The organism is Ruegeria denitrificans (assembly GCF_001458295.1).
Taxonomy (GTDB): Bacteria; Pseudomonadota; Alphaproteobacteria; order Rhodobacterales; family Rhodobacteraceae; genus Ruegeria; species Ruegeria denitrificans.
The window spans coordinates 395,236-450,111 of record NZ_CYUD01000001.1; the positions used below are offsets into that span (position 1 = coordinate 395,236).

Consider the following 54,876-nt stretch of genomic DNA (forward strand, 5'->3'; position numbering starts at 1 on the left):
CGAAAAAGCCGCAATTGGCCGTGAACCACGCATTGCGTGTCCTGAATATTCTGCTCGAGGCTGAAAAATGACAAAACCGAACATTCTGATCCTGATGGTGGATCAGCTCAACGGGACCCTCTTTCCGGACGGTCCCGCAGGCTGGTTGCATGCACCAAACCTGAAGAAACTGGCGGAACGGTCGACGCGGTTCGCCAACGCCTATACGGCCTCGCCGCTCTGCGCGCCAGGGCGGGCCAGCTTTATGTCCGGCCAGTTGCCGTCGCGCACAGGTGTCTATGACAACGCGGCTGAGTTCCGCAGCGACATTCCCACCTACGCGCACCATCTGCGCCGTGCGGGCTATTACACCTGCCTGTCCGGCAAGATGCATTTCGTCGGCCCTGATCAGTTGCACGGATTCGAGGATCGCCTGACCACCGACATCTATCCGGCCGATTTCGGTTGGACGCCCGATTATCGTAAACCGGGCGAGCGGATTGACTGGTGGTATCACAACATGGGCTCGGTGACGGGCGCGGGTGTGGCCGAGATTTCCAACCAGATGGAATACGACGACGAGGTCGCCTATAACGCAAAGACCAAGCTGTATGATCTGGCCCGCGGTAAGGATGACCGCCCGTGGTGCGTAACCGTCAGCTTTACCCACCCGCATGACCCCTATGTTGCACGCCGCAAGTATTGGGACCTATACGAAGATTGCGAGCACCTGCTGCCCGAAGTCTCGGACCTTGGTTATGACAACCAGGACCCGCATTCCAAACGGATTTTCGACGCCAATGACTGGCGCAGCTTCGACATAACCGAAGAGGATATCCGCAAATCCCGCCGCGCCTATTTTGCCAATATTTCGTATCTGGACGACAAGATAGGCGAGATTCTTGAAGTGCTGGAAAGTACACGGCAAGAGGCGATCATCCTCTTTGTCTCGGATCACGGCGATATGCTGGGTGAGCGTGGATTGTGGTTCAAGATGACCTTCTTCGAGGGCTCGTCCCGTGTTCCGCTGATGATTTCGGACCCTGATCTGCCTGCGGGCCGGATCGACACGCCGGTTTCGACAATCGACGTGACGCCGACATTGGGCGCTTTGGCGGGCGTTGACATGGCCGAGATCGAACCGTGGACCGATGGGGAAGACCTTGTGCCGCTGGCCAAGGGCGGCGAGCGCACCGCGCCCGTTGCGATGGAATACGCGGCCGAGGCGTCTTACGCGCCGCTGGTCTCACTGCGCTATGGCAAGTGGAAATACAACCGCTGCGCGCTGGACCCGGACCAGCTGTTCGATCTTGATGCTGACCCGCACGAACAGACCAACCTGGCCGAAGACCGAGCGCATGCTGGAACGCTGGAATCGCTGCGCGCCAAGTCCGAAGCTCGTTGGGATCTGGATCAGTTCGACGCAGATATCCGCGCCAGTCAGGCCCGCCGCTGGGTGGTGTACGAGGCGCTGCGGCAGGGTGGGTATTACCCTTGGGATTACCAGCCGCTGCAGAAGGCATCGGAACGCTACATGCGCAATCACATGGATCTGAACGTCGTCGAGGAAAACGCACGTTTTCCTCGTGGCGAATAGACTTATCAACCTAATCGAAGACACCCCGCCGAAAATTCGCAACATGGTTCGGCGGGGCATGGAGACCTAATAATGGAAGCAGATTTCGTCATCGTTGGCGCAGGATCCGCAGGATGCGCGATGGCTTATCGCCTGAGCGAGGCGGGGGCCTCGGTTCTGGTGATCGAACATGGCGGCACGGATGCCGGACCGTTCATCCAGATGCCCGCGGCGCTGAGCTATCCGATGAATATGTCGCGCTATGACTGGGGCTATCATTCCGAACCCGAGCCGCACCTGAACAACCGCCGTCTGGCCTGTCCGCGCGGCAAGGTGATCGGTGGGTCATCCTCGATCAACGGCATGGTTTATGTGCGCGGTCATGCGCGCGACTTTGACACCTGGGCCGAGATGGGGGCTGATGGCTGGTCCTATTCGGATGTGCTGCCCTATTACAAGCGTATGGAGACCTGGCATGACGGCGGCCATGGTGGAGATCCTGAATGGCGCGGCACTGATGGGCCGCTGCATGTTTCGCGCGGCCCCCGTGAGAATCCGCTGTTTCAGGCCTTTGTCGATGCTGGTCAGCAAGCCGGCTATGAAGTCACCGGCGACTACAACGGCGAAAAGCAGGAAGGCTTTGGCCCGATGGAGCAAACCGTCTGGAAAGGGCGGCGCTGGTCGGCTGCGAATGCTTATCTGAAGCCTTCGCTCAATCGTGAAAACTGCGATATCGTGCGCGGGCTGGCCGCGCGCGTTGTAATGGAAAACGGCCGTGCGACGGGTGTTGAGCTGATGCGCGGCGGCAAAAAGGAAATCATCCGTGCGCGGCGCGAGGTGGTACTGGCCGCATCCTCGATAAACTCGCCCAAGCTGCTGATGTTGTCGGGCATTGGTCGGGCGGCACATCTGGCTGAACATGGGATCGAAGTTGTTGCTGATCGCCCCGGTGTGGGTGCGAATTTGCAGGACCATCTGGAGCTTTATATCCAACAGGCTTCGCTGCAGCCGATCACGCTGTACAAGCATTGGAACCTGATCAGCAAGGGCTTGATCGGGGCGCAGTGGCTGTTTACCAAAACCGGCCTTGGCGCGTCGAACCAGTTCGAAAGCGCGGCCTTCATCCGGTCGAACCCCGGTGTCGAATACCCAGACATTCAGTATCACTTCCTGCCCATTGCTGTCCGGTATGACGGGCAGGCGGCGGCCGAGGGGCATGGCTTTCAAGCGCATGTGGGGCCGATGCGCTCGCCTTCGCGTGGGGCAGTCACGCTGCGCTCGGCCAAGCCCGAGGACGCGCCGGTGATCCGCTTCAACTACATGAGCCACGAAAAGGATTGGGAGGATTTCCGCAAATGTATCCGCCTGACCCGCGAGATTTTCGGGCAAGATGCGTTCAAACCCTATGCGGGCAAGGAAATCCAGCCGGGTGCCGACGTGCAGACAGACGAAGAGCTGAATGGCTTCATCGCCGAACATGCCGAAAGCGCCTATCACCCCTGCGGCACCTGTCGCATGGGTCGAGCCGATGACAAGAATGCGGTGGTCGATCCTGGGGGCCGCGTGATTGGTGTGGACGGCCTGCGCGTCGCCGACAGTTCGATCTTTCCGCAGATCACCAACGGCAACCTCAATGCGCCGTCGATCATGGTGGGTGAGAAAATGTCGGATCATCTGTTGGGTAAAGAAGCCCTGCCAAAAGCCAATGACCGTCCGTGGATTCATCCGGCATGGGCAACAGCGCAGCGGTGATTTGATCCGCGTCAAAGCAGGGTGTGGAAAAGACGTATAGACCTAAATCGCAACGACATATTTTGAGGAGCGAACAGGAATGTCCCACACCCCGCATGAACTGGCCGAAGAGTTTCCGGACAAGATCGAGCTGATGAGCCAGCTCAAGCAATCGGATGCGCATTTCGCCCGGCTGGCGGATGAGTATCACGAGATCAACCGCATCGTGCATCGGGCCGAGACCAACATCGAACCAGTCGAAGATCTGACCGAGGGCGAAATGCGCAAGAAGCGCGCGGCGCTCAAGGATGAGATCTGGGCGATCTTGTCGAAAGCCTAAACCTTAAGGCGGGGGCGATGCCCCCGTCACCGCAGGCCGCGACACCCCCGAAGTATTTTCAGGCCAGGTGAAGATCAGGTGACTTCGTAGGGCAGGGTGCCACGGGTATGCGCGTCGATGGACAGGCGGCGTTCCAGCGGCGGGACCGAGCGTTGGTGGCAGGTTTGCCGTTCGCAGATACGGCACGAGATGCCGATGGGCTCATAGGCGCTGGCGTTATTGATGTCGAGATTGTCGGCATAGACCAGCGCTTCGGCGTGGCGGATTTCGCAACCAAGCGCGATGGCATAGCGACGCACCGGCGCGCCATAGGAACCGCCCGATTTCGAAACATCCCGCGCCAATGAGATATAGCGAACACCGTCCGGCGTTTCCGCCAGTTGCCGCAGGAAATGACCGGGGGTTTCAAAGGCGCGGTGGACGTTCCACAGGGGGCACGCGCCGCCAAACCGCGCGAATTGCAGGCGGGTGGCCGAGTGGCGTTTGGTGATCGTTCCGGCCTGATCGACGCGGACGAAAAAGAACGGGATGCCTTTGGCACCGGGGCGCTGCATCGTGGAAAGCCGATGCGCCACTTGTTCGATTGACGCGCCGAACCGGTTGCTGAGCAGTTCCAGATCGTGGCGGTAGTTTTTCGCTGCGGTCAGAAACGCGTCGTAAGGCATCAACGAGGCCCCGGCGAAATAGTTGGCGAGACCGATCTTGGCGATGGCGCGGGCTTCCTCGCTTTGGAACTTGGCAAAATCCAGCGTGGCTTCGAGTAATTTATCCTGATTAATAAGCGCCACCTGAAGCAGCAATTGAAATACCTGCGTCTGCGGCGCGGTGCGCGAGGACAGCTGCAGCGTTTTGCTGTCGGCGTCATATTTCCGCGTTTCAGGGATGTCGACGAACTGGACCCGAATGTCGCGCTCGCCAAGGTTGTTGATTGCTTCGGCTCGGATGCCTCCGGCCTTGTCGGCACGGGTCGAAAAATGTTCAGCCGCGCGGTCGACCGCATCAATGTAGTTGTCGCAATAGTGGAAGAAATCGCGCACCTCTTCCCAGGGGCTGGCCTGAATTTGCGCGTCCTCTCTGCCCAAGGCTTCGTCCAGCGAAGCCAGCCGTTCATGGGTCTGGCGATAGGTGCGGTGCAATGCGATGAATGCACGGGCCAGCGCAGGGGCGTTCGAGGCCGTCAGGCGCAGGTCGGCCAGCGGTGGCATGGCGTCGTCAAACACCGGGTCAGCCAGCGCCTCGCGCATGTCCGAGACCAGACGCTCACTGTCACCGGTGCTAAGTTCGGTCACATCCATGCCGAATTCCTGCGCCAGAGCTAGAACAACAGTGGTCGAGATTGGCCGGTTGTTGTTCTCCATCTGGTTCAAATAAGGCAGGGAAACACCCAGTTTTGTGGCGAATTCCTTTTGCGTCAGGGTCAGGCGCGTGCGCGTTTCGCGCAGTTTTGCACCGGCGTAAAGCTTTTGGGTGGCCATGGCGTGCCTTTGCAACTTTTCTATTGCTGCAAGCTAACTTTGCAAATCCGTTGGCGCAAGCCGTGTTACAGACCCAATTGCCTCTCGCGTCGGATGACCGAGATGATGGCGCAGATGCCGAGCACGGATGTTGCCAGCATTAGCCATAAGAGTGGCATTGCACCGGTTTCGTGAGTCAGCAATGCTCCGGCCAGGGCGCTTAGACCAGCACCGCCGCCCAGCATGATCGCACCGCTCAGGCCTGAGGCGGTGGCGGCCAGATGTGGACGTACCGACAGGGCGCCCGAGGTGGCGTTTGGGATCGTCATGCCGTTTCCGAGGCCTACAAAAGTCATAAGACCAAAGAAGCTGAGCGCAGTTCCAAGACCTGCCAGAAACAGAATGGCCGACAATGCAACACCCATCGCGTTCAGCCAACATCCCCAATACACCATCCGGTTCACGCCGAACCTGACCGAATATCGACCGCTGAGAAAGTTGCCGACGAAATACCCAAGCGCAGGAGCACCAAAATAAATGCCGACCTGGGCCGCAGTGAGGCCGAACAATTCCGTGCCAATGAAGGGGGCACCGCCCAGATAAGCAAAAAACGCACCCGAGGACAGCGCTGAGGACAGCGAATAGCCCCAGAACCGTGGCGAGCGCAAAAGTTCCGGGTATTCGCGGAACTGCTGCACCAGTGTTTTGCCGCTTTTGACAGAGGTTTCCCCAAAGTCCGCGAAGGTCAGGGCAAGCGTCATTGCGCCCAGACCGAATGGCAGCCAGAAATTCGCCTTCCACCCAAAGCCTTCCTCAAGCAGGCCGCCGATGGCCGGGCCGATCATTGGCACAATGGCCATGCCCATCGTCACATAGCCGATCATCGAGGCCGCCTTATCCTGATCATACAGATCCCGGACGGCCGCCCGGCTCAACACCATGCCGACAACCACAACGGCCTGACACATGCGGAATGCCAGGAAAACCTCGACTGTTGGCGCATAGATGCAACCCAGCGTGGCGATCAGGAACAGCGACAGCCCCCAAAGCAATACGGGCCGGCGTCCCGCCTTGTCTGCAATCGGTCCGATCAAAATCTGTAACACCGCATTGATCAGCAGATACAGCGCGATGGACAGCTGCATGACCTTGTAGTCGGCTTGAAAATACAGAGCCATATTCGGAAGGCTGGGCAAGAACAGGTTCAGGCTGAGCGCAGACAGCCCAGACAGCAAAACAAGTGTGAAAATTGTGGGCGGCGACCGACGCGCCAACGGCGAACTGAACTGCATGATTCACAGGTATATAGACCGTTTCGGGGAATGCCATCCAAGACAGTGTTTCAATATGAAACTTAGCAAATTTACAATATGCAGATACGTAATTGCTGTAAGTTTGCATATTTGCCGAAAGGTGCTTTGGCTTTGAAACCACTGCGTATAGGGTCGCGCCAAATTTCACAGGGAATTAGCGCCATGAAAGACATCCTGACTGAGCTTGAAGACCGTCGCAACAACGCCCGTCTTGGAGGTGGGCAAAAGCGCATCGACGCGCAGCACGGCCGTGGCAAGCTGACCGCTCGTGAGCGGATCGAACTGCTGGTGGATGAAGGCAGTTTCGAAGAGTTCGACATGTTCGTCAGTCATCGCTGCACCGATTTCGGGATGGAAAATCAAAAGCCTGCAGGCGACGGCGTGGTCACTGGCTGGGGCACGATCAATGGCAGGATGGTCTATGTGTTCAGCCAGGATTTCACCGTGTTTGGTGGCTCGCTGTCGGAAACCCATGCGCAAAAGATCTGCAAGATCATGGATATGGCGATCCAGAACGGCGCGCCGGTGATTGGAATCAACGACTCAGGCGGGGCCCGCATTCAGGAAGGTGTGGCCTCGCTGGCCGGTTATGCCGAGGTGTTCCAGCGCAACATCATGGCCTCAGGCGTGGTGCCGCAGATCAGCGTGATTATGGGCCCATGTGCGGGCGGCGCGGTTTACAGCCCGGCGATGACTGATTTCATCTTCATGGTCAAAGATACGTCATATATGTTCGTGACCGGCCCTGACGTTGTGAAAACCGTCACCAATGAGGTTGTCACCGCCGAAGAACTGGGTGGTGCGTCGACCCACACCAAAAAATCCTCTGTCGCTGATGGCGCGTTCGAGAATGACGTCGAAGCGCTGGCCGAGGTGCGCCGTCTGGTCGATTTCCTGCCGCTGAACAACCAAGAGAAACCGCCCGTTCGTCCGTTCTTTGACAGTCCCGAACGGATTGAAACCTCGTTGGATACTCTGATCCCCGACAACCCGAATACGCCCTACGATATGAAAGAGCTGATCACCAAGGTCGCGGATGAGGGCGATTTCTACGAAATCCAGGAAGACTATGCCAAGAACATCATCACCGGTTTCATCCGGCTGGAAGGGCAGACCGTGGGTGTCGTGGCGAACCAACCGATGGTCCTGGCCGGATGTCTGGACATTGACAGTTCACGCAAGGCGGCGCGGTTCGTGCGGTTCAGCGACTGTTTCGAAATCCCGATCCTGACGCTGGTGGACGTGCCGGGCTTCCTGCCGGGGACGTCGCAGGAATATGGCGGGGTGATCAAGCACGGTGCCAAGCTGCTGTTTGCCTATGGTGAGGCGACGGTTCCAAAAGTCACCGTGATTACCCGTAAAGCCTATGGTGGTGCCTATGACGTTATGGCGTCCAAGCACCTGCGCGGTGATTTCAATTATGCCTGGCCCACGGCCGAAATCGCGGTGATGGGTGCCAAGGGCGCGACCGAGATCATCCACCGTGCCGATCTGGGCGACGCCGAGAAGATCGCGCAGCACACGCAGGACTACGAAGATCGCTTCGCCAACCCGTTTGTTGCTGCTGAACGCGGCTTCATCGACGAGGTGATCATGCCGCAATCAACCCGCCGTCGTGTGTCACGCGCGTTCGCCAGCCTGCGCAACAAGAAGCTGAAGAACCCGTGGAAAAAGCACGACAATATTCCGCTGTAACAAGAAAACGCTGATTGGCCTGCTTATCGCAGAATGCTCTGCGGGCAGGCCATGACAAGGGAAACTGTCGGTATGTTTGACTTTGAGGCCAAAGCTGCTAGATGAAACGCCTTACCAGATACAAACACGCGCGGGCCGAAAGCCATGCGCGCGCGATCCCGGAGAGAGGAGCCCACCTGTGGGTCTGGGGTCGCGCTTTTGTATCGGCTGTTCTGACACTGTCATCCCCGGCGTTTGCCCAATCCGAAAACCTGTTGCCTGTCCCCTCGGGCCAACCCGTGCATCTGAGTGACGTGCTGCTGGATAACAATCCTGGTGAGCTGTGGGTCAGGTTCCGCTTTATTGCACCCAAGATCGGGTCAACCGTCGGGCGGATCGGGTATGATGTGGCGTCAGCTGATATGGAGCATCTGTGCCAGACCCTCGCCGTGGCCTATGTCGCGAAATACGAGCTTGATCCGGCGCGGATCGTGATCTCTTTGTCTGATCGGTCCATCGAATTCGGGCGTTCCGAACCCGACGCAACTCAGTTCTTTGAAGCCTATCGGTTGGAGCAATCCCAATGTATCTGGGAGGGGCTCTGACCATGAAGCCCCGTTTTCACTACGTCCGAGCGTTTCTGAACACCAATGCGGCTTTGGAGGTGCGCGAAATGACCCCGTTTGCACTCGGGTACAAACCTGTTTCCCCGATTACATCGAACAATGAGGTGCTGGCATGTTAAAGCACCGTGGATTCCCCGGGCGGCTGCCCGGTACCGATTTTCAGTTCACCATTCGCCGCGCCAACCCCAAGGGCGTCACGCCGATCACCCGGCGCGAGCGGTTCCGTGACCGTAAGCCAGCAGACCGCCGTGCAGATGCGGCGTTCATAGAGGCGCTGTGGCAGAACTTTGGGGATCAACCGTTCGAGCGTGGCAACCTGGACGCCGGTCGTCTGAGCTGGTTGTTCGAGCGTGAGGTGATCGCGGCCGAAGATCCGTTCGATCCGGCCAGCTATGATGCGCTGCTGGTGATTGATGTGGATGCGGCGCGGATGTCGTTCCCGGACATTTTCGACGGGATACGCTGACCTGTGCAACCTATGGCCGCACATATCCATTCGGGGGAAACTTCGGAAAAAGCCCTGCCCGGGATCGGGCAGGGCGGAGTTATGTGCTTAGAAGTTCAGCTGGGCCGCGACCTGCACGCGGTCGCCATTAAACGTCCGACCCGTGGTCGCGTCATTCCGTTCGCCAAAGATGTATTCGGCGCTGAACGTCAGGTTTTCAGTAGCCTGATAGAAAGCGTTGACGTGGACCGTTTCAAGTTCGGTGAAGGCCAATGTTCCGGTCGAGGTGGGCAGGTCATAGTCTTCTTCGCCGTAGGCGATGCCGACGTTCCATTTTTCACCCAGCTGCTGACGCAGCTCGATAGTGTAGCCATCGACGTCATTGGCTTCACCGCCGACAACCGCATCGCCCAAGCCGATCAGATAGGGGCCCAAGGCCTCACCGGTGGTGTAGTTGACTTGGAACAGGCCGCCTTCCCAGAGTTTGGCAGAGCCAGATACGGTCAGACCGGTCTGGTCAACCTCAACTCCGCCACCTTCGGCCTTGCCGTACAGGAGTGCTGCGCGAGCGATAAACCTGCCGTCATTGTATTCGGCCGAGGCGGTCAGCACCGGATCATCCGAGTTCGACCCACTGACGTTCTCTTCGACCGAGAGCGCGAAGGACGTCTTGGTGCCGAAGTCATTCGTGTAGCGGACCTGTGGCACACGCGCAAAGGCAATGCCGACCGGTCCATTGAATTCTACCGAGACAGGGTAGGTATCCAGCGGCTGGAAGTTGGTCCAGTACTGACCGATGATCCAGTTGTCTCCGATACGGATATTGGCGTGGCGCAGGCGGAGCTCGGCCGTGCCGTTCGAGGCAAACAGATCAAGTTCCAACTGACCGCCAATTTCACCAATCCCGCTTGGGGTCGAAGTCAACAATCCGATCCGCGACTGACGGACGGTCGAGCCGAATGTGCCACTGGTGGCGGCCGAAGGCTCACCAATGACGTTCACGAATGCCGTGTCGCCCTGATCAAAGTCGAAGTCATAAAAGAAGTCGGCCTTGATGTAACCATAGACGTCCAGAGCGGTGTCGCCGATCCGGAATTCACCGGGTGTAGAGCCTGGCCCAACGGATTCCAGTGCTTCGATCCGGGCGCGCAGTGCGTCCAGTTCGGCCTGGGTTTCAGCATCCTGAGCAAAAGCCAGCGATCCGGTCATGGTGAGAGCAGAGGCAGCAAGCAGGAATGCCTTTTTTCTCTTAAAAATCATGTGGGTGGTTCCTTATATGCGAGTGTGCACGCACAAGATTTCACGCAAACGTTAGATGGGGAAATCACGAGAACGGCAGTGAAGATGCCGTTTTTCTCAAGTAAAAGTGTTCAGATTTCGCATACGTTTCACGCCAAGGTGAACAGATCGGTTAACTATCCGTTTATGAATAAATTTTTACTCATAGTTGGCATGTCAAGTCGTGATGATGCAGGCGCAGAAAGTTTCCCATGCGATAAAATTTGTCACGAAAGTGTGACTGTTTCAGAGGGCGAATTTTGCCTGTTCGCGCTACCAGATATAAGCATGATTTTGCGCGGAAATTCGCCTTATGGGCGAATTCCAGCCGGAATGCTAACCAGAAACAATACTTTGTTTGCGGCCCGGATTGTGACGTGCAAGCTAAACGGGCCGTGCGGCTCTACTTTGCCTGCGCCGCACAAGCACCTACTATTCCGTACCCCTTCCTTCCGCGGGCAGGTTTGTGAAACTCACAAAATCCTGCCCGCGTTTTTCTTTACGCTCGTTGCGGGTATAAGGCGGCATAAATCTGCGCAAAAACTCGACAAACATCGCTTGTTATTGAATAACAGTGCTCGGTTCCGGCATCTGCGCCCCAATGCATCAAGAAACCTAAAGGGGCAGAACGCATGCGATTCTCAAATTTCATCCTGGCCGTTGCGACCTGCGCAGGCCTTGCAGCCTGCGGCGATTCCACCGGTGAACAGGCACTGCTTGGCGGTGGCGCGGGGGCCGTGGGCGCGGCGGTTGTCAGCGCCGACCCGCTGCTTGGTGCCGTGGTCGGGGCTGCGGGCAACGTGCTGTACTGCAAAACCCAGAAGAACTGTTACTAACGTAAAATTCGGGGCGTCCGTCGCCCCGTCCGTCATCGCGCATCACGCCGTCGCAGGGTTTACGCCTTGCGGCGGCGTTTTGCGTTTCCAGAACATCAAGACAAAGGACGTTTCATGTTCAACAAGATCCTGATCGCCAACCGGGGCGAGATTGCCTGCCGGGTCATCAAGACTGCGCGCAAGATGGGTATTGGCACGGTCGCCATATATTCGGATGCGGATCGACAAGCGTTGCATGTGTCGATGGCAGATGAGGCCGTACATATCGGCCCGCCGCCTGCGAACCAGTCCTATATTGTGATCGACAAAGTGATGGACGCCATCCGCCAAAGCGGCGCGCAGGCTGTGCATCCAGGTTACGGTTTTCTGTCGGAAAACGCGAAATTCGCCGAGGCGCTGGAAGCTGAAGGCGTAGCTTTTGTCGGCCCCCCGGTTGGGGCGATTGAAAGCATGGGGGACAAGATCACCTCGAAGAAAATCGCGCAGGACGCGGGTGTTTCGACTGTTCCAGGTTACATGGGCCTGATCGAAGACGCGGACGAGGCGGTTAAGATCTCGAACGACGTCGGCTATCCGGTCATGATCAAGGCCAGCGCTGGCGGTGGTGGTAAAGGCATGCGGATCGCGTGGAATGATGAAGAAGCGCGAGAAGGCTTTCAGTCCTCAAAGAACGAGGCCGCGAATTCGTTTGGTGATGATCGAATTTTCATCGAGAAATTTGTGACCCAACCGCGCCATATCGAAATTCAGGTACTTTGTGACAGCCATGGTAACGGGGTTTATCTGGGTGAGCGGGAATGCTCGATCCAGCGCCGCAACCAGAAAGTGGTCGAAGAAGCCCCGTCGCCCTTCCTTGATCCCGAAACCCGCAAAGCGATGGGTGAGCAGGCCGTGGCCCTGGCAAAGGCGGTGAATTACGCCAGCGCGGGTACGGTCGAATTCATCGTGGATGGCGACAAGAACTTTTACTTCCTCGAAATGAACACGCGTCTGCAAGTGGAACACCCAGTGACCGAGCTGATCACCGGCGTAGATCTGGTTGAACAGATGATCCGTGTTGCGGCGGGTGAGGCACTGTCGATCACTCAGGACGATGTGACCCTGACGGGCTGGGCCATCGAAAATCGTCTTTACGCCGAGGACCCGTATCGCAACTTCCTGCCGTCGATTGGCCGTCTGACCCGCTATCGTCCGCCACAGGAAACCGCTGCCGGCCCTATGTTGGTCAACGGCAAGTGGCAAGGCGACGCGCCCAATAGTGAGGCCGCCGTGCGCAACGATACCGGTGTCTATGAGGGTGGCGAGATCAGCATGTATTACGATCCGATGATCGCCAAGCTGTGCACCTGGGCACCGACTCGCGAAGCCGCGATCGAAGCGATGCGTGTGGCGCTGGATAGTTTCGAGGTCGAAGGCATCGGCCACAATCTGCCTTTCCTGTCGGCTGTGATGGATCACCCAAAGTTCGTCAGCGGCGACATGACAACGGCCTTCATCGCCGAAGAATACCCCGATGGTTTCGAAGGTGTAACCTTGCCCGAGGCCGCCCTGCGTCGCATCGCGGCCTCGTGCGCAGCGATGCACCGTGTTGCCGAGATTCGCCGTACCCGCGTCTCGGGCCGCATGGACAATCACGAACGCAAGGTTGGAACCGACTGGATCGTCACCCTGCAAGGTCAGGATTTCGAGGTCGCCATTGATGCGGATCACGAAGGGTCAACGGTAACCTTTTCGGATGGCGCCGTGATGCGTGTTGCGTCTGATTGGACACCTGGCGATCAGCTTGCGTTGCTGGATGCCGACGGCAGCCCTCTTGTTCTAAAGGTGGGCAAAATCTCTGGCGGCTTCCGCATTCGCAATCGTGGAGCTGACTTGAAGGCTCATGTCCGTACGCCGCGTCAGGCAGAACTGGCCAGGTTGATGCCCGAGAAGCTGCCGCCAGATACGTCGAAGATGCTGCTTTGCCCGATGCCGGGCCTGATCGTGAAGGTCAATGTTGAAGTGGGACAGGAGGTACAGGAAGGCCAGGCGCTGTGCACGGTCGAAGCAATGAAGATGGAAAACATCCTGCGCGCCGAAAAGAAAGGCACCGTTGCCAAGATCAACGCGGGCCCGGGCGACAGTCTTGCCGTCGACGATGTGATCATCGAGTTCGAGTGATCATGTCCGCGCGTTTGCCATACGTCCAATCGGTCCCGGCGTGTCGCGCCAGGGCCTTCGGGCATGGCAAAAGCAGTCAGCCGCCTTGCCGCCGTTCGCGAATCTCGCGTTCGCGCAGGGGGGTTTTGTCGATGGATCGGCCGATTTCACGCACGCTCCACGGGGACGGTTTGCGCAGTTTTACCACGCCGTCCTTGTCGACAAACACCATCTGGAACCCGCGCGGTCGCAGCTGCGAACGGATCGGGGACGGCGCATCAGGGTCGGTATCGGTCAGCACGATCACATCCCGGTCGCGCATCGCCGCCTCACCTTCGATCAGCATGTCGATCTGTTGCTGGAATCGCGGGTCGGCGGGCGTATCGGCAAAAACGACGATGGGTCGATTGACCCAGAGAAATTCACTGAGATCGCTGTCACCAGTGGGGCGAACATATTCGTCTTCCACCGGTGCAGACCCGTCGGCGGCAAATACAGCCAGCGGGAATAGTGCCGAGAAAACAAGGGCAAGCGTTCGTGTCATGGGGCCTCCTGTTGATTTGAATATAGCCTCTGTACCGCTGAATGCGACCGGCGAATTTAACTTGGCGCTCAAAATTTCGCGCTTTGCCGCCTTTGAAGAGGCAAACACCAACATCGCCACCCGCAGGCCACACCCCGCGGTGCCCCGAATTGACGAGAGGATTATGCAATGACCGACACAAACGAATGGCGCGCGCTTGCCGAAAAAGAGTTGCGCGGGCGTCCGTTGGCGGATCTGACGAAAGAGACGCTGGAAGGCATCGAAGTCAAACCGCTCTATACCCAAGAGGACACGGCCGATCTGCCCCATATAGGCAATCTGCCCGGTTTCGGTCCATTTACCCGGGGTGTGAAGGCGACGATGTATACAGGTCGCCCCTGGACCGTTCGGCAATATGCGGGGTTCTCGACGGCGGAAGAATCCAACGCATTTTACCGCAGCAACCTGGCCGCCGGTCAGCAGGGCATTTCGGTCGCCTTCGATCTGGCGACGCACCGTGGCTATGACAGCGACCACCCGCGTGTGGTCGGGGATGTCGGCAAGGCCGGTGTAGCAATCGACAGCGTCGAAGACATGAAAGCGCTGTTCGACGGCATCCCACTGGACAAGGTCACTGTTTCGATGACGATGAACGGCGCGGTGGTTCCCATCCTCGCCAGCTTTATCGTTGCGGGCGAAGAGCAGGGGCACGACAAATCGGTTCTGGCGGGCACCATTCAGAACGACATCCTCAAGGAATTCATGGTGCGCAACACTTACGTGTACCCGCCCGAGCCGTCGATCCGGATCATTTCGGATATCATCGCCTATACGTCGAACGAAATGCCCAAGTTCAACTCGATCTCCATCTCTGGCTACCACATGCAGGAAGCGGGCGGGAATCTGGTGCAGGAGCTGGCCTATACACTGGCCGACGGTCGTGAATATGTGCGCACTGCCATCAATGCCGGGCTGGACGTGGACAAGTTCGCAGGGCGGCTGAGCTTTTTCTTTGGCATGGGCATGAATTTCTTCATGGAAATTGCCAAGCTGCGGGCCGCTCGAACCTTGTGGCACCGTGTGATGACGGAATTCGATGCCAAGAACGATCGTTCGAAAATGTTGCGCACTCACTGCCAGACTTCCGGTGTGTCGTTGCAGGAACAGGACCCCTATAACAACGTGATCCGTACCGCGTATGAAGCGATGAGCGCCGTTCTGGGCGGAACCCAGTCCCTGCACACCAACGCATTGGATGAGGCGATTGCCTTGCCGACCGAATTCTCAGCCCGAATTGCGCGAAACACCCAGTTGATCTTGCAGGAGGAAACAGGTGTGACGGATGTGATCGATCCTTTGGCCGGTTCTTATTACATCGAATCTCTGACCAATGAACTTGTCGAGAAGGCATGGGCGTTGATGGAAGAGGTCGAGGAAATGGGCGGAATGACCAAGGCCGTGGCCAGCGGTATGCCCAAGCTGCGCATCGAAGAAAGCGCGGCCCGGCGTCAGGCGATGATCGACCGCGGCGACGAAGTGATCGTTGGTGTCAACAAATACCGTAAGGAAAAAGAAGACCCGATCGAAATTCTGGATGTCGACAACGTCGTCGTCCGCGAGGCGCAGATCGCAAAACTGAAGAAGATGCGCGAAATGCGGGATGAGCTGGCCTGTCAAGCAGCTTTGGATGAACTGACCCGACGCGCTAAAGAAGGCGGTAATCTGTTGGAGGCCGCTGTCGAAGCCGCGCGAGCGCGGGCATCCCTGGGAGAAATCACAATGGCTATGGAAAAAGAATTCGGCCGTCACCGCGCCGAAGTGAAAACTTTGGCCGGCGTCTACGGCGCAGCTTATGAGGGCGACGAAGGGTTTGCCGCCATTCAGGAAGCAATCGAAAAATTCGCCGAAGCCGAAGGCCGTCGACCCCGATTGCTGGTAGTTAAAATGGGCCAGGATGGGCATGACCGAGGTGCAAAAGTGATCGCGACCGCTTTTGCGGATATCGGATTTGACGTCGACGTTGGTCCCTTGTTCCAGACGCCCGCTGAAGCAGCGCAGGATGCTGTCGACAACGATGTGCATGTGGTCGGTATTTCCTCGCAGGCCGCGGGGCACAAGACACTGGCGCCGCTGTTGGTTGAAGAGCTTAAAAAGGCCGGGGCCGAGGATATTATCGTGATCTGCGGGGGCGTGATCCCTCAGCAGGATTATCAATTCCTCTATGACCATGGCGTGAAGGCAATCTTTGGTCCGGGCACCAATATCCCCGAGGCCGCGCAGGACATCCTGCGCCTGATCGGCGAAGCAAAAGGCTGACGTCTGCCAAGGTTTTTTGCCGAATAATCTTGTGATTCAGCGCCGTTGACGAAAACATGCGACCAGATCCCTCAGGGTCTGGTCGTTTTTGTTGGAGAGAGCTCACGTGCTACTGGATCATCTGGCCGTTGCGGGCGAGACCTTGGAAGAAGCCTCGGCCCATATCGAACACGCTTTGGGAATGCCGCTGCAGGCGGGCGGCAAGCATGAGGCTTTCGGCACGCATAACCGGCTGCTGGGATTGCGGGACGGCCTTTATCTTGAGGCCATCGCAATCGACCCGCAGGCCCCAAAAATAGAACGCACGCGATGGTTCGATCTGGATCGCTTCACTGGACAGCCGCGCCTGACCAACTGGATATGTCGGGTTTTGGATATTCAGGCCGCGCTGTCTATTTTTCCCGATGGCGTGGGCCAGCCCATAGACCTGACCCGCGGCGCGCTCAGGTGGCAAATGGCGGTCCCGCCCAACGGGCGGTTACCTTTCGACAACCTGTTTCCGGCGCTCATTCAATGGCATGGCGATTTGCATCCGGCGCGGATGTTGCAGGACAGCGGATGTCGGCTGAAACGGTTGGTGGTCTTTCATCCAGATGCTCTGGATTTGGCCCGGCTCCTGGGCAACCTGGAAGCCGTTGTGTTCGACACCGGCCCGGCTGCGTTACGGGCCGAGTTGGAAACGCCTCATGGCGTGCGCGTGCTGGAATGAGGATACGGCAGGCGCGGGCTGCGGACGCTGCCGCTATTGCAGATATCGTCAACGCGATTATTAAGGACACGCTCGTCACCTTCACCACGGATGAACGCAGCAACGAAAGTATCGCTAAAGATATCGAAGCCCGTGGTCGTGGTTATTTGGTTGCGGAACAGGAAAAGCAGGTTTTGGGATTTGCCACTATTAGCCCGTTCCGCTCCGGGCCAGGTTACGCGCAGTGCCGTGAACTTACGATTCATTTAACCCCTGATGCGCAGGGGCAGGGTGCCGGACGCGCCTTGATTGCAGCGCTCGAATCCGATGCCCGGAAGGATGGTGTGCATGTGCTGGTCGCTGGGATCTCCTCGGCCAATCCGGGGGCGGTCGCATTTCACACTGCACTGGGGTTTGAACAGGTCGGCCGCATGCCCGAGGTTGGAAGAAAGTGGGGCAAATGGCTGGATCTTGTGCTGATGCAGAAAATTATTTCTGGGGAATGATCTGTGGCACCTGACAGTCGCGAATTCGAGCGCTAGGGTGCGAGCATGTCGATCTGGACTCGCATATCCGACGCGCTAAGCGCGCTTGCCCAAGGCGAAAGCCTGACTGCTGTATTCGAAAAGTTGCGCACACCGCCGGAGCGTTCGATCGCGTTCGCGATCGCCGTGATCGCGCTGGGCGCGAAGATGGCCAAAGCCGATGGGCAGGTGACGCGAGATGAGGTCACAGCCTTTCGCGATGTCTTCCAGATTGCCCGCGATGACGAGGCCGGTGCTGCACGTGTGTTTGACATGGCCCGGACAGATGTTGCCGGCTATGAGGATTATGCCCGCAAGATCGCCCGTATGTTTGCCGATGACAGCACAACGCTGTGCGATTTGATGGAGGGGCTGTTTCACATCGCTATGGCCGACGGGTTCTATCACCCGAACGAGAACGAGTTTCTGGAACAGGTCAGCCGTATTTTCGGCCAGACCGATGCGCAGTTCATGGCCTTGCGCGCCCGCTTTGTGCCTGATGCGCCCAATGACCCCTATACCGTTTTGGGTGTGCCACACGACATGCCGCTGCCCGATATCCGCAAAGTCTGGCGGCAGCTTGTGCGCGAAACCCATCCCGACGCGATGATGGCCCGCGGCGTCCCCGAGGAAGCCATTCGACTGGCCGAAAAAAAGATGATCGACATCAATCGCGCCTGGGACGAGATCAACGGCGCAAAGGCCTAAGCGGATGCGGTTGGCGACCTACAACATCGAATGGTTCGCCAACCTGTTTGATCGCAACGACAATCTGGTCATCAATGATCGTTGGTCTGGCCGTCACAATGTTACTAAGGCACAGCAGGTCGAAGCCATTGCCAAGGTTCTGACGGCAATCGACGCGGATGCAATCCTGATCGTCGAGGCCCCCAATTCCGGAAAATCACAAGACACCATCCGCGCGTTGCAGAACTTTGCCGAGGCGTTTGACCTTCGCACCTCAGACGCGGTGATGGGGTTTGCTAACGATACCCATCAGGAACTGGCGCTGCTTTATGATCCCGATGTGCTGCAGGCGCGGCACGATCCGGTTGCAGGAACCGAGGCGGCACCCCGGTTCGACAATGTGTTCCATATCGACCTCGACATAGACGCGACCGAAGATCACGTGCGCTTTTCCAAACCCCCGATGGAACTGGCCGTGCAGACCCGGTTCGGGGCGAAGCTCCGCCTGATCGGGGCGCATCTGAAATCAAAGGCCCCGCACGGGGCGGGATCGCGAGATGAAGCGATCCGCATCTCGATCGCGAATCGCCGCAAGCAACTGGCGCAGGCCGTGTGGCTGTCTCGGTGTGTCAAAGCGCATGTCGAGGCCGAGGAACAGGTCGTCCTGCTGGGCGATTTGAACGATGGGCCAGGGCTGGATGAGTTTGAAAACCTGTTCGGTCGGTCGTCGGTCGAAATTCTTCTACAGGCCGGGTTGTTTGACCCACATGCCTTGGGGGCAGACGCCGAACTTTCAACCGCCAGGTTTGCCCGTGAGGGCGGGCAGTATCTTGAGGCTCTCCTAGATTACATCATGGTTAGTGAAAACCTACGCGCCAAACGTCCGGCGTGGCGTATTTGGCACCCATTCAAAGACCGGGGCTGTCGGGCATCAGCAGACCTGCATCAGGCTTTGCTGACCGCATCTGACCACTTTCCTGTAACGCTGGATATCGCGTTGTGACCTTTCAACGACCGAAGGCACCGCTTATATTCCTTACCATGAGACATGTCATTCCGATCTGTGCGTTAACGGTTGCGCTGGCACTGCCTGCCCAGGCCGAAGAAGACACCGGCCAATCTCTGATGGAGCAGGGGGCCGAGCTGTTTTTTGAGGGGCTGCGCAAGGAAATGGAGCCCGCGCTGGAAGACTTACAGGGGCTGGTTAGCCAATTTGGCCCGGCTATGCAGTCATTCTTTGAAGAGATGGGCCCAGCCCTGGCCGAACTGGCGGGTGAGATCGAGGATTGGAGCGCCTATGAAGCGCCCGAAATACTGCCCAATGGGGATATCATCATCCGCAAAAAGCCTGAGGATCAGCACGAAGAGCCCGGGCAAATCGAAGAAGAAACCGACGGCGCGACGGAAATCTGACGCCTAACCCCGGATTTTCACACTAACTTCTGACTTCAGGGCATTCGCCAATGAGTTCAGGCGCGCTTCGGCTACTTCACTAAACAGCGGTTCCCCGGCTTTTGGCAGCCGCAGTTCAAGTTGACGCTTTTTGGGGTAGAACCGCAGAGTGCCCATTTTGGCGTCATGATGCATCCACAGCATGGCACCAAAGCGCATGGCCTTGCCCAAAATTTCAGCCTGTTTTTGATCTTTCTCGTCCAGAAGTTTGTAAATCGGTTCGAACCGATTGCCCTCGCGCTTGTTGCGATAACGGTGTTGCAGGGCAAGGCCGATAAAGACCCGTTCAGAATGTTTCAACCCGCCCAGATTGGCGCGGGTGACGTTGTCGAAACAAATCTCGGCACGGTAGTCGGGGTGGGCGCGCCAGCTTACATCGTGCAGCAGGCATGCTGCCTTAATCAAACGTATGCGCACGTCTGGCGCGGATTTGAACAGCGGCATGACGAAATCGAATAAGTGTTTGCCAAAGCCGGGCAGGCGGGCATCCTTGGCCTCGGAAAAGCGGCTGGCTTCGATCAACGGGTCGCGATCGCGCAGGATTTGCGGCATTTGCTCGTACAGCAGCCCCTCGCGGATGCCATAGCTTGAAATCGCGATATCCTTGGGTTTGAACGTACGGATCAATCGCGCCAGCACGTCCATCGCGTAAGGGATCAGCGCCATGCGGGAGCTAGAGACGCCTGCATGGCTGCGCAACTGGTTCGGATCGCCTTTTTCAATGAACTTTATGGTCTCGTGAACTTGCTTTGTGGTCATGCGGTATTCATGCAGCACGTTCAGGGGATAGCCCCGGCGCAACATGTCCAGCCGCGCAAAGGCACGCCAACTGCCGCCCACAAGGAACAGGCGGTCCCGTTGTGGCCCCAGCTGATCACGCAATTCTTCCATGGTGGCCTTGATATGAGCCTTGCGTGCGCGCCGCCCGCCCTTGATATCGCGCAGCTTCAGCGGACCCAGGGCCGAGGTCAGTCGGTGCCCGACCTGCCCGTCACCAATTTCAGCGAGTTCCATAGACGAGCCGCCAATGTCGCAGATCAGGCCATACGCCCCAGGCCAGCCCAGCAGTACACCCTGCGCGGACAAACGCGCTTCTTCCCCGCCATCTATGACCCGAACGGTCAGGCCGGTTTCGGAATGAACCTGATCACAGAAATCCGGGCCATCTTCGGCCTCGCGCACAGCCGCAGTCGCGACGACATGCAGGCCGGGCAAGCCGAGGTCGTCGGCCAAATGTTGAAACCGGCGCAGGGCAATCAGGGCACGCTTGCGTCCGCGTGGGTTAAGGCGACCGGACTCTGAAAGACCCGCGCCCAACTCGCACATGATCTTTTCGTTGTAGAAATAGGCCGGGGATCGCGCGGCCCCGTCAAAAATCACCATTCGGACCGAGTTTGATCCGACGTCGACCACCCCTACCCGCGACAGGGCGCGAACCTCGGGGTTGTCGAATAGTGGTTTTCCGAACGACCCCCAGTCCGGGATTTTGGCTTCTGCGATTTGATCCATGTCTTTTCCAGGTATTCCGGTGGCAGAATGCGAAATCGGCGGGTGCGGGTCAATTGTCGGATGCGACATCTGTCAAGTCCGCGTTTAGCACCCGGATTGCAAGCGCACGGCTGATTTCTCGCTTTTCTGACAACGCCAGATGATCCAGCCGCGCCACTACCTGGGCGGCAGTTTCAAACCGCCGGTCCATGTGTTTGACGAGATACGCGATCACGTCGGGTCCTGGGTTCAGCTGACGGTCGACAAACAGTTTGGCCAGAACGGCCCCCAAAAGCGCATCGTCCGGCGGGTCCAGCGCCACGTGATGCGCACCTTCGATCCGGCTTTGCAGATCTGGCAGCGGCAATTCCCACAGCTTTGGCGCCAACCGTCCGGTCATCAACAACGCATGACCTTCTGCCAACACTAGATTGTGCAGGTGAAACAAGGTTTTCTGCTGGTCGAGGTCGCCTGCAACTATCGGAATGTCTTCGACCGCAACCGAAGTGTTGGCCAAGGCGGGCACGTCCTCGTACCGCACGTCGTGGGCTTGAATGATCCGACCACCGGTTTCGGCGGCCCAGACATGGGCCAGATGTGTCTTGCCAGACCCGGCGGGGCCACTAAGCACCAGCTTGTCGCCGGGCCACGAGGTTGCCGAGATCATCGCAACAGCCAGCGCATTGGCGGGCGAGACAAAGAAATCCTCGCGGCCCAATGCTGTTTTGGCCGGAAGATCAAAGCTGAGTTGTTGGGCCATTTACTCGTCTTCCTGCTTCAACCCGTCAAGGCCGGTATACAGGCGGCTGTCCAGATAGATCGAGGTCAAGAACCGGGCCACCACGCCCAGTGCAGCGGCAACCGGCACTGCGACCAGCATACCCACAAAGCCAAACAGAGCGCCAAAGACTGACAGGGCCAGCAGTAACCAGACCGGATGCAACCCGACCGAGCTGCCAACGAGCTTGGGGGTCAGGAAATTCCCCTCAGTCACCTGACCCAGTGCGAAAATACCTGCGACCAGCCCGATCTGAACCCAGTCGCCCCAGAACTGAAACAGGGCAAGGCCAATGGCCAGCGTGCCACCGATCAGGGCACCCAGATAGGGGATGAAGGTCACAAGCCCCGCGATAAAGCCCACGATCAGTCCGAATTGCAGTCCGACCACCATCAGCGCAACGGCATAATAAGTGCCCAGGATCAGACACACGGTTCCCATGCCACGCACAAAAGAGGCGAGAACGCCGTCAATCTCGCCCGCCAGCCGCTTGATCGTGGGGGCATGGTCGCGGGGCAGCAGTTCGCCGATGCGGGCCATCATGCGATCCCAGTCCATCAACAGGTAAACCGCCACAACCGGCGCAATCACCAGCAGCACCACGACGTTGATGGCCGAGCCAAGCGATGCGACAACCGATTGCAGCACATCGCCGGTTTTCGATTGCAGCGTTTCGCCAAGTGAAACCAGCGCCTGATGCGAGCTGGATTCGCGGTCCAGAAGCGACGGGAATTGTTTCTCGATAAATCCGCGCAGCTCTTTGAAAAGGCTGGGCAGGATTTCAACCAGGTCAATCAACTGCGTGATCAAAGCCGGTACAACCATCAGAATCATCAGGACAAAGCCCAGAACGCCTGCAATCGTGATGAGACCGGTAGCTGCCATGCGCGACAGGCCCATGGCCTCAAGCCGGTCGGCGACCGGATCAAGGAAATACGCGATAGCCCCCCCGATCACGAAGGGTAAAAGAACGTCGCCAAGTGCCCACAACAACAGCGCAAATACCGCCGCTGCAACCCCCCAGTATCTAAGCTGGTCCTTCACCGGCAAAGCCATGGCTGTCCCCTTGTTATCGGTTCTTGCCAGTGTTCTTGGCGTATGCGGCCCCGTGATGCAAGCGCTTCATCGCCCGGACATTTCTCGGGCGCTAATCGCTAAGCGTGCCCAGTTCGGGAGTGGCGTCGTGGGCGGCCTCGTCCGGCCAGTTCGTACGCCAGATTTCGGCCGACCAGTGGCCGCAATGCACTGCGGGTCGATCAAAGCCGGGCAAGGGGTCAATCAGAGGTGCGACTACCACGTCATGGCGGGGCACGGCGAAATAAGGAAACGAGTAGCGTTCCTGCCCCGAGCGATTCACCACCCGGTGCGGCGTTGATTTCAGACGCCCGCCGGACCACAGCTCCAGCATGTCCCCGATATTGACAACAAATCCGCCCGGTGGGCAATCAGGGCGGACCCAGCCGCCGTCGCGGGTTTGTACTTCGAGCCCGCCAACGGGGTCGGGGGCAATGATGGTCAGGGCGTCGGTGTCTTTGTGGGGGTGAATGCCATAACCGCCCTCATCGGCGGCTTGGGGCGGATAATGCAGCAGGGTCATGTTGGTCATCGGATCGCGAAAGGCGTCACGCAATTGGTGCGCGGGTAGGCCAAGGCCTGTCTCAAGCGTTCTCAGCAGGGCATCTGCAACGCGATCCAGTTGGGACCAGTAATCAAGGATCACGCCACGTGCGTTTGGCACCTGCGGCGGCCAGACATTCGGACCATAAAGGGTACAATCGTTGCGGATTGGCGCATCGCTGGCGACCTCATGGTGCAATTTGTAGCCTTCGTATTTGTCCGCCTTGCCTGATCCGTCATTTGGCGTGAAGAACCCCAGAGGGATGAACCCGCGATAGTTTTCGCGGGTAATCGCCTGATCCCACTTGGTATCTTCCTCGACGTTAAAAATAGCCTGCACGCAGGCGCGCATATTTCGAACTGCGTTGTCGGGAATGCCGGTTCCGGTGATCGACAGAAACCCGATATCGGTGCAGGCGTTCATGACGCGCAGAACGGTCTGCTCATAATCACGATGGGACGCGTCAAATAGCGGGGCGACGTCAATAGTGGGAATGCGGCCCATCAGTGAACTCTGACACCTTGACGGTCAAGCTCGGCATGAACCGGGGCCAGGTTCAGTTCACGCAAGTCCTGATTGCTTTTCAGTGATAGGGCCGCGGCTATTCCAGCGCCCTGGCCCATGACCGCACAGCAGGACATGTTGCGAGTGGCAGCGTGCGCAACCCTTTCCGCCCCGTGTGACCGGCCTGCAACCAGCAGACCCTTGACCCCCTTCGGCAACATCGAACGATAAGGCACATGCATATACCGTCCCGTGGTCGGTAGAATCAGGATGCCATAGCCGTCGATGAATTCTGGGTAGATGCCGATCGTATCCTCGAACCGGCCCTGATGGCGGGCGTCGTCTTCGGTCATATTGTAGACCGCGTCGATCTTACGGGTGTCGCGAATACCGATGGTCATGCCGAAATTCCGCAGCCGCGCGTTTTCGCAACCGGGCATGAAACGGCGCAACGCCTCGATGGCCAGCATCGATTGACGGCGGCCCTCGATCTCGCCACGGGTCAGGCTGTCGGGGTCGGTCCCGTCTATCCCGTCCATATGGATCAGGTTCATATAGGTCAGCTCACCCGTATCGTGGACCGCGCCCCAGGTGCCCGCGATGGTGTTTAGGTGCGGCGGGATCAGACCCTGTTCGATGGCTTGTTGGAACGGCTTCTTGACGAAGGGAGAGAACATGTCGTCCTCTTTGCCGCTGGTTTCGATGTTCCACTCGCCCCCGCCGCCCCAGTCCTTGTAGGTCTGCGGGTCGGCCTTGACGCCCTCCATGAAGGCGCGTTTGTCGACGCCTGCCAGATGGAACATGACCGAAGCGGCCATCATCTCTTCGGGCGCTGTCTTGTGGGTCGGTGCGCCCGCACGGTGGGCCACATCGGCATCGCCGGTGGCGTCGATCACGACACGGGCCAAAATCGCCTCGCGCCCAGCCTTGGATTCGGTGATGATGCCGGTGATCCGGTCACCGTCCATGATCGGCGCGACGAATTGCCGGTGCAGCATCGGATGCACCCCGGCCTCTTCGACCAGCTTGTCGGCAACCAGCTTGAAGCCTTCGCTGTCCAGCTCATAACTGAGCGATTGGCTTTCCGGCACGGCTGCACCCATGTCTCGGGCGCGTGTTTCGAACTCTAGACCGATACCGCCCGCTTCGACGGTCTTCTCATGGCGGTACCAGGCGAACCCTTCGACCCCCACGGCGGTGATGTTACCGCCCATGCAACCGAAGCGGTCGACAAGAGACACTTCGGCCCCTGCGCGCGCTGCGGCCAAAGCGGCGGCCAGCCCGGCGGGGCCGGAGCCCACGACCAGAACGTCGGTTTGGTGAACGACAGGGATTTGACGGGCGGGTTCCTGAATGGTCTGCATCGGCGCCTCATGGGGTTTGCATTTAAGCCACCATTGAAAACCCCGACTGGCGGGTCAATCAAAATTCCGACAGGCCCGAGGTCGCAAAATTGCCAATGGCCGATTGCCCCCGGCGGGGCTTTGGCATAAGGACCTTTGAAGTCAAATTCTCACCTGTGAAGGTCCTACAATGCGCCTCAGCCGTTACTTTCTGCCCGTTCTTAAGGAAAACCCGTCGGAGGCCCAGATCGTCAGCCACCGACTGATGTTGCGCGCCGGGATGATTAAGCAGGCTGCTGCCGGGATCTATTCCTGGCTGCCGATGGGCTTCAAAGTGCTGCGCAAGCTGGAAAATATCATCCATGAAGAGCAGGCGCGCGCGGGCCATATCGCAATCCAGATGCCCATTATCCAGTCGGCGGATCTGTGGCGTGAATCCGGGCGCTATGATGACTACGGTCAGGAAATGCTGCGTATGAAAGACCGGCATGATCGGGATATGCTGTTCACGCCCACGGCCGAGGAACTGGTCACCGACATCTTCCGCGGCCATGTCAACAGCTACAAGGACCTGCCGCTGACGCTGTACCAGATCCAGTGGAAGTTCCGCGACGAAATCCGCCCCCGTTTCGGTGTGATGCGGGGCCGCGAGTTCTACATGAAGGACGGCTACAATTTCGACCTGACGAAAGAGGACGCGCTGCACGCCTATAACCGACATCTGGTTACCTATCTGCGCACTTACGAACGCATGGGGTTGCAGGCGATCCCGATGCGCGCAGATTCCGGCCCGATTGGCGGAGACAACACGCATGAATTCCTGGTGCTGGCTGATACCGGTGAATCTGAGGTGTTCTATGACAGCGCTGTCACCGACCTGAGCTTTGGTGATCGTCAGATCGACTATGACGACCGGGCGCAGTGTCAGGCTATTCTAGAAGAGTTCACTTCGAAATACGCCCGTACAGATGAGACCCACGACGAGGCGCTGTTCAATCAAGTGCCTGAGGATCGCCGCCGCGTGGCACGCGGGATCGAAGTGGGGCAGATCTTCTATTTCGGCACCAAGTATTCCGAGGCGATGGGTGCAACTGTTCAAGGCCCCGATGGTAAACCAACGCCAGTCCATATGGGCAGCCACGGTATTGGTGTCAGCCGCCTGATCGGTGCGATCATCGAAGCCAGCCACGACGACAAGGGCATCATCTGGCCCGAAGGCGTCACACCCTTCCATTGCGGGATCGTCAACCTCAAGCAGGGTGACGATGAGGCTGACGCCGCCTGCGACAAACTCTATGGTGCGTTGACCGCACTGGGGCTTGAGCCGCTGTATGATGATCGCAATGAAAGGGCAGGGGGCAAGTTTGCCACCATGGACCTGATCGGCCTGCCATGGCGTATCACTGTCGGTCCGCGTGGTCTGAAAAACGGAGTGGTCGAACTGACCTGCCGCCGTACCGGCGAAAGCGAGGAGCTAAGCCCCGAAGCCGCCGTCACAAAAGTAGCCGAAATCTATGAGCAATTCATCTGAACAGGAGCAACGGCCGCTGATCTCGGTCGTTACCGTTACGCGGAACTTGATCGAAGCAGGGCGCGAGGAACAAGTCCTCGCTGCCCTGGACAGCGTGCAGTCCCAGAAGTTTCGCAACGTCGAACACGTCATCTGGGACGGTCAATCAGATGATGGCACGCAGGATCTGTTGAAAGACGCTATTCAAAAAATCTCGGACTCGGGCGACGCTATTCCAGTTCGCTATTTCTGCGAGGCGGACAAAAGCCTATATGACGCGATGAATCAGGCAGTCGAACGCTGTAGGGGTGAATATGTCCTGTTTCTCAACTCGGACGACCTGATTGCCGACGCTGACAGCCTTCTTAGGGTGCAAAAAGCCCTAGAGCCGAACAGGCCCGACTTTGTGTATGGCGAAACGGTTTTCTTTGATGATGAGGGCAATCGCCGTCACGCCCGTCGGCTGACCCCAAAATCCATCCTGCAGCGCCTGCCCTTCGGTCATAATGCGATGGTTCTGAAACGGGCGCTGTTTCAGGAGTTGGGCGGTCATGACCTGCAATTCCGTATCGCTGCGGACTATGACATGGTTCTGCGGATGATCTTGTCCGGCCATTCAGGTCAACGATTGCAGGCCCCGATTTCCCTGTTTCGGATTGGCGGCGTGTCAGCGGACACAGACGCCGCCGGGGCCGAAATGGCCGCATGTTGGTTGAAAAATTATAGTCAGTTCTGCGACCTGTCCGGATACACGGATGCGCAGCGTTTTGGGTGGTACAAACAGGGCCACCTGCCGGTGCGGGTTTCAGGTGCGATTTTATTTAATTCGCTGTCGCAGCCCGCCATCGCACGCGCCGCGCTGTACAGCCTGACAAAAACCCTGCGCCGAAAAGCTCAGTTCTGGCGGCGCTTTTAGGTTCGCTGTGGTTCCGGTCGTTCTGCCAAAATGTCGCCGTCCGCATCGTTGCCGCGTGCCACGACTATCGGACGGCCCAGACGTCTGACCAGTTCCCTGAATTCGAAACCCAGAAAGCGTATCCCGCAAATTCTTTCATCGGTTGCGCGATCCGTAATGCACAACCGCCCCTGACGAAACGCCAGACGGTACCCTTTGTCTTTCAGGATATCGGTCAAATTCGACCAGCTTGCTGCAGTGTCGAAAACAGGGCGAATGGTTGCACGCAACAGCGCTGCAGTCTCACAATCCAGTTCTGTAGATGCGTTTCGGACCAAAATCGGGTCCAACAATTCCGTATTACTCTTTACAAACATGAGCGACCCCCGCTCTTTAAATGGTATCCCCCTTATTCATTAGGGTGACAAAGTTTTAAAAAATAAGCAAAAGGCGAAATAAAATTGCTTAATTGATGTTGCATTTTGAGTTCAGTAACTCACGCAACGGCCCTATTGACTTCATAGCTGAAACAATTGCGGGTTGTCTGTGAAAGGGATCACAACCAACGGTATAAATTGAATACCCCCTATCTCCTTATGCCAGAGCACCTATCATGATATCGAGAGTGATTCGCATTTAGTCGCACCAACAAAAGCCGCAAGATTGCTTATCGTTGGGCTGGGCGCGCATAACCACCTTGACCATCCCGGCAAATGCCGAAAGGGTCGCGCAAACCAAAAAAGCCCGGAGCAGACATGGCCAAGACGCCCCCGCCCTTTGCCCCATTCGAATGGAAGATCGCCTGGCGATACCTGCGCGCGCGCCGCGTCGAAGGCGGTGTCAGTGTGATGACCTGGATCTCGCTGATCGGGATTACGCTGGCGGTGTTTGCACTGATTGCGACGCTGGCTGTTCGGTCCGGGTTCCGGTCCGAATTCGTGGGCACCATTTTGGGGGCCAATGCGCATGTCACGGTTTATTCTGCGGGCAATTTCGATGCGCAGGGTAATCTGGATCGAACCATCGAAGATTATGATGGCGTCGCCGACCGTATCGCGCAAGTGCCCGGCGTTGAACGCGCCGCGCCCTTGGTCAAGGGGCAGGTGCTGATCACCAATCGAGAGCGCAGCAGCGGGGTCGAGGTGTTTGGCATTCAGCCCGACGACCTGTTGGACCTGCCCGGCGTCGCCGAAAGCGAACAGGCGGTGGGTGATCTGTCCGAGTTCCAGAATGGAGAAGACGTCATCGCCATCGGTTCGGGCGTGGCGCGCAGTATTGGGGCAACTGTAGGGGATACAGTCAAACTGACGTCTCCAAACGGGGTGAAAACGGCCTTTGGCACCTCACCACGTGTGAATGCGTATCGGGTGGTCTATGTTTTCTCAGCAGGGCGCTACGACATCGACCGCACCCGCGTTTATATGCCGTTCGAACAGGCACAGAGCTTTTTCAACCGCGAAGGTGTTGCAGATGAGATCGAGGTGATGGTCGACCGCCCCGAAGAATTGACGCCGATTCTGATCCCTATCCTTGAGGCCGCAGGCGAACGCAGCCAGATCTGGACTTGGCAGGACGCTTCGGGCGGGTTCCTGCGCGCGTTGGAGGTCGAGGACAACGTGATGTTTATCATCCTGTCGATCCTCGTGCTGATCGCGGCGATGAATATCGTTTCGGGGTTGATCATGCTGGTGAAGAACAAGGGGCGCGATATCGGCATCCTGCGCACCATCGGGCTGAGCGAAGGGTCCGTCCTACGGGTGTTCTTTATCTGCGGTGCCTTCACCGGGATCATCGGCACCGCAATGGGTGTTGGTCTGGGCTGCTTGTTCGCGATCTATATCGACCCAATTTTCTCTTTTGTGAACTACGTCATGGGCGGTGGCGTTTGGGACCCTTCCATTCGCGGCATCTACGCCTTGCCGGCCGAGTTGCATCTGTCGGATGTGCTGAAGGCAATCGGATTGTCGCTGGGCCTGTCCTTTTTTGTCACGTATTTCCCCGCCCGCCGCGCAGCGCGGCTGAACCCGGTTGAGGCGCTGCGCTATGAATGATGTGACTTTGCGATTGAACGGTCTGACCAAAACCTACTTGAAGGGTACCCCGGGCGAGGTTCAGGTGCTGCGAGGGGCCGATCTGGAGTTGCACGCGGGTGAGGCGGTGGCGCTGGTCGCACCGTCCGGTGCAGGCAAGTCGACCCTTTTGCATATCGCCGGATTGCTGGACACACCGGATGGCGGCACGGTCGAGATTGCGGGCCAGAAAGTTAAAAACAAGGGCGACCGGAGCCGTACCGCGTTGCGGCGGCAGGACGTCGGGTTTGTGTATCAGTTCCACCACCTGTTGCCTGAATTCACGGCGCTGGAAAACATCACCCTGCCGCAACTGGCTAACGGAGTGTCTGAAAAAGCAGCGCAGGCACGGGCGATGTCCTTGCTGGACCGCGTTGGCGTGGCACCGCGCGCCGATCACCGTCCTGCGGCCCTGTCGGGTGGCGAACAACAGCGGGTAGCATTTTGCCGGGCGCTGGCCAACAAACCGCGCGTTCTGCTGGCGGATGAGCCGACGGGCAATCTGGATCCCGAAACCTCGGATCAGGTGTTTGATGCGCTGATGGCACTGGTACGGGACGAGGGGCTGTCGGCACTCATCGCCACGCATAACATGGAACTTGCCGCGCGGATGGACCGCAAGCTGCGGTTGGAGGGCGGTGTACTCAGGCCAGTTGAGTGATCGCAACGCCCGCAGCCATCACGGCGATCCCACCAGCGCGCACCCATGTCAATGGCGTGATCTGCGCGCCGAAAAGTCCGAAATGGTCGATGGCTGCCGTGCTGATCAGTTGCCCGAGTAGAACAAAGAACACCGCGTTACCGACTCCGAAATGCGGTGCGACATGGGTGATGGACAGGACGTAAAAGGCGATCAGGACACCGGCCAACAACAGGTGTTTCGGTGCCTGCATGACTTTGGGCAACGCGCCCGTGCCGGTAAACAGAACCATCACCAGTGCGGTTGCTCCGAACGCGATGGCGAACAGGACGACAGCGGCGGTGGTCGGCGATCCGATCAGTTTGCCAAGCGCCGCGTTCAGAGCGGCAAGGATTGGAACGCCAATCCCGGCGGCCAGCATGATTACTGCATATTGTGTCATTGCCCGTACCCATCTGCTTCGTTGATCTGGATCATTGCGCCAAGCCGGTCCTCGGGCAAGCCTATATATGTCAATCGTGACAGGAGGATGCGATGCCCAGACCCCTAATGACTGCCGTTTCGTTCGGAGTGCTGATGACCGCCGCTCAGGTCGCCGCGCAGGACGTGGATACCGGGGCCGAGCTGTATCAGCACTATTGTGCAACGTGCCACGGAATCGATGCGACAGGGCATGGACCGATGGCCGGGATATTGGTCATTCAGCCGGTTGATCTGACCAAGCTGGCCGGAGAAGACGGTGTTTTCCCAACTGCGCGTGTCGTCGCGCGGATTGACGGGCGCGACCCGTTGGTCAGCCACGGCAGCCCGATGCCGGTCTATGGGCCATATTTCGACGGTCAGGACACTTCGATGAAAACGCCTGAGGGGCAGCCGATTTTGACCAGCCAGCCGATCGTGGATCTGATCGCCTATCTTGAAACATTGCAGGGCGGGTAACGTCTAGCGGCAAATGCCTTCGATCTTTGCCCCGCTCCAGGGGATGACGACATCACGCTCGCGCGGTTGGGTTGGCAAGGGCGATATATCGAAATGCGCGCCCAGCATGTTGTGCAGGCGTTGGGTGCGGGGGGCTTGGGGGTCCAGCGCCCGGCAGCAGACATATTCCTCGACAATCGCGCCTTGTTGTTCGAAACCGTAAGACAGAAAATCGGGGGAAGTTTCGATGTCGAACAGATATGGGTCCTTGTTGCCGCCATGCTCGGCCGCCGCGCGCAATGGGTGATAGCCGGTGGTTTTCCGGTTCTGCCATTGCCACACATGGGTCAGCTCATGCGCCAGCAGCATTCCGGCGATCAGGTTCATCTGCTCGGGGAAGTCGGTCATATAGTCCTCAAGATACCATTCACGGGTGAAATAGACCTTGTTGAACAGAGCAACGGCGGCGGGTTTTGCGGTCACCACCCCCTCGGTCGGGGGCGGCAATATGCGTTCTCGACAGGCCAGGCGGGGTCGTTCCTTGCGGTAGAAGGTGATCGGCGCGACCGGAGCGCCCTCGATCAGACGCACCCGGTCCAGATTCAGCGACTCACCCTGAACGGCGCTGGCAAAAGCGCGTTCCTGCTCGGTCAGGGGGCGACCGCAGGATGCAAGCAGGAGGAGAACCATCATCAGGATGCGGCAGGTCATGCGGTGAGCCTAGTGTGATGCTCCCGCTCTGCAACCGGTTTTACAGGCTCATCGCCAAAACTCGGCTGATTTCTGTCAACGACCGCCCGGATTGGTCCATCCACGTGTTGAATGCGTCTTGAACGGCGGCCATCGCTTTCTTGGAACTGGGCGCTTTGTCGATCACGCCTTCGGCGATCAATCGGGCGGTAACGTCCCGCGACAGGATGAAACTGTCGCGCCTGGCAAACCGCATTGCGTATTGCGCCGAGGCCCCGCCCAGACGCGATCCGCGCTTGCCCAACATTGCCAGCAAACCCACGAAATCGGTCGAGGGCCATCCGCCCAGCACCTGACCCACTCCACCTTCCTGACGCAACTCAAGTAGAAACGCGGCATTGTCCCGCACAGCGGCGATTTTGGTGCCGTTGCGGACGATGCGGGTGTCCTGCAGCAAGGCGTCGAATTTCTCATCATCCATAAAGGCGCAGCGACCAACGTCAAAGCCATCAAAGGCGGTCTCAAAACCATCCCATTTGTTTTCGATGACCTTCCAGTTGAACCCGGCCTGAAAGACGCATTTCGTGATGATCGAAAGCCAACGATCATCGGGCAGGGCGGCCAGTTCAGCCACGCTTTTGGGTTTGCTGAGCTTTGCCTGCAAAGCATCGGGGCCGCCGTGGCGGTTGGCGGCCATGGTGTAGATTTCATCGAAATGGTGCATCGGCTTCCTCCGCGGGCAGGGTTGCCTGATCACCGCCCAGTTGCAAGCCTTGCCTCTACTTGATTTCGGACAAGGACCAACCTGCGTCACGGACCTAAACCGGGGCCAACATTGACGGAGAACACCATGCTGGGTTGGGCCCTTTTCCTTGCCGCACTGATCACCTTTCTGCTGACCCATGCCATTCCGGCCCGACCCGTCGTGCGTGGTCGGTTGATCGAAGTGATGGGACGCAGGGGTTATTTCACGGCCTATTCTGTCTTGTCCTTGCTGGTGTTGGGCTGGCTTATCGTGGCCTCCGCGCAGGTGCCTTATGTCGAAGTTATCCCGCCATCTCCTGTCCTGCGCTGGGTGCCGCTATTGGTCATGCCGGTGGTGTGTTGGCTGGCTGTGGCCGGTTTGACGATCCAGAACCCGTTTTCCTTTAGCGGGTTGGGCCACCGTCGGTTCGATCCTGAAAACCCCGGTATCCTGCGGACTACGCGCCACCCGCTTCTTGCCGCCATGATGTTATGGGCCCTGGCGCATCTTCTGGCGAATGGCAGCCTGTCACATGTCATCCTGTTCGGTCTTTTTGCGGGTTTTGCAGCGTGGGGCATGGCGCTGATCGATCAGCGCAAAGCGTGTGATATGGGGATCGAATGGGTGCGCCTGTCCCGCAACACGGCGCGGTTTTCCCTGCGCGCGCCTCAACCATGGCCGGGCTTGGGGATTGCGCTGATTTCATTGGCGGCCTTTGCAGTTCTGCTTCACCTGCACGCACCTGTGATCGGCCTTTCACCAATTCCATAACGCGGGGAGTGGCCGGACCGGGCCATGCGTGCTATCTGGAATGTCACACTATAAGACTATGAGGGTCTTTCAATGTATCTGGCCTATGTTACCACCACCGACCGTGGCGCGACCGACCGACTGCTGAGCGCCGTTGCCGAGCATCTTTTGGCCAACGATGCCCGTCTGGTTGGCGTGGTTCAAACCAACACCGAATGCGCCGATAGCAGTAAATGCGACATGGATGTTCGCGTGCTGCCCGAAGGTGAAACCATCCGCATCTCGCAATCGCTGGGTGAGCATTCGCGCGGCTGTCGGTTGGACCCGGCTGCGCTGGAACGGGCCGTGGGATATGTCACCAGCTCGCTGGAGGATTCGCCACAACTGCTGATCATCAACAAGTTCGGCAAGCATGAGGCTGACGGGCGCGGGTTTCGTCCGGTGATCGCCGAAGCGCTGACGCAGGATATCCCCGTGCTGGTCGGTGTGAACGGTCTGAACAAGGACAAGTTCCAAGAGTTCACCGGTGGCGCGGCCGAGCAGCTTGACCCGAACCTCGACGCCATCATTGCATGGTTCGATCACGTCAGCGCGCAGCGCGCAGCTGCGGCCTGAGCTAACCTCTCGTTGGGTAAACCGCTGTAATCCTGTCTTGTTTCAACCCAACTGTGCTGCAATCTTCGATCCAAGGGGAGATTGCACATGTGGACCAATTGGGCCGGAAACCAGCGCGCGCAGACGCCGATCACACGTCCAACCTCGATTTCTGAGTTGCAGCAAGCCGTGGCGCAGTCGGGCACGCTGCGGATCGTAGGGTCTGGTCATTCGTTCACACCCATCGTTGCCGGTGCGGATCGGATACTGGACTTGTCGGATATCGACTTGCCTGTGGTCGGAGAAGTCGGGGAAGAAAAGGTTTGGGTGAATGCAAATGCCCGGCTGCGCGACTTGTCTCCGGCCTTCGCAGGGCAAGGGTTAGCCTTTTGCAATCTCGGTGACATCAACACGCAGTCCTTGGCTGGTGCTGCTTCGACTGCGACGCACGGGACAGGACGCACGTTGCCCTGTTTGGCGGCCGAAATCACTGCCGCGAAGCTGGTCAGCGCGGGTGGCGATATCTTATCCACCGATGACATTCCGCTTGAGATGGCACAGGTCACCTTGGGGATGCTGGGAATTTTGACCGAGGCTCAAATTTCAGTCGTGCCAAAATACAACCTGCGCCGCCAGGTACGATTGGCCGATCTGCAGGATAGCATCGCCAACATGCACCAGAACTGGGCCGAGAACCGGAATTTTGAGTTCTTCTATATCCCTTTCACCGGCAAGGCCGTCGAGCTGCGCCATGAGATTTCAGACGCACCCGAAGGCAAGGCACCGCGTGACTTGGACATGATTGCCGTTAAAGTACTGAAGCTTGCGCGCAATGTTGGTCTGCTCAGCAGTGGGCTCCGTAAAATGCTGCTGAAACTCCTGACCATGGCGCAATCGGACGAGGACTATGTCGGGGAAAGCTGGCGTGTGCTGTGCAGCGATCGGCGTATTCGGTTCAAAGAGATGGAGTACCATCTGCCGCCCGACGTCGCCCAAGATGTCCTGCAAGAGGTCATCACCCGGCTGCATCGCGACCACAAGGATATCTACTTCCCAATTGAGGTTCGCCAGACTGCGGGCGATGCGGCGTGCCTGTCTCCGTTTCAGGGCGGGCCGCGCATTTCAATCGCAATACACACAGATGCGGCTGAAGACCACCAACGGTACTTTGATGCGATTGAGCCTTTATTTGTCGAAGCCGGGGGACGACCGCACTGGGGCAAGATGCACAGCTTGGGTTTTACCAAGCTGTCCAACCTGTACCCAGATTTCGACCGGTTCTGTGCGCTGAGGGAACAATTAGACCCCTTGGGCAAGTTCCTTACGCCCGCGCTTGCCAGGTTGTTTCGGCCATGACGGGCTATCTGCAAACCTTGTCTGAAACACTGCACGCTTATGGCGTGGACCAGCCGATCATGGTGGTCGATCTGGATCGGCTGGATGCAAACTGTGTCTTGGCAGAGAATGTTTCGGACGCAGGGCTGGATCGCCGGCTGGTCGCGAAATCCCTGCCTTGTTTGCCGTTGCTCGATCATATCCGGGGCAAAATCCAGACCTCGGGCCTGATGACATTTTCGGAACCGATGCTGTTGGCGCTGTTAAAGCTCGAGACGAAAACCGACCATTTGATTGGGAAACCGCTGCCGGTGAGTTCGGCTGCGCGGGTTCTGTCCGAATGTCCGGACGCCGCCGTGCGCGTTCAATGGCTGATCGATTCTCCGGAACGGTTAAAGGCCTACCTAGCCCTTGCGACAGACCGGCAGTTGGCACTGCGTCTGTCGTTGGAAGTTGATATCGGCCTGCATCGCGGCGGGTTTCAGCCCGAGCAAGTCGCAGGAATCGCACAAGAAATCGACGTAAACCCCAATGCGAGACTGTCCGGAGTGATGGGGTACGAGGCGCATCTGGCCAAACTGCCGGGGTTTCTGCGCAAACGTGCAGTTCGGGCCAGTGCAGATGCGTTCGATCAGGCCGTTTCCAGCCTGCCGAAAACGGCCAAGGGGCTGTGCCTGAACACCGGCGGCAGTCTGACGTTTCAGTCCTATCGCGCGGAAGAGAAAGCCTCCGAGATCGCGTTTGGCTCGGTTCTGGCGAAGCCTACGGATTTCGACCACCCAACGACACGGGAATTTTTCCCGGCGGCGTTTATCGCAACACCAATTCTGAAAACTATGCCGGGTAATTCTCTGCCGGGTTTGGATTTTCTGTCCCGTCGCAAAACCGACCTTGCGATATTCGGTGGGTATTTCCGGGCCCAACCTGTATTCCCCAAAGGCTTTGGCTATTCGTCCGTCTTCGGCCGGTCGACCAGCCAGGAGGTCTGGACAGGTCCGCCAGCCGCGTCAGTCAAGCCAGGCAAAATAGCACTGTTGCGCCCAACCCAGAGCGAGGCGGTGCTGAATCAGTTCGGTACCATGCTGGCGGTTAGGGGCGATCAGGTGGTAGATGAATGGGAATGCCTGCCGAATTAACAGCCCGTTGCATTTTCTCACCATCAGAAGAAGATGGTGGGCGACCCTGGAATCGAACCAGGCGTGCGTCTCCGCGAGGGAGTTACAGTCCCCTGCCACACCTTGCGGCCTGTCGCCCACTGTCAGGCGTTGCACCTGACGTGGAGGCGTGATTACTAGCGCCTTAAAGGAGCGTCAACAGGAAAATCCCGCTTTGACGCAGGAAACCGAATTCCCGGCCCGGAGGCCCAAGAAATGAAGAAACCCAAGTGGGTCGTTGAAAAGGAACAGGCCCGCAAAGCGGCCGCTGCTGAAACCGTCTGGCTGTTTGGCCTGCACGCTGTACGCGACGCGTTGATGAACCCAAATCGGCAAAAAATGCGCTTGATCGTGACGCGCAATGCGCAGGACAAGCTGGCAGAAGCGATTGATTTTGCGAGGATTGAGGCCGAAATGGTCGATCCGCGTAAATTCACTGCGCCGATTGATCCTGGCTCTGTCCATCAGGGTGCAGCGCTTGAGGTTAAGCCACTGGATTGGGGCGGGCTGGCCGAAAATTGCATCGGTCGCGAACATCCTCGTGTGATTCTGTTGGATCGGGTGACTGACCCGCACAACGTCGGGGCGATTCTGCGTTCGGCCGAGGTTCTGGGGGCCAGTGCGGTGATCGGCACGCGACATCACTCAGCCCCAGAAACCGGTGCGTTGGCCAAGACTGCCAGTGGTGCACTGGAGCGTCAGCCGTATTTGCGGGTCCGCAATCTGGCCGATGCCATTGTCGAACTCCAGAACATGGGATTTCTGGTTCTGGGTCTGGATGGTGAGGCCGAAGAGACCATCGAGACGGCGCTCGGCGGCAAACTCGATCAGCCGGTGGCGCTGGTGTTGGGGGCCGAAGGACCGGGCTTGCGGCAAAAAACCAAGGAAACCGTTGATCAACTGGTGAAAATCGACGCAGCGGGCGGGTTTGGGTCACTCAATGTCTCAAATGCTGCCGCTATTGCCCTATATGCTTCAAGGCACAGATAGACAGGAGAGCACCATTCCCAGCCCGTCCAAAATCGCCACGTGTTGCTATTGCGGAACCCGTGCTGCACTGGTCCTGAAGGGAAAGGACCGGCATGAATTGAGTTGTTCCAGTTGTGGGGCGCCGTTGCATGACCTCAAGATGATGCCGAAACGCAAATTGACTGAAAGCCAACCGAAACGTGGCCCGGCAAAGCCGGTAAACAGCCACAAGAAAAAGAAGCAGAAAAAGAAAAAGAGTGTCTTCTCGCGCGTGTTGGATGAGGCGTGGGATGTCATCGAAGACATCTTTGATTGATGTGGTGTCGGGGTGACACACGTGATCACAAGCCCGTTAAGTGGGGTGTCACGTGGTCCTAAAAATTGCATTTTGAGACCCTGATGACCTTGTTCCGATATTTGTGATGTTTACTCGACGTTTTCTGCTGGGTGCGGTGGCTGCCGCATTGATCACTCCTGCTGCGGTGGCGCAGGAAATACCTGTCTTCTTTGTGACCGATGGCACGGCGATGTCTGGATATGACGTTGTGTCTTATTTCAATGGCGATGCGCCGGTGCATGGGCTGCCGAAATATGCGATCGTCTGGAAGGGGGCTCAGTGGCACTTTGCAAACGCTGAAAACCGCGATGCGTTTGAACGTGATCCACGCGCCTTTGCCCCGCAATTCGGTGGATATTGTGCCTATGCCATGGCGCATGGCTCGCTGGTCAGCACAGATCCCAAAGCTTGGCAGGTTGTGGACGGTCGGTTGTATCTGACCCACTCACCCGAAATCGAGGCTATGTGGCGTGAAGCCACCGCTGAATATATCCGCATGGCCGAGGCGCATTGGCCAGTCATCCTTTATGAGCAATAGGCGACTTTCCGCTTTTCGTGATCTGTCATCACAAAAATGCGCACCCCCTCTTTTTTTCTCTCAACTTATGCCTAAATGTCACAGTGACCGCGGAACGGAACTGCCGCGGGTCATTTCACTGTCCCTCGTTCCAACAACTGGCGCTCAGGTCCGACCTGAGCGCTTTTTTCTTTTCTGCAGGCGGCTTAGGGTGCGGGCATGACCGTGTATTCTGATGAGCATCTGAAAGAGATTCTACAGCGCACCAAGGTGGTGGCTGTTGTGGGCGTTTCGATGAACCCTGTACGCCCCAGCTATTACGTGGCGCGTTATCTGTCGTTGAAAGGTTATACGGTCATTCCGGTCAATCCGGGCCACGCTGGCAAAGAGCTGTTTGGTCAGACCGTCAGGGCGTCGTTGTCAGAAATTTCCGAGCCCGTGGATATGGTCGACATCTTCCGCCGCCCTGAATCCGTTCCGCCAATCGTGGATGAAGCTTTGGACGCTTTCCCGAGCTTGCGCACCGTTTGGATGCAGATTGGTGTTGTAAACGAAGATGCCGCGGCCAAAGCACAAGCGCGCGGGGTAGATGTGGTGATGAATCACTGCCCCAAGATAGAATATCAGCGATTGTTTGGTGAGCTGCGCATGGGTGGGTTTGCGACCGGCGTGATCTCGTCCAAGCTTTGACGCCTAGTTGCCGGCATAGGGCAATAATTCACCGTATTGTTCCACGCGCCGCTTCTCCAGCACAACGTCGCGCGGCACCCAATCGTATTTCGTGTCTTCGATCAGAGGGGACCAGAACAGCACCCCGCCATAGCGCCAGGGGTCCAACACCACGCCGTCATACAACGTTTCACCCTTGCGGCTGATGATGGCTGTGCTGTGATCAATTCTGAACGGATTATCCGCATTGGCGATGGCGCGGTGCAGCTCAAGCGTCTGGAAGTTTTCCTGTTTCAGGCGGCGCTCAATATCTTCGGCCCAGTGCCAGCATAACCCGCGCGGGCGCACGCCCTTGTTGACCTTGGCGTTGTGGATCAACGGAGGGTCAGTGATCTCGTATTCCTGCACCAGCTGCGCCGTATAGGAATATGCAATGCGCGCTGCACGGTCAGCCTCGCCCGGGTCGATATCGGGGCCAAGACTGCGTATTTCGCTGGCCAGCCGTTGAACTTCATCTCCGGTCGAAGGGGGAGGGGTCGCGCAAGCTCCCAGCGTCACTAGGGCCAGTACCAAGGCCAAAGCTTTGATCATCTGCGTGCCCTTCGATCTGCAAAGCGTGAAACACGATGATAAAGGGTTGAACGGTTTGACGAAACCCTGCCGCTTACCCTTTGGGGCGCCCGGCTTTTTCGGCTATGCCGCTGGTGCCCTGGCGTCGTTCCAGTTCCGCCAGAACGTCATCCAATGCCACATCCCGCGACGCCAGCATGACCAGCAGGTGATAAAGCACATCTGCGGCTTCGGTCGTTAGTCCGACCTTGTTATCCTTGACGGCCTCGATGATGGCTTCAACTGCCTCTTCCCCGAATTTCTCGGCACATTTCTCGGGCCCTTTAGCCAGCAGTTTGGCGGTCCAGCTGGACTCGGGATCAGCGCTTTTGCGGGCCTCAATCGTTGTGGCCAGATCGTGCAGAATGCTCATGCCAACCTCATCGGGATGCCTGCGGCGACCATATGTTCCTTGGCCTCGCGAATGGTGTATTCGCCGAAATGAAAGATCGAGGCGGCAAGAACTGCGCTGGCCCCACCTTCGGTCACGCCCTCGACCAGGTGATCGAGGTTGCCAACACCGCCCGAGGCGATCACCGGCACGTCCACAGCGTCCGAAATCGCGCGGGTCAGGGGCAGATTGAACCCGGCTTTGGTGCCGTCACGATCCATCGAGGTCAATAGAATTTCTCCGGCACCCTTGGCGACGACGGTTTTGGCGAACTCCACCGCGTCGATGCCGGTGGGTTTGCGACCACCATGGGTGAAAATCTCCCACTTGCCGGGGCTGACAGTCTTGGCGTCGATGGCGCAGACAATGCATTGACTGCCGAATTGATCCGCCGATTCCGAGATCACATCCGGGTTTGCAACAGCGGCCGAGTTAAAACTGACCTTGTCCGCGCCGGCCAGAAGCAGGGCGCGCACATCATCCTTGGTGCGAACGCCGCCGCCTACAGTCAGAGGGACAAAACACTGCTCGGCCGTGCGTTTCACCACGTCGAACATGGTGCCGCGATTTTCATGAGTTGCGTGGATGTCCAGAAAACAGATTTCGTCTGCGCCAGCGGCGTCATAGGCCTTGGCTGATTCAACCGGATCGCCCGCATCGCGAAGACCAACGAAGTTCACGCCCTTGACCACGCGGCCATCGGCGACATCCAGACAGGGAATGATGCGGGTTTTCAGCATGTCGGCATCCTTTGTTGGCGCACCTCTACCGGCAAAGCCCCGCCGATGCCAGAGTTGTGATTGCCAGCCAGCTTAAAACTGTGAAAACTGCGCCCAAATTCATTAGGAGATCAATGAGATGCGCAAACTTATTTTGGCAACCGCTTTTGTATTTGGAGGGACCGTCGCAGCAATGGCAGACGACATCATTAAAGTGAACACAGCTAAATCCGTGTCCGAGGCGATGGACGCGCTGGAGGCCGCCGTTGGCAACGCGGGCGCAACGGTGTTCGCGCGTGTTGATCACGCGGCTGGGGCTGAAAAGGTTGGGCTGACCATCCCGGCAAATCAGGTTCTGATCTTCGGCAACCCGGCATTGGGCACACCCGCCATGCAAATCGATCCACGCGCCGGATTGTTCCTACCGCTGAAAGTTCAGGCCTATGAGGATGAAAACGGTCAGGTCTGGCTGGCCTATGAAGACCCGAAAGAGACGATGGATGACCTCGACGATGTCGAGAAAGCGCCCGTTATCGAAAAAATGCGCGGTGCGTTGGCCAAGCTGACCTCGGTCGCTGCTCAATAATACAAGGATGCGCCAGCAGCACTTCTTGCTGGCGCCTTCAAACCACGGGAAAAAGCGGCTGACCCGCTTTAGTTGCCCAATGTGGCCAGGGCTTCTTTCAGATCAAGCGCTCCGTCATAAAGCGCACGTCCGGAAATCGCGCCGTTCAGCGCCACACCGCAATCGCGCAGGGCGATCAGATCATCGAGCGAGCTGACACCACCAGAGGCAATCACTGGGATCGAAACGGCGCGGGCCAAATCGGCGGTCGCTTCGATATTGGGGCCCTGCATCGCGCCATCGCGGTTGATATCGGTATAGATGATGGCCGCGACGCCTGCGTCTTCAAAACTGCGGGCCAGATCGGTGACCTGAACATTGGTCTCTTCGGCCCAACCCTTGGTGGCGACCATGCCGTTCCGCGCGTCAATACCCACAGCGACCTTACCGGGGAAGGCTTTTGCGGCCTCGCGCACCAGATCGGGGTTTTCTACTGCGACCGTTCCCAGAATTACGCGAGCGAGACCTTTTTCGATCCAGGTTTCGATCGTTTTCATATCGCGAATGCCGCCACCCAACTGCGCGGGCACGTTGCAGGTTTTCAATATGGCTTCAACCGGAGCGGCATTAACCGGCTCACCCGCAAAGGCGCCGTTCAGATCAACAAGATGCAACCACGCACACCCGGCGTCGACAAAAGCACGGGCTTGCGCGGCCGGATCGTCGTTGAACACGGTGGCCTTATCCATTTCACCGCGCAGCAGGCGCACGGCCTGGCCGTCTTTGAGGTCGATGGCGGGGTAGAGGATCATGTCGGGCGGCCCTATATCTTGGTTAGTCGCGCGGGATATCGCACAGTCAGGGCAGGGGATGCAACGCGACGCAAAGTCATTCTTGCCCGAAGCCGGTCACCGGGTCAGAGTAATTGTAAAACAGGGAGAGCATTATGAAGAAACTTCTACTTGCGGCAGGTTTTGCCACGATGGCAACCACCGCTTTTGCGGCCGATCCGGTTGACGGTCTGTGGAAGACCCAGCCGGGGGATACGGGCGGCTATCTGCATGTAACCGTTGCGGAATGCGGTAGCGCGGTCTGCGGCACTATCGACAGCGCATTCAGTGCCGATGGCAATCAAAATCTGGAATACGAAAATCTGGGCAAGCAGATTATCTGGGACATGGTGCCCGAGGGTGGCGGCACCTATGACAGCGGTAAGATCTGGGACCCTGAGCGCAATAAAACCTACAATTCGAAAATGACACTGGACAGCCAGAATGAACTGACCGTCAAAGGCTGTGTTGCCGGTGGCCTGGTCTGCCGTGGGCAGACCTGGACGCGGGTTCAGTAATCTTCAGGGGGTCCAGGTTAGGAAGTTCCCGATCATGCGCAGGCCTACATCCTGGCTTTTCTCGGGGTGGAACTGCATGCCAACCATCGTGTCGCGGCCAATCACGGCCGTGACTTCCTGTCCGTAATCCACATAGGCCAACCGTTCTGCCGGTTCTGTCACCCGGAAATGGTATGAGTGGACAAAATAGACGTGGTCGCCCGTTTTGACACCGCTAAACACCGGGTGATCGCTTTCCAGCACCAGATCGTTCCAGCCCATATGGGGCACTTTCAACGCACTGTCCGACGGTTCGATCCGCAGAACATCACCAGCGACCCAGCCCAGACCGTCGGTCTCGGTATATTCATGACCTTTTGAGGCCATCAGCTGCATCCCGACGCAGATCCCCAGAAATGGGCGGCCTTTTTGTTCGACTGCCTCGACCATCGCATCATAGATGCCCTTGTGGCCGCGCAATTCGGACGCGCAAGCCGGGAACGCGCCGTCCCCGGGCAAGACCAGACGGTCGGCGCGTGCGACAACATCCGCGTCCGAGGTTACAACGACCTCACCCGCGTCCACTTCGCGCGCCATGCGCTGAAACGCCTTTTCAGCCGAGTGCAGATTGCCGCTTTCGTAGTCAATAATGGCCGTGAGCATTTACAGCGCGCCCTTTGTGGACGGAATCGCATCGGCCTTGCTCGGGTCAGTCTCAACCGCCAGACGCAGGGCGCGGGCGACGGCCTTGAACGCGGCCTCGGCAATGTGGTGGCTGTTGAAGCCGTGCAGCTGGTCGATGTGCAGCGTGATGCCGCCATGGGTGCTGAGTGCCTGAAAGAACTCGCGCACCAGTTCGGTGTCGAATGTCCCGATTTTCGGAGTCGGCAGATCCACGTTCCAGATCAGGAATGGACGGCCCGACAGATCCAGCGCACACCGGACCTGCGCGTCATCCATGGGCAGGTGGCATTCGCCATAGCGACGGATACCCTTTTTGTCACCCAGGGCTTGCGTCAACGCCTGACCCAGCGCGATGCCGGTATCCTCGACCGTGTGGTGATCGTCGATGTGATAATCACCCTTGGCGCGGATTGTCATGTCAATCAGCGAATGGCGCGCCAACTGGTCCAGCATGTGATCGAAGAACCCAACGCCGGTCTGGTTGTCATAGGTGCCAGTGCCGTCCAGATTGACCTCGACCGAGATTTCGGTCTCGGCGGTTTGACGGCTGATCTTTACGCTGCGCATGGGCGAATTCCTTTTGCTTCAGGCGCGCTTATAGACTTGGATGGCCCGCCTTATCCAGACCAAGCGTGGCATTCACCGCAAACTGTTGCAGGGGATTGCGCCCGGTCGCAGCCCATGCCAGCCTGCGGGCAACTGAACCAACAAGGCACGGCCCATGTCCACTTGCGTTTTCATCCAGATTCGCTGCAAACCCGGCTCCACCTACAAGGTGGCCGAGGAAATCGCCCTGCGCGAAATCCATTCCGAACTGTATTCGACCAGCGGTGAGTTTGACCTGCTGTTGAAACTCTACATCCCCGAGACCGAAGATGTGGGCCATTTCATCAATGAAAACCTGTTGGTGATTCCCAATATCGAACGATCGCTGACCACGATGACGTTCAAGGCATTCTAACCCAGCTCAAAGGTCGTGACACCAAAGATGCGGCTCAGGTCGATGTCCGGTTGATGGCTGGAATACATCCGCGCCGTTTCGAAAACCTTCTCCAATCCAAGCTTGGCTGCCAAATCAAAAGCAGCCTGGTTGGGTTGGGGCATGTCGATAAAGACCTCTTGCGTGCTTTGATCCTCTGCCAACGTTGCTAACAGGCTTGCCAGCAAGGTTTCGGCAATGTCGGCGCGGTCTGCGAATAACGGCCCGATCTTGTAGCTGTTTTTGCAAGGGCGCAACGTGGCATAGCCTTTGATCTGTCCGCCCTCGGAATACACGCGTGAGACATGGCTCGGTGCGCTGATCCAGCCCTGCAGGAAAGTGTCGCGCGGGGTCGGGAACAGTTGGCGATCATATGCCTGTAATTCATCAGAAACCGTAGTTAGGGCGTCGGTGCCGGCCGATGGCGGCAAAGCTCGCTGAATATCCGCTACGGTCCCGGTGAAGCGATAGTTGTTGTAGGCGAAGGCAAAGCCCGATTTGCGGTAATTGTGCTGTTGATCGACGACCCCATCCAACCCGACGTTGCGCGCAGTGCAGTTGGACAATGCACGCTGCCAAAGCTTCAGCCCATGTCCAGCGCCACGATGCTCGGGGTGCACGATATAGAATCCGAGGAAGGCAAACGTGTCGTCGTAATGGACCACCGAGATTGAGGCGATCATCTCACCATCCAGAAACCCGCCTAGAAACCCGTCTGTATCAGTACTGTGGAAACATGCGGTATCATGATGACCGGGATTCCACCCCTCTTGCCCGGCCCAATCCACGGCCTGCTGCAGTTCGTCAGCGGTAAGAGGGCGGATAACGTAATCAGACATGGATGAACCCTGTGTTGCACATTGCAACCAGAATGACGCAATGAATTGCGAAGAACCAGCATGTTTGGAAAAGGGTTTGTATCTGGAGCGGGCGAGGCGATTCGAACGCCCGACCCTAACCTTGGCAAGGTTATGCTCTACCCCTGAGCTACGCCCGCGCCGTTGAGTGAGGAGGGATGTATTAATTCCCACGCGGGCCTGCAAGCGGAAAAACACAAAAAAGCGGAAAAATCTTTCGACGGAAACCCGGCCGCCGCACGTTCAAAATACTCAGCATTATAAAACAAGAGGGTTCGAGGAGGGGAAATGACACGGATAGCAGATATGAAAATGGCACTGTTGGCCGCCTTGATTGTGTTTACAGCAGTGTTCTGCGCGCGAGATGAGGACAAGCTGGTCGAAGTTGAGCCGATCCTCATGAAAGCGCCCCTGATTGAGACGCAGATATTGGCGGGCTAAACCCCGCCAACCGGATCACAGAGCCAGCACGAGATTTGCGATGGCGGCAACCAGAATCGCCGTGAAAGTCAGCAGCATGCCGATCTGACGCAGAATCACGATCTGCGGGCTGCGACCGAAGCCGTAGGCATGCATCACTCGTCCAGTCAGTAACGCCAGACCCAGCAGGTTCAGCAGCAGCCCACCTGCGCCCTGCAGGTCAACCATCGCGATGAGCAGCAGCGCAAAGGGCGTGTATTCAACAAAGTTGGAATGCGTCCGCATCACCTTGAGCATGCTCTGATTATTGCCATCGCCGTAGGAAATCTTGTCGCTGCGACGTTGGCTGATGACCTTAGCGCTTAGGACGACGTACAAAATTGCCAGCAGCGCGGCGTAGATTGGGGTAACGGTCAGCATTATGGCCTCTCTTGGATCAAAAAGCCGCGCAAGAGACGGCGCGGTGTTTGAGACATTAGCCGGATTTACAACTTGTTCCAGATTGACCGAGCGTTGTGCGCACCGCTCGCAAGATCAGGGTGGCCGAGCGCCAAACAAACTTCTGCCGTAGTTTTGCCGAATTCCAAATTCAATCTATTCAAATACCATGTTTTGCACATGCATTTTCTTGGCTGCTGCTGCCAATGATAAAAGGGACAGGTGAGACGAATGAAACAAGTTTTGCGGATCACGCGCGTATTTGCGATTTCATTGATGTTGGTTGGGGTGGCCAGCTTTGCTGCGGTTGTCGCTATGCCAGACATTGCGATCGCCAAGAATGGTAACGGCGGTGGCAATGGCGGCGGTAACGGCGGCGGAAATGATGGTGGCAAGGGGAATAGTGGCGATAGAGGCAATGGTGGCGGCAAGTCCGGCGAAAAAGGCGCAACAGCCAAAGGCGGTTCAAGTAACAAATCAGCCAGTACCAGCAAGGGTCTGCTGGGCAAACTGGGCATCAAAAAAACCGACCGGAAGAAATCTGCAAAATCCCGTTCAACAAACACGAACAAGCCAGCTTTGATGACCAAGTTGGAAAACTTCGTGAAGGGCAATAAAAATCAGACCAAGACCAAAACGCCAGCGAAATCCAAGCCTGTTGCCGTGATTGAAGAAGAAGTTGTTCCCGCCAACAAACATGGAAAAATCGCATCCGAGCTCAAGGGGCTCAACGCGGCGCATGCCAGCCAGACGGGGCTTATGAACGCCGCTCCCAACAGTATGCCGGGCAAGCTGTATTCGTATCAGCAAAGTGTATTGGGCTACCCGGATGCGACTGCGGATCTGGAAGAAAAACAGACGGATCTGTCAGACCTGCAAGGTTTGACGGATGAGCAAATCGAAGAACAGTACGCGCCCACCGATGAAGAGGTCGCCCAAGGCATTACTGCAGAAGATAAGTATAATGACGCGGTCGCCGAAGCAGAACAGGCAGTCCAAGACGCTGAAGATACACTGGCCGAAGCGGTTGAGCCGGAAGAAGCGTTTGATGCGCTAACAGATGGCCGAGAATTGTCACCTGATGCAATGGACGAATTGCACGACCTTTTAGGACTGCCTGAGCCAGAAGAAGTCGACGAAACCGCGGCCGAGGCTGGGACAGAAACGGCAGACGAAGAAGAGGTGGCCGACGGCTGATATCCACGCCCGCCCAAATTTGAAAAGGCGCGCAATTTGCGCGCCTTCCTTCTTTATTCCAGTTCGATCAGCAGGTCCTTGGCGTCGATCTGCCCGCCGGGCTGTACGTGGACAGCTTTGACGGTCGCGTCCCGCTCGGCATGGATACCGGTTTCCATCTTCATCGCTTCGATGGTCAGCAGCATGTCGCCTTCCTTGACCTGCTGGCCAGCTGTAACGGCAACAGTGGCCACAACACCCGGCATCGGTGCGCCGACATGGTCGTGGTTGCCCGCCTCGGCCTTGGGCCGCGCCTGCGTGGTCGAGGTGACCATGCGATTTGGAACCCGGATCACGCGGGGTTGGCCGTTGAGTTCGAAGAACACTTTGACCTCGCCCTTTTCGTCGGTCTCGCTAACCGCCTGACAACGGATTTCCAGCGTCTTGCCCGGGTCGATTTCGGCGGTGATCTCTTCGCCGGGCTCCATGCCATAAAAGAACGTGCGGGTGGGCAGGGTGCGGACCGGGCCATAGATACGGTGGCGGCCCATGTAATCCAGAAAGACCTTGGGATACATCAGGTACCCGTTCAGATCCTCGTCATCGACATCTTTGCCTTCCAGCTGCTTGGAGAGCTCGGCGCGGGTGGCTTCCAGATCAACTGCGGGTACGTCCTTGCCGGGGCGGTCGGTGTTCGGAGCCTCGTCCTTCAACACCTTATTGATGATGGTATCGGGGAACCCACCCGGAGGCTGGCCCAGATTGCCGCGCATCATATCCACGACCGAGTCAGGGAAGGCCACATCCGTATTCGGGTCTTCGACCTGCGCCCGTGTCATGTTCTGGCTGACCATCATCAACGCCATGTCACCAACGACTTTGGAGGAAGGCGTCACCTTCACAATGTCACCGAACATCTGGTTCACGTCTGCATACATCTGAGCGACCTCGTGCCAACGTTCTTCCAGACCCAGTGAACGTGCCTGCGCCTTGAGGTTGGTAAACTGCCCCCCAGGCATCTCGTGCAGGTACACCTCGGACGCAGGGGCTTGCAGGCTGGATTCGAAGGCCGCGTATTGCCCGCGGACCGCCTCAAAATAATCGCTGATCTCACGGATGGCCTTGATGTCCAACCCGGTGTCACGCTCGGTATGGCGCAGTGCCTCGACCACGGTGCCCAGTGTTGCCTGTGATGTGTTGCCGCTGAAGCTGTCCATCGCGCAGTCCACCGCGTCCACGCCCGCCTCGGACGCGGCCAGAATGGTCGCGCTGGCAATGCCAGCGGTGTCGTGCGTGTGGAAGTGGATCGGCAGCCCGACCTCTTCTTTCAGCGCGCGGATCAGAATCCTGGCCGAGGCCGGTTTCAGCAGGCCCGCCATATCCTTAAGGCCCAGAACGTGGGCCCCTGCATCGCGTAGCTCTTTCGCCATGCCGACATAGTATTTCAAGTCATACTTGGCACGATCCGGGTCCAGAATGTCACCGGTATAGCACACGGTGCCCTCACAGATTTTGCCGTTCTCGACGACCGCATCCATGGCAACGCGCATGTTCTCGACCCAGTTCAATGAGTCGAACACGCGGAACACGTCGATATTCTTGGAGGCCTGACGCACGAACTCCTGCACCACGTTGTCGGGATAGTTGGTGTAGCCAACCCCATTCGCGCCGCGCAGCAGCATTTGAGTCATCAGGTTCGGCATCGCCTCGCGCAAGTCGCGCAGGCGCTGCCAGGGACATTCTTGCAAGAACCGATAGGCCACATCAAAGGTCGCACCGCCCCAGCACTCGACCGAGAACAGTTGCGGAAGGTTGGCCGCATAGGTCGGCGCGACCTTGATCATGTCGATCGAGCGCATCCGGGTGGCCAGTAGCGATTGGTGCCCGTCGCGCATGGTGGTGTCGGTGATCAGCAACTGCCGTTGCGCCTTCATCCAGTCGGCAACAGCCTGCGGGCCTTTTTGTTCCAGCAGGTTGCGGGCGCCCATTTGTGGCTCGCCCTTGGGCGCAGGGGCCTTGGCCTCTTTCAGATCGGCACGCGGTGCCGGGCGATCCGTGGTTTCGGGATGACCGTTTACGGTGATATCCGCAATATAGGTCAGAACCTTGGTCCCCCGGTCGCGGCGACGCTTGAAGGTGAACAGGTCCGGCGTCGTATCGATGAATTTGGTGGTGTATTCGTTCGACAGGAAGGTCGGGTGCTTCAGCAGGTTGATGACAAAATCGATATTGGTGCTGACGCCACGAATACGGAACTCGCGCAGGGCGCGGTCCATACGGGCAATCGCGGCATCGGGTGTCGGTGCCTTGGCGGTCACCTTGGTCAGCAACGAGTCATAGTACCGCGTGATTACCCCACCCGCATAAGCGGTGCCGCCGTCCAGTCGGATGCCCATGCCGGTGGCCGAGCGATAGGCGGTAATACGGCCGTAGTCGGGGATAAAGTTGTTCTGCGGGTCTTCGGTGGTGATCCGGGTCTGTAGCGCGTGACCAGTCAGATGCACGTCTGCCTGGTTGGCGGCACCGGTGGCCTCGGCCAGTGACTTGCCTTCGGCAATCAGAATCTGGGCCTGGACGATATCGATGCCGGTGACTTCTTCGGTGACAGTGTGTTCCACCTGCACGCGGGGGTTCACCTCGATGAAATAGAAATTGCCAGTTTCCATATCCATCAGGAATTCGACGGTGCCCGCGCATTCATAATTCACATGGGCGCAGATTTTACGGCCAAGTTCGCAAATCTCGGCGCGCTGCGCCTCGCTCAGATACGGGGCAGGCGCGCGCTCAACGACCTTCTGGTTCCGGCGCTGGACCGAGCAGTCGCGTTCATACAAGTGATAAATCTCACCATGCTTGTCGCCCAATATCTGCACCTCGACGTGGCGGGCACGGATAATCATCTTTTCCAGATAACCTTCGCCATTGCCAAACGCGGCTTCGGCCTCGCGGCGGCCTTCCAGCACTTTCTCTTCCAGCTCATCCTCGGACTCGATCGGGCGCATCCCGCGACCGCCGCCGCCCCAGCTGGCCTTGAGCATCAGCGGATAGCCGATTTCCTTGGCCTCGGCACGGATCGCATCCATGTCGTCACCCAGAACCTCGGTTGCCGGGATCACCGGAACACCGGCTTCAACGGCAACACGCCGCGCGCTGGCTTTGTCACCAAGGGCGCGCATGGTTTCGGCCTTGGGGCCGATGAAGGTGATGCCGTTCTGGACGCAAGCATCCACAAAATCGGGGTTCTCGGACAGCAAGCCGTAACCCGGATGGATCGCGTCCGCACCGCATTCCTTGGCCACGCGGATAATCTCGTCAATGCTCAGGTAAGCAGCGACCGGCCCCATCCCTTCGCCAATGCGATAGGCCTCATCCGCCTTGAAACGGTGCAAGCCCAGCTTATCTTCTTCGGCGAAGACTGCGACGGTGCGTTTTCCCATCTCGTTTGCTGCGCGCATCACGCGAATGGCTATTTCGCCACGATTGGCGATCAGGATCTTGTTGAAGTCGGTCATGTCAGGTCCCGGTCCTACTTGTTTGGCCGTGTTGATAGGCGGACAATACGCGCTCGTATATCAGTCGTTCTGGGTAGAACCGGCATGTTAACGCTCGCAAACGCCGTTTGTTGGCGCAAACGTATTAACAATTCTGCGCTGCAGCATCAATTGCTGTGTTGATGGGTTGAAAGTCGACTTAGATGTGAAAGACCCAGCTGGCCCATATTCGCCAACATATCCTGTCGTAGAATGTCGATGACATGGGCTGGACCGCGCGGCCCAAGGGCCGCCAAACCATAAAGAAACCCGCGCCCCAGCATGATAAAATCCGCGCCAAGTGCCAGGGCACGCAGGATATCAAGCCCGCCTTCGATGCCACCATCAAAGATCAAGGGCAAATCTGTAGCAGCTCGAATTGTGGGAAGGACGGAAATGCTGGCCGGGGCACCGTCAAACTGTCGTCCACCGTGATTCGAGACCCAAAGGGCATCAACTCCGGCCTGTTCCAGACGCTTCGTATCTTCGGCGCGCATCACGCCCTTTATGATGAACGGACCATCCCACGCATCGCGCAACCATTTGACATAGTCCATATCCGGCGACGTGCGCAGCAGGTATCCGACATGGGCTGTGGGGGGCAGTACGCTATTGCTGTCGATGTATTTGTCGAGAGTCTGCATCCGCGGCATGCCATGCCGTGCCATCGCCAAAGCCCAGGTTGGGCACCGGGTGATTTGCGCCAGTAGACGAGGTGTTAATCTGGGCGGATGCGTCAGGCCGGACCGAACCTGTCGTTCCCGCCGAGACGCAACCGGTATGTCGACTGTCAGAACAAGCGTTGTGAAGCCCGCTGTTTTAGCCCGGCGCAACAGATCAGAGCGAATGTCGGAGTCCTTCGGCGGATAAAGCTGAAACCAGGCGTTTTGACCAAGATGAGGGGCCAGGTTCTCAGGGCTTTGGCTGGCGACGGTCGACAAGGTGTAAGGCAAGCCCGCCTCGGCACCCGCCCGTGCCAAAAGCCTTTCCGCGTTAGGCCAGATCAGCCCCGACATCCCAATAGGAGCAATGCCAAAAGGCAGGGGGTAGTCATGGCCCAGAAACCGCGTGCTGGTGTCACATTCGATGGGACCATGCAGGATCGACGGCAAAAATTCCACTTCATCCAGTGCGGTCCGGTTTCGTCGCAGCGTGACTTCAGAACCCGTGCCGCTGTCCAGAAACTCCCAGACGAAATGCGGAATCCTGCGCTGTGCGCGATGTTTCAGATCGGCAATGCAGGGGAATGAGCTGTGCAGGTCCATGTGAATTGATCCGACCTGCACAGCGATTCTGCAAGGTTCTCAGGCTGCTGATTGCGGAGGAACGGTATTCGGCGATTGCCGGGGCTTGGCCGCAATGCCCTCAACGGCAACAGTGCCCTTGGCGACCTGCACCTGATTGCGGCCTTTGTCTTTGGCCGAATACAGCGCGTCATCCGACGCGCGCATCAAGTCCTGCGGCATCGTTCCGTGCGCCGGATAATGGGCCACGCCGACTGAAATCGTGATCCGCGGCAGCGACTTCTCGCCATAGCGAACCGAGACAGCTTCGACTGCCTGCCGCAAGTGCTCGGCCCGGGTCACGGCGTCTTCGGGGGAGTTGTCGGGCAGGATCACCATGAACTCCTCTCCTCCGATACGGCAGGCTATCTCATCCCGGTCGCAGCCTTGTTCCAAAGCCGAGCCTACCGCCCGCAGCACCATGTCACCGGCATCATGGCCGTGGGTGTCGTTGAACTTTTTGAAGTGATCTACATCCACGGCGATCAGGCTTAGAGGCGCGCCGGTCTGCTGGCTACGGCTGATGGATTTGCGTAGCGTTTCGGTCATATGCCTGCGATTGAATAGCCCGGTCAGTGGATCGCGGACCGATTGGTCATGCAATTGATCCCGCATCCGCACATTTGCAATCGCCATGCTGATCTGTTCGGCGCACAGTTGGGCCAGCTTCCTGTTGGAATGAAACACCTCTTCGTTGCCTTCGTGCGACCGTAGGTGCAGCAGGCCAACCGTCTCACCATGCGCCAGAATTGGAAAGCAGAAATAGGGTCGGCCATCATGCGGTACGGCATGTTCACAAACAAAATCTATTTCGGATGCACCATATTCATAAGTGCGGCCCCGCCGCAGACCCCAGCACCCTTCGGGGTGGATATGCGCCTTGTGGGTGCCGTCATTCCAACTGGCGCAGCCGTCCAGCACATCACGCGAATTCGAGTAGACATAAACGCTGCCCTCAGCCTCGGGCAGGATGTGGGTCATAAAGCGCGAGACCATGTCGAACAGTTCATCCAGGGACCGGCTGGATTGTAGCCATTCGTTCAATTCGCCCAGCAGACGCACCTCACGCGCCAGGCGAAGCTGCTCATCCATCAGATTGCGTTCCTTTGCAGACTGCAGTTGCAACGCGCGTACCTGCAGACGGTTGGTGCGATATGTCACCAATGAGACGCTGGCCAAAGCGAACAAAGCTATGCCGCTAAGGATCGAAAGTGAAACCCTCAGTCGGGTAATAAATGTTGTGCGCAGATCGGTGAAATCGGTGAAAAACTCAATCGCGCCGATGAAGCGTCCGTTTTTTGTGATCGGAATAAACACCTCAGCCACCTGATGTTGCATTGCGGTATGCGTGTGTTCGGAATGCAGGTCGAGTCCGTCGATCTCGGACAGCTGGAGCGCTTCCTGAATATAATGTGTCATTCCGCGTGCAACATCACTTCGGAAAAAGGCGCGGGTTTCGTAGGACCCAATTTCCTCGGGGCGCGTTGACCACACAATACGCCCGGCTGTGTCGAACAAATTGAACCGATACACGTCCGACGCTTCGGGCATCGAAGAAAGAAATTCGGCATCATGCGGGTCGATATTCCCGGTTAGCAAGGCCGTTTCGGGGTCGTTTAGATGCAGGAGAACGCGACGTTTCCACAGTTCGGACTGTTTCAATATGTCAGTTTTCAGCATCCGGTCCACAACCGGTGCGGGAAGAGTATAGACTCCCCAACCTGCGACCGCTGCCAGCGCTATCAACAAAACGGTGATCCCCGCCCATTTCACACGATGGGCAAGCCGACCACGAGCCGTAAGTTTCATATCCCGTACTCCCACAATCTGACTTCAGCATTGGGGTCAGAGTTTGAGAGAGGGTTAACGAGCTCAGCAAAGGAGCAGACAATATCGCTCAAATTGCTCAGAGGTGTAGATAAAGATTTGTTATATATTAGGTGAACAAGCCGTGAACAAACCCTTTCCCTTGTCGCGGAACCGGCGTAGTTTGGGAGAATGAGCAGTTTCGACGAAATGGACGCCTTTGACGGCGCATCGCTTTCGGCACGCGCGATGGCAGCGCGGCCCGCACCTTATCTGGATGAGTTGAACCCGGCGCAACGCGAAGCAGTTGAGCGGCTGGACGGCCCGGTTTTGATGCTGGCCGGGGCGGGGACGGGTAAAACCAAGGCCCTGACCGCGCGTATTGCCCACTTGCTTAGCACGGCGCGGGCGCGACCGAATGAGATTCTGTCTGTGACGTTCACCAACAAAGCTGCACGCGAAATGAAAGACCGGGTGGGCCGCCTGCTGGGCCAGCCCGCCGAGGGAATGCCGTGGCTGGGCACCTTCCATTCTATCTGCGTCAAGCTGCTACGCCGTCATGCTGAGCTTGCCGGTCTGAAATCGAATTTCACCATCCTGGATACGGACGATCAGTTGCGCTTGCTGAAGCAATTGATCCAGGCCGCGAATATCGACGATAAACGCTGGCCTGCAAGAATGCTGGCCGGAATCATCGACGACTGGAAGAACCGGGCGCTGACGCCGGACAAGGTGCCTGCAGCGGATGCCGGGGCCTATAACAACAAGGGCATCGAACTTTACGCCCAGTACCAAATCCGCCTGCGCGAGCTGAACGCGGTGGATTTCGGTGACCTGCTGCTGCACATTGTTACGATCTTCCAAACGCATCAGGATGTGCTGGAGCAATACCAACGCTGGTTCCGCTATATTCTGGTGGACGAGTATCAAGATACCAACGTCGCCCAATATCTATGGCTGCGTTTGCTGGCCGGAGCACATAAGAACA

Annotated in this window: 60 protein-coding genes and 2 tRNA genes (2 of these 62 cut by a window edge); 35 read left to right on the forward strand and 27 right to left on the reverse strand. The window is 57.8% G+C overall.

Going from position 1 to position 54,876, the window contains the following annotated elements; genetic code table 11:
- From betI to RUE5091_RS01870, 4 genes are all read left to right on the forward strand, one after another.
- Positions 1-71 carry the 3' end of a choline-binding transcriptional repressor BetI gene (gene betI / locus RUE5091_RS01855; protein ID WP_058280167.1) on the forward strand. Its footprint begins 502 nt before the window's first position, so the window shows 71 of its 573 coding nt (coding positions 503-573); its start codon lies beyond the left edge, outside the window; it ends in the stop codon at positions 69-71.
- Positions 68-1,576 carry a choline-sulfatase gene (betC, locus tag RUE5091_RS01860; RefSeq protein ID WP_058280168.1) on the forward strand — a complete coding sequence of 503 codons (1,509 nt, stop codon included), beginning with the start codon at positions 68-70 and terminating at the stop codon, positions 1,574-1,576. The genes betI and betC overlap by 4 nt, the downstream gene beginning before the upstream one ends.
- A 72-nt stretch (positions 1,577-1,648) precedes the next feature.
- Positions 1,649-3,307, forward strand: coding sequence for a choline dehydrogenase (betA, locus tag RUE5091_RS01865; protein ID WP_058280169.1), 1,659 nt, complete (start codon positions 1,649-1,651; stop codon positions 3,305-3,307).
- Between the two features lie 79 nt (positions 3,308-3,386).
- A complete protein-coding gene (locus RUE5091_RS01870) occupies positions 3,387-3,626 on the forward strand; it encodes an HP1242/YdcH family protein (RefSeq protein WP_058280170.1) in 240 nt (79 codons plus the stop codon).
- Between the two features lie 74 nt (positions 3,627-3,700).
- On the opposite strand, the gene RUE5091_RS01875 is transcribed toward RUE5091_RS01870, so the two are convergent.
- The gene (locus RUE5091_RS01875) at positions 3,701-5,101 is read right to left on the reverse strand and encodes a helix-turn-helix domain-containing protein (protein ID WP_058280171.1); all 1,401 of its coding nucleotides are present in this window, start codon (positions 5,099-5,101) and stop codon (positions 3,701-3,703) included.
- Between the two features lie 65 nt (positions 5,102-5,166).
- Positions 5,167-6,372 carry a multidrug effflux MFS transporter gene (locus RUE5091_RS01880; RefSeq protein WP_058280172.1) on the reverse strand — a complete coding sequence of 402 codons (1,206 nt, stop codon included), beginning with the start codon at positions 6,370-6,372 and terminating at the stop codon, positions 5,167-5,169.
- Positions 6,373-6,555: 183 nt separating this feature from the next.
- On the opposite strand from RUE5091_RS01880, the gene RUE5091_RS01885 reads away from it, so the two are divergent.
- From RUE5091_RS01885 to RUE5091_RS01895, 4 genes are all read left to right on the forward strand, one after another.
- Positions 6,556-8,088, forward strand: coding sequence for an acyl-CoA carboxylase subunit beta (locus RUE5091_RS01885; protein ID WP_058280173.1), 1,533 nt, complete (start codon positions 6,556-6,558; stop codon positions 8,086-8,088).
- Between the two features lie 101 nt (positions 8,089-8,189).
- On the forward strand, positions 8,190-8,672 hold the full coding sequence (locus RUE5091_RS01890) for a DUF6497 family protein (RefSeq protein ID WP_082643520.1): 483 nt from the start codon (positions 8,190-8,192) through the stop codon (positions 8,670-8,672).
- Between the two features lie 2 nt (positions 8,673-8,674).
- A complete protein-coding gene (locus RUE5091_RS23195) occupies positions 8,675-8,812 on the forward strand; it encodes a hypothetical protein (RefSeq protein WP_165590741.1) in 138 nt (45 codons plus the stop codon).
- A complete protein-coding gene (locus RUE5091_RS01895) occupies positions 8,806-9,159 on the forward strand; it encodes an alpha-amylase family protein (RefSeq protein ID WP_058280174.1) in 354 nt (117 codons plus the stop codon). The genes RUE5091_RS23195 and RUE5091_RS01895 overlap by 7 nt, the downstream gene beginning before the upstream one ends.
- A gap of 87 nt (positions 9,160-9,246) precedes the next feature.
- Here RUE5091_RS01895 and RUE5091_RS01900 read toward each other — a convergent pair whose 3' ends face one another.
- Positions 9,247-10,398, reverse strand: coding sequence for a DcaP family trimeric outer membrane transporter (locus tag RUE5091_RS01900; protein WP_058280175.1), 1,152 nt, complete (start codon positions 10,396-10,398; stop codon positions 9,247-9,249).
- A 650-nt stretch (positions 10,399-11,048) separates the two neighbouring features.
- On the opposite strand from RUE5091_RS01900, the gene RUE5091_RS01905 reads away from it, so the two are divergent.
- Together RUE5091_RS01905 and RUE5091_RS01910 are read left to right on the forward strand one after the other, a co-directional pair.
- A complete protein-coding gene (locus RUE5091_RS01905) occupies positions 11,049-11,252 on the forward strand; it encodes a hypothetical protein (protein ID WP_058280176.1) in 204 nt (67 codons plus the stop codon).
- A gap of 114 nt (positions 11,253-11,366) precedes the next feature.
- Positions 11,367-13,412: an acetyl-CoA carboxylase biotin carboxylase subunit gene (locus tag RUE5091_RS01910; RefSeq protein WP_058280177.1), complete on the forward strand. Its 2,046-nt coding sequence runs from the start codon at positions 11,367-11,369 to the stop codon at positions 13,410-13,412.
- Positions 13,413-13,488: 76 nt separating this feature from the next.
- Here RUE5091_RS01910 and RUE5091_RS01915 read toward each other — a convergent pair whose 3' ends face one another.
- Complete coding sequence (locus RUE5091_RS01915; RefSeq protein WP_058280365.1) at positions 13,489-13,935, reverse strand: DUF4174 domain-containing protein; 447 nt, start codon at positions 13,933-13,935, stop codon at positions 13,489-13,491.
- A gap of 168 nt (positions 13,936-14,103) precedes the next feature.
- Between RUE5091_RS01915 and scpA the strand changes: the two genes are divergently transcribed.
- The 6 genes from scpA (at position 14,104) to RUE5091_RS01945 (ending at position 19,542) form a co-directional block, all read left to right on the forward strand.
- Positions 14,104-16,230, forward strand: a complete 2,127-nt coding sequence (gene scpA / locus RUE5091_RS01920; protein WP_058280178.1) for a methylmalonyl-CoA mutase — start codon at positions 14,104-14,106, stop codon at positions 16,228-16,230.
- Between the two features lie 106 nt (positions 16,231-16,336).
- Positions 16,337-16,939, forward strand: coding sequence for a VOC family protein (locus RUE5091_RS01925; protein ID WP_058280179.1), 603 nt, complete (start codon positions 16,337-16,339; stop codon positions 16,937-16,939).
- Positions 16,936-17,424, forward strand: a complete 489-nt coding sequence (locus RUE5091_RS01930) for a GNAT family N-acetyltransferase (RefSeq protein WP_058280180.1) — start codon at positions 16,936-16,938, stop codon at positions 17,422-17,424. The genes RUE5091_RS01925 and RUE5091_RS01930 overlap by 4 nt, the downstream gene beginning before the upstream one ends.
- A 45-nt stretch (positions 17,425-17,469) precedes the next feature.
- Positions 17,470-18,150, forward strand: a complete 681-nt coding sequence (locus RUE5091_RS01935; RefSeq protein ID WP_058280181.1) for a molecular chaperone DjiA — start codon at positions 17,470-17,472, stop codon at positions 18,148-18,150.
- Positions 18,151-18,154: 4 nt separating this feature from the next.
- Complete coding sequence (locus RUE5091_RS01940; RefSeq protein ID WP_058280182.1) at positions 18,155-19,132, forward strand: endonuclease/exonuclease/phosphatase family protein; 978 nt, start codon at positions 18,155-18,157, stop codon at positions 19,130-19,132.
- A 38-nt stretch (positions 19,133-19,170) separates the two neighbouring features.
- Complete coding sequence (locus tag RUE5091_RS01945; RefSeq protein WP_058280183.1) at positions 19,171-19,542, forward strand: hypothetical protein; 372 nt, start codon at positions 19,171-19,173, stop codon at positions 19,540-19,542.
- 3 nt (positions 19,543-19,545) lie between these two features.
- Here the strand turns inward: RUE5091_RS01945 and RUE5091_RS01950 are convergent, their stop codons facing one another.
- The 5 genes from RUE5091_RS01950 to RUE5091_RS01970 all read right to left on the reverse strand — a co-directional run bounded on the left by RUE5091_RS01950 (position 19,546) and on the right by RUE5091_RS01970 (position 25,333).
- Entirely contained in the window at positions 19,546-21,090 is a 1,545-nt protein-coding gene (locus RUE5091_RS01950) for a Ppx/GppA family phosphatase (RefSeq protein WP_058280184.1), read from the reverse strand.
- Positions 21,091-21,139: 49 nt separating this feature from the next.
- The gene (locus tag RUE5091_RS01955; protein ID WP_058280185.1) at positions 21,140-21,829 is read right to left on the reverse strand and encodes a P-loop NTPase family protein; all 690 of its coding nucleotides are present in this window, start codon (positions 21,827-21,829) and stop codon (positions 21,140-21,142) included.
- On the reverse strand, positions 21,830-22,903 hold the full coding sequence (locus RUE5091_RS01960; protein ID WP_058280186.1) for an AI-2E family transporter: 1,074 nt from the start codon (positions 22,901-22,903) through the stop codon (positions 21,830-21,832).
- 91 nt (positions 22,904-22,994) lie between these two features.
- Complete coding sequence (locus tag RUE5091_RS01965; protein WP_058280187.1) at positions 22,995-23,969, reverse strand: isopenicillin N synthase family dioxygenase; 975 nt, start codon at positions 23,967-23,969, stop codon at positions 22,995-22,997.
- Complete coding sequence (locus RUE5091_RS01970) at positions 23,969-25,333, reverse strand: FAD-dependent oxidoreductase (protein WP_058280188.1); 1,365 nt, start codon at positions 25,331-25,333, stop codon at positions 23,969-23,971. The genes RUE5091_RS01965 and RUE5091_RS01970 overlap by 1 nt, the downstream gene beginning before the upstream one ends.
- 169 nt (positions 25,334-25,502) lie before the next feature.
- Here RUE5091_RS01970 and proS point away from each other — a divergent pair, with 169 nt between their 5' ends.
- The gene (gene proS / locus RUE5091_RS01975) at positions 25,503-26,843 is read left to right on the forward strand and encodes a proline--tRNA ligase (protein ID WP_058280189.1); all 1,341 of its coding nucleotides are present in this window, start codon (positions 25,503-25,505) and stop codon (positions 26,841-26,843) included.
- Positions 26,827-27,738 carry a glycosyltransferase family 2 protein gene (locus tag RUE5091_RS01980; RefSeq protein ID WP_058280190.1) on the forward strand — a complete coding sequence of 304 codons (912 nt, stop codon included), beginning with the start codon at positions 26,827-26,829 and terminating at the stop codon, positions 27,736-27,738. Before proS ends, RUE5091_RS01980 begins: the two co-directional genes overlap by 17 nt.
- On the opposite strand, the gene RUE5091_RS01985 is transcribed toward RUE5091_RS01980, so the two are convergent.
- Complete coding sequence (locus RUE5091_RS01985) at positions 27,735-28,094, reverse strand: hypothetical protein (RefSeq protein ID WP_058280191.1); 360 nt, start codon at positions 28,092-28,094, stop codon at positions 27,735-27,737. The genes RUE5091_RS01980 and RUE5091_RS01985 overlap by 4 nt on opposite strands.
- Before the next feature lie 378 nt (positions 28,095-28,472).
- Between RUE5091_RS01985 and RUE5091_RS01990 the strand changes: the two genes are divergently transcribed.
- Positions 28,473-29,768, forward strand: a complete 1,296-nt coding sequence (locus RUE5091_RS01990) for a lipoprotein-releasing ABC transporter permease subunit (protein WP_058280366.1) — start codon at positions 28,473-28,475, stop codon at positions 29,766-29,768.
- Complete coding sequence (locus RUE5091_RS01995) at positions 29,761-30,447, forward strand: ABC transporter ATP-binding protein (RefSeq protein WP_058280192.1); 687 nt, start codon at positions 29,761-29,763, stop codon at positions 30,445-30,447. Before RUE5091_RS01990 ends, RUE5091_RS01995 begins: the two co-directional genes overlap by 8 nt.
- Here the strand turns inward: RUE5091_RS01995 and RUE5091_RS02000 are convergent.
- Complete coding sequence (locus tag RUE5091_RS02000; RefSeq protein ID WP_058280193.1) at positions 30,431-30,868, reverse strand: DMT family transporter; 438 nt, start codon at positions 30,866-30,868, stop codon at positions 30,431-30,433. The genes RUE5091_RS01995 and RUE5091_RS02000 overlap by 17 nt on opposite strands.
- Before the next feature lie 92 nt (positions 30,869-30,960).
- Between RUE5091_RS02000 and RUE5091_RS02005 the strand changes: the two genes are divergently transcribed.
- Positions 30,961-31,365: a c-type cytochrome gene (locus tag RUE5091_RS02005; RefSeq protein WP_112297128.1), complete on the forward strand. Its 405-nt coding sequence runs from the start codon at positions 30,961-30,963 to the stop codon at positions 31,363-31,365.
- Positions 31,366-31,368: 3 nt separating this feature from the next.
- Here RUE5091_RS02005 and RUE5091_RS02010 read toward each other — a convergent pair whose 3' ends face one another.
- The gene (locus tag RUE5091_RS02010; protein WP_058280195.1) at positions 31,369-32,055 is read right to left on the reverse strand and encodes a hypothetical protein; all 687 of its coding nucleotides are present in this window, start codon (positions 32,053-32,055) and stop codon (positions 31,369-31,371) included.
- 40 nt (positions 32,056-32,095) lie between these two features.
- Complete coding sequence (locus tag RUE5091_RS02015) at positions 32,096-32,758, reverse strand: DNA-3-methyladenine glycosylase I (RefSeq protein WP_058280196.1); 663 nt, start codon at positions 32,756-32,758, stop codon at positions 32,096-32,098.
- 126 nt (positions 32,759-32,884) lie between these two features.
- On the opposite strand from RUE5091_RS02015, the gene RUE5091_RS02020 reads away from it, so the two are divergent.
- The 4 genes from RUE5091_RS02020 (at position 32,885) to RUE5091_RS02035 (ending at position 36,594) form a co-directional block, all read left to right on the forward strand.
- Positions 32,885-33,550: an NnrU family protein gene (locus RUE5091_RS02020; protein WP_207383706.1), complete on the forward strand. Its 666-nt coding sequence runs from the start codon at positions 32,885-32,887 to the stop codon at positions 33,548-33,550.
- A gap of 72 nt (positions 33,551-33,622) precedes the next feature.
- Positions 33,623-34,144: a DUF2478 domain-containing protein gene (locus tag RUE5091_RS02025; protein WP_058280197.1), complete on the forward strand. Its 522-nt coding sequence runs from the start codon at positions 33,623-33,625 to the stop codon at positions 34,142-34,144.
- An 87-nt stretch (positions 34,145-34,231) separates the two neighbouring features.
- Positions 34,232-35,479, forward strand: a complete 1,248-nt coding sequence (locus tag RUE5091_RS02030; RefSeq protein ID WP_058280198.1) for a D-arabinono-1,4-lactone oxidase — start codon at positions 34,232-34,234, stop codon at positions 35,477-35,479.
- On the forward strand, positions 35,476-36,594 hold the full coding sequence (locus RUE5091_RS02035) for an alanine racemase (RefSeq protein WP_058280199.1): 1,119 nt from the start codon (positions 35,476-35,478) through the stop codon (positions 36,592-36,594). The genes RUE5091_RS02030 and RUE5091_RS02035 overlap by 4 nt, the downstream gene beginning before the upstream one ends.
- 34 nt (positions 36,595-36,628) lie before the next feature.
- Here the strand turns inward: RUE5091_RS02035 and RUE5091_RS23200 are convergent.
- Positions 36,629-36,712, reverse strand: a tRNA-Tyr gene (locus RUE5091_RS23200).
- A 116-nt stretch (positions 36,713-36,828) separates the two neighbouring features.
- On the opposite strand from RUE5091_RS23200, the gene rlmB reads away from it, so the two are divergent.
- The 4 genes from rlmB to RUE5091_RS02055 all read left to right on the forward strand — a co-directional run bounded on the left by rlmB (position 36,829) and on the right by RUE5091_RS02055 (position 39,125).
- The gene (gene rlmB / locus RUE5091_RS02040; RefSeq protein WP_058280200.1) at positions 36,829-37,602 is read left to right on the forward strand and encodes a 23S rRNA (guanosine(2251)-2'-O)-methyltransferase RlmB; all 774 of its coding nucleotides are present in this window, start codon (positions 36,829-36,831) and stop codon (positions 37,600-37,602) included.
- 142 nt (positions 37,603-37,744) lie between these two features.
- Complete coding sequence (locus RUE5091_RS23795) at positions 37,745-37,897, forward strand: hypothetical protein (protein WP_306346408.1); 153 nt, start codon at positions 37,745-37,747, stop codon at positions 37,895-37,897.
- Between the two features lie 106 nt (positions 37,898-38,003).
- Positions 38,004-38,456 carry a YHS domain-containing (seleno)protein gene (locus RUE5091_RS02050; RefSeq protein ID WP_058280202.1) on the forward strand — a complete coding sequence of 151 codons (453 nt, stop codon included), beginning with the start codon at positions 38,004-38,006 and terminating at the stop codon, positions 38,454-38,456.
- Between the two features lie 198 nt (positions 38,457-38,654).
- Complete coding sequence (locus RUE5091_RS02055) at positions 38,655-39,125, forward strand: CoA-binding protein (RefSeq protein ID WP_058280203.1); 471 nt, start codon at positions 38,655-38,657, stop codon at positions 39,123-39,125.
- Positions 39,126-39,128: 3 nt separating this feature from the next.
- Here the strand turns inward: RUE5091_RS02055 and RUE5091_RS02060 are convergent, their stop codons facing one another.
- From RUE5091_RS02060 to hisF, 3 genes are all read right to left on the reverse strand, one after another.
- Positions 39,129-39,695, reverse strand: a complete 567-nt coding sequence (locus RUE5091_RS02060; RefSeq protein WP_058280204.1) for a hypothetical protein — start codon at positions 39,693-39,695, stop codon at positions 39,129-39,131.
- Between the two features lie 73 nt (positions 39,696-39,768).
- The gene (locus RUE5091_RS02065) at positions 39,769-40,086 is read right to left on the reverse strand and encodes a phosphoribosyl-ATP diphosphatase (RefSeq protein WP_058280205.1); all 318 of its coding nucleotides are present in this window, start codon (positions 40,084-40,086) and stop codon (positions 39,769-39,771) included.
- Positions 40,083-40,844, reverse strand: coding sequence for an imidazole glycerol phosphate synthase subunit HisF (gene hisF, locus RUE5091_RS02070; protein ID WP_058280206.1), 762 nt, complete (start codon positions 40,842-40,844; stop codon positions 40,083-40,085). Before hisF ends, RUE5091_RS02065 begins: the two co-directional genes overlap by 4 nt.
- A 118-nt stretch (positions 40,845-40,962) precedes the next feature.
- Here hisF and RUE5091_RS02075 point away from each other — a divergent pair, with 118 nt between their 5' ends.
- Positions 40,963-41,409: a DUF302 domain-containing protein gene (locus tag RUE5091_RS02075; RefSeq protein ID WP_058280207.1), complete on the forward strand. Its 447-nt coding sequence runs from the start codon at positions 40,963-40,965 to the stop codon at positions 41,407-41,409.
- A gap of 68 nt (positions 41,410-41,477) precedes the next feature.
- Here the strand turns inward: RUE5091_RS02075 and hisA are convergent, their stop codons facing one another.
- Positions 41,478-42,200: a 1-(5-phosphoribosyl)-5-[(5-phosphoribosylamino)methylideneamino]imidazole-4-carboxamide isomerase gene (gene hisA, locus RUE5091_RS02080; protein WP_058280208.1), complete on the reverse strand. Its 723-nt coding sequence runs from the start codon at positions 42,198-42,200 to the stop codon at positions 41,478-41,480.
- A gap of 134 nt (positions 42,201-42,334) precedes the next feature.
- On the opposite strand from hisA, the gene RUE5091_RS02085 reads away from it, so the two are divergent.
- Positions 42,335-42,736 carry a DUF2147 domain-containing protein gene (locus RUE5091_RS02085; protein ID WP_058280209.1) on the forward strand — a complete coding sequence of 134 codons (402 nt, stop codon included), beginning with the start codon at positions 42,335-42,337 and terminating at the stop codon, positions 42,734-42,736.
- A gap of 3 nt (positions 42,737-42,739) precedes the next feature.
- On the opposite strand, the gene hisH is transcribed toward RUE5091_RS02085, so the two are convergent.
- Together hisH and hisB are read right to left on the reverse strand one after the other, a co-directional pair.
- On the reverse strand, positions 42,740-43,378 hold the full coding sequence (hisH, locus tag RUE5091_RS02090; protein WP_058280210.1) for an imidazole glycerol phosphate synthase subunit HisH: 639 nt from the start codon (positions 43,376-43,378) through the stop codon (positions 42,740-42,742).
- Positions 43,379-43,966 carry an imidazoleglycerol-phosphate dehydratase HisB gene (hisB, locus tag RUE5091_RS02095; protein WP_058280211.1) on the reverse strand — a complete coding sequence of 196 codons (588 nt, stop codon included), beginning with the start codon at positions 43,964-43,966 and terminating at the stop codon, positions 43,379-43,381.
- Positions 43,967-44,120: 154 nt separating this feature from the next.
- Here hisB and RUE5091_RS02100 point away from each other — a divergent pair, with 154 nt between their 5' ends.
- Positions 44,121-44,360: an Lrp/AsnC ligand binding domain-containing protein gene (locus RUE5091_RS02100; protein ID WP_058280212.1), complete on the forward strand. Its 240-nt coding sequence runs from the start codon at positions 44,121-44,123 to the stop codon at positions 44,358-44,360.
- Here the strand turns inward: RUE5091_RS02100 and RUE5091_RS02105 are convergent.
- Positions 44,357-45,217 (reverse strand): GNAT family N-acetyltransferase, encoded by an 861-nt coding sequence (locus RUE5091_RS02105; protein WP_058280213.1) that lies wholly within the window; start codon positions 45,215-45,217, stop codon positions 44,357-44,359. The genes RUE5091_RS02100 and RUE5091_RS02105 overlap by 4 nt on opposite strands.
- 83 nt (positions 45,218-45,300) lie before the next feature.
- Positions 45,301-45,375: transfer RNA gene (locus RUE5091_RS02110), tRNA-Gly, on the reverse strand.
- A gap of 148 nt (positions 45,376-45,523) precedes the next feature.
- Between RUE5091_RS02110 and RUE5091_RS23205 the strand changes: the two genes are divergently transcribed.
- Positions 45,524-45,676, forward strand: a complete 153-nt coding sequence (locus tag RUE5091_RS23205; RefSeq protein WP_165590742.1) for a hypothetical protein — start codon at positions 45,524-45,526, stop codon at positions 45,674-45,676.
- Positions 45,677-45,691: 15 nt separating this feature from the next.
- Here RUE5091_RS23205 and RUE5091_RS02115 read toward each other — a convergent pair whose 3' ends face one another.
- Positions 45,692-46,075 (reverse strand): MAPEG family protein, encoded by a 384-nt coding sequence (locus RUE5091_RS02115; RefSeq protein ID WP_058280214.1) that lies wholly within the window; start codon positions 46,073-46,075, stop codon positions 45,692-45,694.
- Positions 46,076-46,140: 65 nt separating this feature from the next.
- On the reverse strand, positions 46,141-46,683 hold the full coding sequence (locus RUE5091_RS23385) for a hypothetical protein (RefSeq protein WP_112297129.1): 543 nt from the start codon (positions 46,681-46,683) through the stop codon (positions 46,141-46,143).
- On the opposite strand from RUE5091_RS23385, the gene RUE5091_RS22860 reads away from it, so the two are divergent.
- Positions 46,676-47,290 (forward strand): hypothetical protein, encoded by a 615-nt coding sequence (locus RUE5091_RS22860; protein ID WP_112297130.1) that lies wholly within the window; start codon positions 46,676-46,678, stop codon positions 47,288-47,290. The two genes, RUE5091_RS23385 and RUE5091_RS22860, sit on opposite strands and share 8 nt — an antisense overlap.
- Before the next feature lie 53 nt (positions 47,291-47,343).
- Here the strand turns inward: RUE5091_RS22860 and RUE5091_RS02125 are convergent, their stop codons facing one another.
- The 3 genes from RUE5091_RS02125 to RUE5091_RS02135 form a co-directional block, all read right to left on the reverse strand.
- A complete protein-coding gene (locus tag RUE5091_RS02125; protein ID WP_058280216.1) occupies positions 47,344-50,781 on the reverse strand; it encodes a pyruvate carboxylase in 3,438 nt (1,145 codons plus the stop codon).
- A 146-nt stretch (positions 50,782-50,927) separates the two neighbouring features.
- Positions 50,928-52,064 carry an alpha-hydroxy acid oxidase gene (locus tag RUE5091_RS02130; RefSeq protein WP_058280217.1) on the reverse strand — a complete coding sequence of 379 codons (1,137 nt, stop codon included), beginning with the start codon at positions 52,062-52,064 and terminating at the stop codon, positions 50,928-50,930.
- A gap of 39 nt (positions 52,065-52,103) precedes the next feature.
- Complete coding sequence (locus tag RUE5091_RS02135) at positions 52,104-53,891, reverse strand: sensor domain-containing diguanylate cyclase (RefSeq protein WP_058280218.1); 1,788 nt, start codon at positions 53,889-53,891, stop codon at positions 52,104-52,106.
- Between the two features lie 189 nt (positions 53,892-54,080).
- On the opposite strand from RUE5091_RS02135, the gene RUE5091_RS02140 reads away from it, so the two are divergent.
- Positions 54,081-54,876, forward strand: the beginning of a protein-coding gene (locus RUE5091_RS02140) for an ATP-dependent helicase (RefSeq protein WP_058280219.1). The gene runs 1,601 nt beyond the window's last position; 796 of the gene's 2,397 nt are visible here — the first part of the coding sequence; it begins with the start codon at positions 54,081-54,083; the stop codon falls past the right edge of the window.

Coding starts and splice junctions, on each gene's coding strand:
- betC (WP_058280168.1), top strand. CDS start 68: ATGACAAAACCGAACATTCTGATCCTGATGGTGGATCAGCTCAACGGG.
- betA (WP_058280169.1), top strand. CDS start 1,649: ATGGAAGCAGATTTCGTCATCGTTGGCGCAGGATCCGCAGGATGCGCG.
- RUE5091_RS01870 (WP_058280170.1), top strand. CDS start 3,387: ATGTCCCACACCCCGCATGAACTGGCCGAAGAGTTTCCGGACAAGATC.
- RUE5091_RS01875 (WP_058280171.1), bottom strand. CDS start 5,101: ATGGCCACCCAAAAGCTTTACGCCGGTGCAAAACTGCGCGAAACGCGC.
- RUE5091_RS01880 (WP_058280172.1), bottom strand. CDS start 6,372: ATGCAGTTCAGTTCGCCGTTGGCGCGTCGGTCGCCGCCCACAATTTTC.
- RUE5091_RS01885 (WP_058280173.1), top strand. CDS start 6,556: ATGAAAGACATCCTGACTGAGCTTGAAGACCGTCGCAACAACGCCCGT.
- RUE5091_RS01890 (WP_082643520.1), top strand. CDS start 8,190: ATGAAACGCCTTACCAGATACAAACACGCGCGGGCCGAAAGCCATGCG.
- RUE5091_RS23195 (WP_165590741.1), top strand. CDS start 8,675: ATGAAGCCCCGTTTTCACTACGTCCGAGCGTTTCTGAACACCAATGCG.
- RUE5091_RS01895 (WP_058280174.1), top strand. CDS start 8,806: ATGTTAAAGCACCGTGGATTCCCCGGGCGGCTGCCCGGTACCGATTTT.
- RUE5091_RS01900 (WP_058280175.1), bottom strand. CDS start 10,398: ATGATTTTTAAGAGAAAAAAGGCATTCCTGCTTGCTGCCTCTGCTCTC.
- RUE5091_RS01905 (WP_058280176.1), top strand. CDS start 11,049: ATGCGATTCTCAAATTTCATCCTGGCCGTTGCGACCTGCGCAGGCCTT.
- RUE5091_RS01910 (WP_058280177.1), top strand. CDS start 11,367: ATGTTCAACAAGATCCTGATCGCCAACCGGGGCGAGATTGCCTGCCGG.
- RUE5091_RS01915 (WP_058280365.1), bottom strand. CDS start 13,935: ATGACACGAACGCTTGCCCTTGTTTTCTCGGCACTATTCCCGCTGGCT.
- scpA (WP_058280178.1), top strand. CDS start 14,104: ATGACCGACACAAACGAATGGCGCGCGCTTGCCGAAAAAGAGTTGCGC.
- RUE5091_RS01930 (WP_058280180.1), top strand. CDS start 16,936: ATGAGGATACGGCAGGCGCGGGCTGCGGACGCTGCCGCTATTGCAGAT.
- RUE5091_RS01935 (WP_058280181.1), top strand. CDS start 17,470: ATGTCGATCTGGACTCGCATATCCGACGCGCTAAGCGCGCTTGCCCAA.
- RUE5091_RS01940 (WP_058280182.1), top strand. CDS start 18,155: ATGCGGTTGGCGACCTACAACATCGAATGGTTCGCCAACCTGTTTGAT.
- RUE5091_RS01945 (WP_058280183.1), top strand. CDS start 19,171: ATGAGACATGTCATTCCGATCTGTGCGTTAACGGTTGCGCTGGCACTG.
- RUE5091_RS01950 (WP_058280184.1), bottom strand. CDS start 21,090: ATGGATCAAATCGCAGAAGCCAAAATCCCGGACTGGGGGTCGTTCGGA.
- RUE5091_RS01955 (WP_058280185.1), bottom strand. CDS start 21,829: ATGGCCCAACAACTCAGCTTTGATCTTCCGGCCAAAACAGCATTGGGC.
- RUE5091_RS01960 (WP_058280186.1), bottom strand. CDS start 22,903: ATGGCTTTGCCGGTGAAGGACCAGCTTAGATACTGGGGGGTTGCAGCG.
- RUE5091_RS01965 (WP_058280187.1), bottom strand. CDS start 23,969: ATGGGCCGCATTCCCACTATTGACGTCGCCCCGCTATTTGACGCGTCC.
- RUE5091_RS01970 (WP_058280188.1), bottom strand. CDS start 25,333: ATGCAGACCATTCAGGAACCCGCCCGTCAAATCCCTGTCGTTCACCAA.
- proS (WP_058280189.1), top strand. CDS start 25,503: ATGCGCCTCAGCCGTTACTTTCTGCCCGTTCTTAAGGAAAACCCGTCG.
- RUE5091_RS01980 (WP_058280190.1), top strand. CDS start 26,827: ATGAGCAATTCATCTGAACAGGAGCAACGGCCGCTGATCTCGGTCGTT.
- RUE5091_RS01985 (WP_058280191.1), bottom strand. CDS start 28,094: ATGTTTGTAAAGAGTAATACGGAATTGTTGGACCCGATTTTGGTCCGA.
- RUE5091_RS01990 (WP_058280366.1), top strand. CDS start 28,473: ATGGCCAAGACGCCCCCGCCCTTTGCCCCATTCGAATGGAAGATCGCC.
- RUE5091_RS01995 (WP_058280192.1), top strand. CDS start 29,761: ATGAATGATGTGACTTTGCGATTGAACGGTCTGACCAAAACCTACTTG.
- RUE5091_RS02000 (WP_058280193.1), bottom strand. CDS start 30,868: ATGACACAATATGCAGTAATCATGCTGGCCGCCGGGATTGGCGTTCCA.
- RUE5091_RS02005 (WP_112297128.1), top strand. CDS start 30,961: ATGCCCAGACCCCTAATGACTGCCGTTTCGTTCGGAGTGCTGATGACC.
- RUE5091_RS02010 (WP_058280195.1), bottom strand. CDS start 32,055: ATGACCTGCCGCATCCTGATGATGGTTCTCCTCCTGCTTGCATCCTGC.
- RUE5091_RS02015 (WP_058280196.1), bottom strand. CDS start 32,758: ATGCACCATTTCGATGAAATCTACACCATGGCCGCCAACCGCCACGGC.
- RUE5091_RS02020 (WP_207383706.1), top strand. CDS start 32,885: ATGCTGGGTTGGGCCCTTTTCCTTGCCGCACTGATCACCTTTCTGCTG.
- RUE5091_RS02025 (WP_058280197.1), top strand. CDS start 33,623: ATGTATCTGGCCTATGTTACCACCACCGACCGTGGCGCGACCGACCGA.
- RUE5091_RS02030 (WP_058280198.1), top strand. CDS start 34,232: ATGTGGACCAATTGGGCCGGAAACCAGCGCGCGCAGACGCCGATCACA.
- RUE5091_RS02035 (WP_058280199.1), top strand. CDS start 35,476: ATGACGGGCTATCTGCAAACCTTGTCTGAAACACTGCACGCTTATGGC.
- rlmB (WP_058280200.1), top strand. CDS start 36,829: ATGAAGAAACCCAAGTGGGTCGTTGAAAAGGAACAGGCCCGCAAAGCG.
- RUE5091_RS23795 (WP_306346408.1), top strand. CDS start 37,745: ATGCCGAAACGCAAATTGACTGAAAGCCAACCGAAACGTGGCCCGGCA.
- RUE5091_RS02050 (WP_058280202.1), top strand. CDS start 38,004: ATGTTTACTCGACGTTTTCTGCTGGGTGCGGTGGCTGCCGCATTGATC.
- RUE5091_RS02055 (WP_058280203.1), top strand. CDS start 38,655: ATGACCGTGTATTCTGATGAGCATCTGAAAGAGATTCTACAGCGCACC.
- RUE5091_RS02060 (WP_058280204.1), bottom strand. CDS start 39,695: ATGATCAAAGCTTTGGCCTTGGTACTGGCCCTAGTGACGCTGGGAGCT.
- RUE5091_RS02065 (WP_058280205.1), bottom strand. CDS start 40,086: ATGAGCATTCTGCACGATCTGGCCACAACGATTGAGGCCCGCAAAAGC.
- hisF (WP_058280206.1), bottom strand. CDS start 40,844: ATGCTGAAAACCCGCATCATTCCCTGTCTGGATGTCGCCGATGGCCGC.
- RUE5091_RS02075 (WP_058280207.1), top strand. CDS start 40,963: ATGCGCAAACTTATTTTGGCAACCGCTTTTGTATTTGGAGGGACCGTC.
- hisA (WP_058280208.1), bottom strand. CDS start 42,200: ATGATCCTCTACCCCGCCATCGACCTCAAAGACGGCCAGGCCGTGCGC.
- RUE5091_RS02085 (WP_058280209.1), top strand. CDS start 42,335: ATGAAGAAACTTCTACTTGCGGCAGGTTTTGCCACGATGGCAACCACC.
- hisH (WP_058280210.1), bottom strand. CDS start 43,378: ATGCTCACGGCCATTATTGACTACGAAAGCGGCAATCTGCACTCGGCT.
- hisB (WP_058280211.1), bottom strand. CDS start 43,966: ATGCGCAGCGTAAAGATCAGCCGTCAAACCGCCGAGACCGAAATCTCG.
- RUE5091_RS02100 (WP_058280212.1), top strand. CDS start 44,121: ATGTCCACTTGCGTTTTCATCCAGATTCGCTGCAAACCCGGCTCCACC.
- RUE5091_RS02105 (WP_058280213.1), bottom strand. CDS start 45,217: ATGTCTGATTACGTTATCCGCCCTCTTACCGCTGACGAACTGCAGCAG.
- RUE5091_RS23205 (WP_165590742.1), top strand. CDS start 45,524: ATGACACGGATAGCAGATATGAAAATGGCACTGTTGGCCGCCTTGATT.
- RUE5091_RS02115 (WP_058280214.1), bottom strand. CDS start 46,075: ATGCTGACCGTTACCCCAATCTACGCCGCGCTGCTGGCAATTTTGTAC.
- RUE5091_RS22860 (WP_112297130.1), top strand. CDS start 46,676: ATGACCAAGTTGGAAAACTTCGTGAAGGGCAATAAAAATCAGACCAAG.
- RUE5091_RS02125 (WP_058280216.1), bottom strand. CDS start 50,781: ATGACCGACTTCAACAAGATCCTGATCGCCAATCGTGGCGAAATAGCC.
- RUE5091_RS02130 (WP_058280217.1), bottom strand. CDS start 52,064: ATGGACCTGCACAGCTCATTCCCCTGCATTGCCGATCTGAAACATCGC.
- RUE5091_RS02135 (WP_058280218.1), bottom strand. CDS start 53,891: ATGAAACTTACGGCTCGTGGTCGGCTTGCCCATCGTGTGAAATGGGCG.